Here is a 45,395-nt window from a genome sequence, read left to right as displayed (position 1 = left end):
GGCGCTGTAGCGCTTTCTCGTCGTCTTCATTCCCGTGCCAGTCCTTCAGGTCGGGAGTAGCTTAACACCCTGTCCAGAAAACCGGCACCACCTCAGACCGACGCGATGCGGATGGCTGTATGGGCGCGACGGCTTGCATTGTCGTGCACAGCTTCCAACCTTACTATGAACGCACCGGACACTGGCAGGCGCTAGCATGGTAGGTGCACGATCACCTGCCCATCAATGCCGGCCTCACCTTCTTTCCAAAGCTCGCCGCGTTCAACATCTCGTGGCATGAGAGGCCAATCCGGAGCATCTACAGCTACGTGTCCCCCAAAGGTTGGCTGACCAAGCCAGGCATGGAAAACTACGACGGGTTACATGCCGCGGAATATTGCGCATGGATCGAGGAAGCGGGAGTGGGGCAGTGAACGTAGACAAGATCATCTCGGCGCTGCCCGGAATGTCGCATCAGGAGCGTGATCGCGTCCGGGCTAATGCGGAGAAACTTCGAGATACCGGAAATGCGGACCAGAAATTGGCTGCTTCCAAGGTTGTTGACGCTCTTGGTGAACTCGAAGCGGCAGAGCATAAGGCTCTTGTAGATCGCCTAAACGGCCTGGAGATCTCGGCTCGTGTGGTTGAGGCCTTTCAGATGAACCCAATGTCTGAGACTGAAGCCAAGATCATTCAGGTCTTGCTGGATAATCCCGGTTCAACATCGACCGAACTTTCGCAGGCCCTCGGATGGGGCGCCCAGTCATGGCACATGCATTTCGGCACGATGTGCGCCAATCGTGCGATATACCTCTGGCCCGCACCAAAGTCGGAAGTGCGTCCAGCCGACTTTTACAGCGGAATTCTCGCGGATCTGTCGTCGGACAATCGATGGACCTTGAAGCCTGATGTTACGGCTGCATTGTCAGAACTTGGGCTTCGCGTGCGAAACTGAGGTTGTGTCCACAGGCGCCCGACGCAGCAATAATTGAGGCAGACGGGCAGCGGGCACCTCCGGTTCTCCACCCACTTCCCTGCCGTGATTAGAGCCAAAAGGTTCGGTTGAAGTTGATCGGAAAAACCCAGTAAATCCGTCACTTTTCCAGACCGAACCTTTTCAGCAGAGGTTCGGGTGAAAAGAGACAAAAGCCGATCAGAGACCGATTTTGGCGTGTCCGTCAGTCTCTGGGGTTCGGTCGCAATCAGCAAAACGGCGCGGAAGCTAGGGATTTTCTGACCCCGGAAGGCCCATCTCATTGATTCGCATTGAGATGTTGGCGGAGAGGGTGGAACCGAACCCGCAGAAGTCTCCCGTTTTTCAGGCCGATTGGCGTAGTGCGCCATTGGCATACCCATCTAGGGACGCATTGGCACACCTTTGCGCACCGTGACAGGAGGCTGTGACATGAACCGCTTCCGATCCCTCATCGCCAAGTGGCGATGCACTCTCGCCCATCGGCTCTGGCCCACGGTCTTCAACGACCTCAGTGAAGCTCACGAGGACCTCAAGTATGCTCGGACCCGCCAGCGGGATCTCGACGGTAAACTCAGAGAAGCCCGCAGCGCCCTCTCGGGGCACAACCCGGACGCAGCCAAGCTCGGAGGCCCTGCCCCTGCGCGCTTCCTTGGCGTCACCCGCTACCCCGGTGGGACGGTCCGTGAGGACGCCCTAACGTTCCAAGAGGTCTCCGTTGCGGGGACCGGGCTGACCGTAAGCCTCCTCCCCGGCGATGGCATCTCGATCCGCGACCGAGCCGGCAAGGCGCTCGTGGCTATGAAAGTGGCCGACGGGAAGACGACCCTCACGCTTCCCTGACAATTAAGTTCCATTCTTCGGGGAGCCCGGAGGGCGATCCTCATGTATTCACTAAGGAGACTTGTGTGTTCACTAAGATACTTTGTGACGCCCGCGTGGCCGTCTGCCTAGTCTTCCTTCTGGGAGTTCTCGCTGCCTTCTCTCCGTTCTGGGGATTGGTGACCGAGCTGAGCATCGGCCAGTGGGAAGCCTTGTTCGGAGTGTTCTCTCTGGTCTCCCTTGCGGTGGTCTTAAAGGTGTCTGGGAGCCAGTGCGGATGAGCAAGTCAGAGGCACGTCATGCAGAGATTGCCTGCATACAAAAGGAGCTCCGCAAACGGATAACCACACTCCACAATTCAGCGGCACTCCCTGGTGGAAGCGCCCGAGCTTCCATGAAGGAACGTATCCGAGCCGATGAGCTTGGCAATTTCTTGGGATGGTTGAGGGAGAGGCACCCATGGTTGAAACAAGAGATCTGATCCGACGCCAGCTGGATCTGGAAGCTGAGGCTCACTCCCTCGGCGCCACCCGCTACCGTCAGAACCGCCCGCTCCCCTGGCGAACCGGCGAGGACCTCAACGGCCCCGATGAGGAAGCCAACCTGCCTCCCGGCCAGGCCCTCCTCAAGCAGACCGTGAAGCCCACTGCCGACCTCCTGAGAGAGAAGCTCGAAGCTGCCAACTCGGGAGCCGCCGGTCGCCGGCACTCGGCAATCAAGTGGCTGGAGGTCGCCTCCCCTGAAGAGGTCGCCTATCTGGCCGGCCGCGTGGCGCTCAACGCCTCGGTCTCCCGGTCGACGTTCCAGACCACCTCCCGCCAGCTGGGCGAGGCCATCATCGACCACGTCGAGATGGTCGTGTTCTCGAAGGAGAATAAGCCCGGCTACCGTGGCCTGGTCAAGGCGCAGCAAGCCAAGGGGCGCGTGAGTGCCAAGCGTCAGCGGGCTATTCGTGAGCTCCTCGAGAAGGAGGGGGCGCGGGAGAAGATCTCCACCAAGGAGAAGATCCACCTGGGGTCCTTCGCCCTCGACTGCCTTATCGAAGCCACGGGTTTCTTTGCAGTCGACCTGACGGCCGTCAACGCCCGCGACAAGGTCTACATGATCCGGCCCACCGAGGCGGTCGAGCACTGGCTCGAACAGCAACACGCCCGCTGCGAGCTCCTCGACCCGATGCTGATGCCGATGGTCGTCCGGCCGCGCCGGTGGCGCACCCCGTTCACCGGAGGCTACCTCGGCAAGGTGACCGGCAAGCGCCTCGTAAAGGCCCCCGGCAAGGACTACCAGGACCGGTTGCGGGACACCGACCTGTCCCTGGTCTACGAGGCGGTCAACCATATCCAGGAGACCCCTTGGCAGATCAATCGGGACATCCTGCGGACCATCCGTGAGGTCTGGGATAGTGGCGGCTCCATCGCCGGCCTCCCCGCCCGAGACGACACACCCCTGCCCCCGCGCATCGAAGGCATGGAGACCGACACGGAGGCCCTGAGGACCTGGAAGCGGGAAGCCGCACAGATCCACGAGGCCAACGCAAACCTCCGTGCGCGTCGCCTGGGTCTCCAGCAGCGCCTTTGGCTGGCCGAGAGGTTCGTCGACGAGGAAGCCTTCTGGTTCCCTCACAACATGGACTTCCGGGGCCGCATCTACCCCATCCCGGCGACCGGGCTGCACCCGCAGTCCGATGACATCGGGAAGGCGCTGCTGCGCTTCGCCGAGGGCAAGCCTCTGGGCGAGAGCGGGGCCTACTGGCTGGCGGTCCATATCGCCAACCTGTTCGGGGTCGACAAGGTCTCCTTTGCGGAGCGCCACCAGTGGACCTGGGACCACGTTGCGGACATTGTTGACAGCGCGTTGTTCCCCCTCGACGGTCGCCGCTTCTGGGCCACCGCGGATAGCCCGTGGATGGCCCTTGCGGCCTGTATCGAGTTCGCAGGGTTCCTCAACGAGGGCCCCGGCTTCGTCTCGCATCTGCCGATCCCGCTGGACGGGTCCAACTCCGGCCTCCAGCACTTCAGCGCGCTCCTTCGAGATCCGGTAGGGGGCGCTGCGGTGAACCTGGTGCCGGCCGAGGTGCCTCAGGACGTCTACCGCACGGTCTCCGCAAGGGCCCAAGAGGTCGTCGATGGTGAGCCGACCATCACCATCAAGCGCCGGACGAAGGACGGCGAGGAGTATGAGGAGACCATCACGAACCCTTGGCTGGGCGGGAAGGTTACCCGCAAGATTGCCAAGCGACCGACCATGACGTTCGTCTACTCGGCGACCCGCTTCGGAATGCAGGACATGATCCTCCAGACCCTCCGGGAGATCGACGCCGAGAACGCAGCGCGGGGTGAGCCGCCTCACCTCGGAGGTGCCGACAACTACCAAGCGGCCCTCTACCTCAGCCATGTGCTATTCAGGGCGGTGTCCGAAATTGTGAGTGCTGCTTCGGACGCGATGGACTGGCTGCGGAAGGTCGCCAAGGTGGCTTCTGACGCCAACGTGGCGCTCGAGTGGACGACTCCTGACGGGCTCCTGGTTCGTCAGGCCTACCGCGTGACCTATGGTGAGCGAGTCAAGGTCCACTGGCAGGGCCGCCCGATCAAGGTGACGCTCGCTGTCGAGAGCTCTGCGCTCGATGGGCGAGGTCAGGCGAACGGCATCGCGCCGAACTACGTTCACTCGATGGACGCTGCGCATCTGCGGGCGGTCGGTCGAGGGGCGAAAGCGGCCGGCATCGGCAGCCTTGCAGTTATTCACGACAGCTTCGGGACCCACGCCGCGGACACCGACAGGTTGGTCACGATACTGAGGGAGACGTTTGTCCAGCAATATGAGAAGGACCACTTGGCGGAGCTCTATGCGGAGGTCTGCCGCCAGCTGCCGCCGGAATGGGCGGCCGAGGTTCCACTACCGCCGGAGAAGGGCACACTGGATCTGACCCAGGTCAAATCTTCGCGCTATCTCTTTGCCTGATAATCACGCTTTCCTGAGGATAGGGGAAGCGTTAATTAAGTTCCACTCTTCGGGGACAGAAGCTCCCCGGCACTGGTCAGGAGAAAGACCATCCACACTCTTCACCGATCATGGGAGGCCAAGCCGGCCTCCCTTCGCTTCGCCATAGCGGCCTCCGTGTCCGCTGCTCGTGTCCGTGAGCCAGCCCTGAGCCTCCTTGACCGGCTCCAATACATCCCCGCCGACCTCCAGATCGAGACCCTTGCGGCCGCCTTGGTGATCGTCGCCAACGCCGCCGGCTTGGACGCCCACGACCTCGTGAGCCGCGCCAAGAGGCAGCAGGGGAGCATCGAGGGGGTCGAGACGGACGTCCTAGCTCTCGCGGAATACGCGAAGGGGGAACTTCGTGACCCGCGCAATTGACCACCTTCTCGACGAGGCCGCCGATCAGCTGGCCGAAGACGGCATCGTCGACACCTTCATCGCCATGCGCCTGGCGGCCGAGGGCTACTCACTCCAGGCGCTCGACAACGATCTCGCCGACCGCCCCGCCGGTCACTGAGGAGAACACCTTGCTTCGCGACAAACGATCCGACTACCCGAAGGCCGTGACGCCCCGTGGCGTCGCCATTTTCCCGGCCCTCACCCGCCCCGATTTCAAGTTCAAGACCGAGTTCGGGGAATATCACTGCCGCCTCCGCCTGAGCCCCGACGCTCCGGGCCTTGACGACCTCATCGCGCAGGCCGAGGCGATCCTCGACGAAGCCTTCGAGGCCAAGAAGGCTGAGCTCACCCGCCAGAAGAAGGGTGCGCTGCTCAAGCAACTCTACAAGATCGACATTCTGAAGCCCGAACTCGACCGCGAGAGCGGCGAGGAAACCGGCTTCGTGGTCCTCCGTGCCTCGGCCAACGCCGGCGGCAAGAAGAAGGACGGCTCGATCTGGAAGGGCCGTATCGACCTGTTCAATCGCAAGGGCGAGCAGCTGAAGAACCCGCTGGAAATCGGCAGCGGCTCGGAGCTCAAGCTCGGCGTCCGCATCATGGACTACGAGACCGACGGCGGCAAGGGCATCGGCGTTCGCTTCGAGCTCGAAGGCGCGCAGCTGCTCAAGGTGGCCTCGGGCGGCGCCCGCACAGCGGCCGACCACGGCTTCGGTGCCGAGGAAGACGGCAATGACATCGAGGACCAGGCCGCCAGCCCTGGCTTCTCGGATGAAGGCGGCAGCGGTGACGCCGGAGACGACGGCGACTTCTAACGGTGCCGGTCAGTCACACATTCTTCCTGCCGATCAAGCCTAATGCGACGCAGCGGTCCCGTGCTACGTGCCGGGGCCGCTTCGCCCAGGTCTACACCGATCCGAAATACAAGATCTGGCGTGACGAGGCGGGCTCCCTCCTGGAGCAAATTGCCTCGTTCGAGGACTTCCGTGAGGTCCAAGACCGGCCTGTCCGGATCATCACAGACATCATCGTAGCTCGGCCCAAGACCACGAAGCTGGCGTATCCCCGAGGGGACATCGACAACTACGAGAAGGGCCTGTGGGACGCCATCACGCACACCGGCAAGTGGTGGCTCGATGACAACCAGATCATCGACAACCAGACCACGAAGCGGTGGGCCAAGGACGGTGAGCTCGAGGGCTACCAAATTACAATCGAGTTTCTATGAGAGCAACGATCCTGCCCGAGGCCGCGCGCCTCATCAAGGACAGCGAGGGCCTGCGCCTTCGCGCCTACCAAGACAGCGTAGGGGTCTGGACGATTGGCTACGGTCACACCGGGCCTGACGTCACGCCGGGCCTCGTGATCTCCAAGCAGCGCGCCGAGGAGCTCTTTGCTCTAGACGTGCAGCGCATGGCGGCCGACGTGTTTCGCCTCGTCAAGAAGGCGACCGACACACAGTTCTCCGCGCTGGTCTGCTTCGCTTTCAACGTAGGCCCAGACATCGACGAGGACACCAAGGCCGAGGGGCTCGGGGACAGCACCCTGCTGAAGCTCCACAACGCTGGCAAGTATGCCGCCGCCGCGGACGAGTTCCGCAAGTGGGTCTTCGCCGGGGGCAAGAAGCTGCCCGGCCTGGTCACCCGCCGCGAACGCGAGCGGGCCCTCTACCTCAAACCGGGAAAACCGCTGAAGTGACCCAATCCCGCATCGAGGTCGTCGCGGCGCATCTGCGCTCACGCGGCCATATCTCCGAAGGCAGTGCCATCATCGAATACGGCCGGTTCCGGCTGTCCGACGTGATCCACCGCCTCCGGCGAGAACGTCAGGATCTCCTCCCTGAAGGGACGGAGATCGTCACCATCCATAAAGAAGACACCAAGGGGGCCCCATATGGCGAATACCACCTCGTCCGCAAAGCGTCGGCACAGCCGCGGAAGAAAGTCCAGGACGCCCGTCTTCGCGAAGCCAATTCGGCGGCCTCTGCGGTATAAGACGGCCCTCGGCCTGGCCTTCGAGGCCCTTGCCGAACGCCTGGGTCTCCCGCCGGTGCCCGCACCGACAATCCTCACGGAAGCGTGGGAAGGGACGAAGGCACGTGGCTGACCCCTTGATCGAAGCAGCACAGCGCTTGTCGAGCGCGGCGGGCCACTCGGCTCGTCTCCTTTCCCAGCGCGACGTGCTCCGCAAGGGAGACATTGCGTTCCCTTCGGCCATCTTCTCGGCCCCCGGTGGGAAGCGTTACATCCTCTCCCTGACCGTTGAGGAGGTGGAGGAACTCTACGACCGGAAGATTGCCGCCGCTGCGGCCGAGCTTCTGGCCGCGCAGGAGGCGCTGCGGTCCGCACAATGAGCCACGAAACAGAGAGCGCATTGCTCTACAAGGGGCCGTGCGAACACTGTGGCTCCTCCGACGCCCGTGCAGTCTACGACGACGGGCACAGCTACTGTTACGCCTGCCCTGAAGAGACCGCGTGGCAGGCAGGGGAAGGGGGAAGGTCTGGCCCGTCTCAGGGTAGTGTTAGCCCCCTTCCCCGAGAGCTCCTCCGGGGCGACCACGCGCCCCTCGGCAAGCGCAAGCTGACCCTGAAGACCGTCCAGCAATACGACTACCGCATCGGTCAGCAGCACGGCGAGAGCGTCCAGATTGCCCCCTACCACGACGCCTCGGGCCGAGTGGTCGCCCAGAAGATCCGTCCCCGTGACAAGGACGGCATCCATTGGGTAGGCAAGAAGAAGGGCATCCTGCCCCTCTTCGGGCAGTCCAAGTTCAAGGCCGGCGGCCGCATGGTCGTCGTCACCGAGGGCGAGCTCGACGCAATGAGCCAAGCGCAGGCCATGGGGAACACCTGGCCGGTCGTATCGGTCCCTGACGGCGCCGCATCGGCCCATAAGGCAATCGCTGAGGCGGCGCACTGGCTCGAGCAGTTCGAGCGCGTGGTCTTCATGTTCGATATGGACGACCCTGGCCAGGAAGCCGCGGTCAAGTGCGCGGCCCTCATCACCCCCGGCAAGGCCTACATCGCCGACCTCCCGCTGAAGGACGCGAGCGATATGCTCCAGGCCGGGCGCGAGAGGGAGATGGTCACGGCTGCGTGGCAGGCCCGCCAGTATCGCCCCGACGGCATCCTCGAGGTGTCGTCATTGCGCGAGAAGGCGATCCGGCCGCCGGAGTATGGTCTCCCCTTCCCGTTCCCGACGTTGACCAAGGCGACCTACGGCATCCGCCGCGGGGAGCTCTATGGCTATGGTGCTGGTGTGGGCTCGGGCAAGACCACCCTGTTCAAGCAGCTGATGCTCTGCACGATGTTTCCGGACATGATCGAGCCGCACGACGGCATCCCGATCATCGCCCCGGAGCCTCGCCGTGTTGGCGCGCTGCTGCTCGAAGAGAACCCGGTCAAGACCATCCGGACCCTTGCCGGTATGCGCATCGGTGCCCGCGTCCATGTGCCCGGTGTCGACTTCGACGGCGAGCGCCTGGCCGAGGCCATCGACGAGATGGACGGCCTGTTCTTCCCCTACAATCACTTTGGGGCGAAGGACTGGTCCTCGATCAAGGAGCGCATCCGCTACATGGTCCTCGGTCTGGGGATCAAGGACATCTTCCTTGACCACCTCACCGCGCTCATCGCGCAGGAGGACGACGACCGCAAGGCGCTGGACGTCATCATGTCGGACCTCGCGAGCATGGTCGAGCAGCACCACTTCACGCTGCACTTTATCTCGCACCTGACCACCCCGACCGGCACGGCCCACGAAGAGGGCGGCCGCGTCCTCGAAAAGCATTTCACCGGCTCCCGCGCCATCGCCCGATGGTCACACAACTTGTTCGCCCTCGAGCGCAACAAGCAGGAGCCAGGCAAACCAACGACATTCCGCATCCTCAAAGAGCGCGAGACGGGGGACGCTACGGGCGTCACGTTCGGCTTGGCCTACGACCGGGAGACCGGGCGGCTCGTGGAGGCGGACCTTGAGGAGAATACCCATGGGTTCCGAGACGAAGGCGCCGGACAAGACTTCTGACGAGGGGTGGACGTATTGGGCGCCCCGCTTCCGTGGTGATGGGCCTCCTGGAGTTTCCGCTTCGACCCATGAGATTGAGTTCGATTGGCTCACTGAGCAGTGCGAGTGGGAAACCGCAGGCCCGGAGGGGGTGACCTGGCTTACGGACTTCGCCTACCGCTATCGACCCAAGGCGGTCCCCCCCGTCTCCCTCAACGAAATCCGCTCGGCCCTCGACGTCCAGATCTCCGGTGACCACTACAAGAACCGCAAGATCCAGCCCGTCGAGTTCATCCACGCCAACAATCTTCCCTTCATTGAGGGCTGCGTGGTCAAGTATGTGACCCGCTGGCGCGAGAAGGGCGGCGTTCCGGACCTCCTGAAGGCCAAGCACTACATTGAGCTCCTGATCGAGCTCGAGGGCCAGAAGGCCGCCGACGAGGTCCGATGAAGACCCTTGGCGGCATCCTCTTGGTCCTCACCTTGTTCATCACCTGGACCCTCGCCGAAACTGCGGTCGATTTCCACCGCGCGGATAACCGAATCGGCTTCCTTGCCGACCTCACCACGCTCGGAGCCGTCCTCTCGGTCGGCCTGACCGGTGCCCTCTACCTCCTCCTTTCCTGACCATAGGAGCTTCTGACATGTCCATCATCCGCGACACCGTCGCGCGCATCATCGCGACCATCAAGCTGATGGACGCCGAGTTCTTCGACCTGGGCCTCGACGCCCTGCTCTCCGAGGCCCTCAAGCTCGACGCCCAGCTGGACGGCTTTATCGAAGCGCAGCATCGCAAGCACCAGGCGGCCAACGACCACTGGCTCGAAAGCTGGGACCGCCAGCAGCGCGTCGCCGATGCCGAGATCAAGGTCCGCGAACAGGCCAATGCGATTGCCGACAAGGCGATTGACGAAATCCAGCGGGCCAAGCGGGTCCGCGACCGGATCAAGGCGCTGGTCGACTGATCCCGATACCCCGCCCGGAAGGATGAACCGGGGAGGAAAGCACCCCTCGGAAAGGGTGTGCCGGGGCTCCCCAACCCACCCCTCAAGGCTCCGGCCGGGGGATAAATTGGCCGAAAGGTTCACCGTATCGGGGACCGGTGGGGCCAACCTGTTTCCCATAGGAGCGCCGATGTTCACCAAGACCCCTATTATCCGCGGTTTCGACGTCATTCGGCCGCTCTACGACCTTCTCGGCGACCGCGGCGTCATCTGCGGCGGCTACGCCCGCTACTGCGCGTCGCCCACCGTCTCCCCGATCCCGGCCGATGACGTTGACGTCTACTGCCACACCGAGGAGGACTTTGCGTTCCTCAAGGGCAGGATCTCGGGACACCTTGGGGTGCAAGTCGAGACCAATCGGGCCATCACCTTCAAGACCTCGACGACCGGCAAGCTCGCCTTTGTTCCGAAGATCCAGCTCATCAAGCCGGTCAAGAAGTTCCGGATGGTGACTGTCGGCTCGGCGGAAGAGGTCATTGGGAACTTTGATTTCACCGTCGTCCGGGCCGCCATTGTGTCCCCGACGGAAGTCCTGGTAGACCATCGGTTTGCTGAGGATGAAGAAGCGAAGCGGCTCCGCCTCATCAACATCCACTGCCCCATTAGCTCGACGCTCCGGTCAATCAAATACGTGGAGAGGGGCTACAACCTTCTCCCGTTCGACCTTCTCGAGCTCTTCCTGGATTGGGACCGGCGCGACGAAGACTACCGCGTGGAGCTCGTCGAAGGGCTCAACGAGCTCAAGATTGCTTACGGCGGCGGGAAGCTGCTGCCCAACGACCGCTTAACGGCCCTTTACGACCTCATCAACGTCGACTGAGCCCCTCAATAGGAGCGCCGATGATCGTCTTCGACATCGAGACGAACGGCCTGCTCGACCAACTCACGGTCATCCACTGCATCAACATGATCGACCGTGAAACGGGCGAGCGCCTTCGTTTCAACAACCACCCCGACCGCGCGGGCCGCCCGCCGGACGGCACGATCCTTGACGGCCTCCGCAGGCTCTCCGAGGCTCCCGAAATCGCCGGGCACAACATCGTCAACTTCGACGTGCCGGCTCTCCAGAAGATCTACCCGACCTTCAAGCCCAAGGGCGAAATCCACGACACGCTGGTCTACTCCCGCGTCGTCTGGACGGACCTCAAGGACATCGACTTCAAGGCCATAAAGCGCCGCAAGCGCCCTGACGATTTCCTGAAGCGGAACCTCACCGGCCGCCACTCGCTCGAGGCTTGGGGATACCGTCTCGTCTCCTACAAGGGCGACTACGGCCCCAAGAAGGAAGCCGAAGGCAAGGCCCTTGGCCTCACCAGGGACGCCCTGGTCGACTACGTCTGGGGCACCTTCAACCCCGAGATGGATGACTACTGCGAGCAGGACTGCGAAGTCACCCTGAAGCTCCTCGAGAAGATCGAGGACCAAGGCTACTCCTACGAAGCCCTCAAGCTCGAGATGGACGTTGCCCAGATCATCGACCTCCAGGAGAAGCACGGCTTCATGCTGGACATCCCGGCGGCCGAGGCACTCGCCGCGGAGATGACCGCAACGCAGGCCGAGCTCGACCGTGAGCTCCGTGCAGCGTTCAAGCCGTGGTATGCCCCGGTCGTCGAGAAAGGTCGCATCGTCACCAAGACGCCGACCCGCAAGGTCTGGCTCAAGGGTGTCACGTCCTCCGGCGAGGTGGTCAAACGCTCGGTCGACGCCGGGTGGGCCCACTGCCCGGTCCAGCTAGTCGAGTTCGAGCCCTCCTCCCGCCAGAAGATAGCGAACCGGCTGACCTCGGTCTACGGGTGGGAGCCCCAGGAGTTCACCCCGAGCGGCCAGCCCAAGATCGACGAAACCACGCTCGATGCTCTCGCTTATCCGGAAGTCTCGCTTCTCAAGGATTACCTGATCGTCAGCAAGGCGCTCGGGTTCCTCGCCACCGGCGAGAAGGCGCTGCTCAAAATGGTGAAGCCCGACGGGCGCATCCACGGCCGCGTCAATTCCAACGGCGCGGTGACCGGACGGATGACCCACTCGGACCCTAACGTGGCGCAAGTCGCCAAGGTGAAGGTCGACAAGGACGGCAACATCCTCAAGGGCATTCGTGGCGGCTACGGCTACGAGCTCCGCTCGCTGTTCACCGTGCCGAAGGGTAAGAAGCTGGTTGGTGTGGACGCCGAGGGCCTCGAGCTCCGGATGCTGTCTCACTACATGGCCCGTTACGACGGCGGCAAGTATGCCGACACGGTCGTCAATGGGGACAAGAAGGACGGCACCGACGTTCACAGCGTCAACCGCGACCTCGTCGGCCTCAACACCCGCGACAACGCGAAGACCTGGAAATACGCCTACCTCTACGGTGCCGGCAATTGGAAGCTCGGCTTCACCGCCTACGAAGACATGGGCGACAACAAGCGCGCTGCGTTCAACGCCAAGTATCCCCCAGGGAAGGCGAAGGACGACGCATTGAGCCGTCTCGGGGCAACCGGCCGCCGCAAGATCGAGCAGGGCCTTCCCGCTCTGGGGGCGCTGCAAGCGGCTGTCCAAGAGAAAGCCAAGACCGGTTACCTCCGCGGCCTCGACGGGCGCAAGCTCCGTGTCCGAGGGATGCACTCCGCCCTCAACACCCTGCTACAGAGCGGTGGGGCCATCGTAATGAAGAAGGCTCTGGTCCTCGCTTACGAGGAGTTCCTCGCTCGTGGCTGGACCCACGGCAAGGAGTTCGCCTTCGTGGCCAATGTTCACGACGAGTTCCAGATCGAAGCAGAGGAGCACCTTGCAGAAGAAATTGGGTCGATTGCGGCGGCTGCGATCCGACGAGCGGGAGAGGCTTTCAACCTCCGCTGCCCGCTTGCCGGCTCGAAAGACATCGGCATCCGCTGGTCGGACACGCACTGAGCGTAAAGGGCGGGACCCCCGGCGGGTCCTGCTCGACAACGCCAGAGGCCGGGCGAAATCCCTGAGCCTCCCCTTCACCATTTCCCTCGACGACATTGTGATCCCCACGCACTGCCCCATCCTTGGCATCCCCATCTTCCAGATGACCGGGAACAAAGGCGGCGGTGCCAACAGCCCCTCGCTCGACAGGATCGAGCCGGAGCTCGGCTACGTGCCGGGGAACACCATCGTCATCTCCAATCGCGCGAACCGACTGAAGTCGGACGCCACCATCGACGAGCTCCGAGCCATCGCCAGCTTCTACGCCACGTTCCGGCGGGGAGTGCGGGTGACCGGGGCATAAGAGGACCTATGCCAAGAAACCGAAACCTCAACCCAGCACAACTCCGGGAGTGGGCGGCGCAGGCCACAGACGCCGAGCTTCGAGATTTCCTGCGGAATGGGCTGATCGACTTGATTGAAGACCTCGAGCAGGACGACTTCTTCGGCACTGAGGGCTTCAACAAGCGGTTCGCATGACCAAGCGAACCCTGGCGACCCTTATCGCCTTCCTATTGTCCCTCGCCGCCGCCTACTGGTTCTTCATCGCCCGCCCGCGCGCCGCCCTCGTGGCGGCCAATACGGCCCGCGTCGGGGCCGTCCAGGCCACAGCGGCCGCAGGGGCATCCCAGGACACCATCAAGATCGTCGTCGACCACCAAGCGGAGGTCGCGAGGATCACGCAACGAACCGTGGAGACCACTCGTGAGATCCTTACTGCACCGGGGGCGGACGCTCCTATTGACCCTGCTCTCCACGCTGCTGGTCTGCGGGCTCTCTGCCTGCACGACGGTCGCGACGACCTACTATGCGCCGAGGTGCTTCACGGAGCTCGTGACGGCGAGCGGCCTGAAGGCTGACACGGCACACGCTGCGCTGCCCGTAGAGGGCACTGCGGGCGCCTGGGTCGCCTATGGGAACCAGGAAGGCGGCAAGCTGGACATCGCCAACGGCCGCGCAAGGGCCATCAACGGCATCGGCGAGACCTGTGAGCGGTGGCAGGAAGAGGCCAAGAAGAAGGCCGAGAAGAAGCCCTGGTGGAGGAGGGTGTTCGGATGACCCCAGACCAAGTCCTCACCGCCGCCAAGAGCATCGGTCAGATCGACGAGATTGGCACCTGGGCGCCTGACGCCGAGAAACCCACCTATCTGGTCCTGACCTCGGCCGACCCGGAGGGGAACGGCATCGACAAGAACCGGATGTTCCTCCGCCTCAGCCGGACGGAGATCAACATTGTGGTCACCGCCCTGCTCTCGCACCACGAGAAGATCCTCACAGACCTCGGAGTGGCCGTTGACGACCCGCACACTGCTCGTTGACGCCGACCTCCTCGCCTACCGATCCTCCGCAGCGACCCAGCGGTCCTACGACTGGAACGGCGACGGCAACAAGTCGACCGCAGCGTCCTTTGACGACGCCAAGGCGGCCGCCGAGGCTGAGCTCGAGCGCCTCATCGACATCCTGAAGCCCGACGAGGTCACCATTTGTCTCTCGGACGACTTCCGGTCGTTCCGCAAGGACCGGATCGACCCCACCTACAAGGAGCTCAGGTCGGCTACCGAGCGCCCGGTCTACCTCTACGAGATCAAGGACTGGATGAGGTCGGAATACACGGTCGAGGAGCGGCCGTGGCTGGAAGCCGACGACGTCATGGGGATCATCGCAACGGACCCTTCGCGGACCGATGAGAGGATCATGGTCTCCGCCGACAAGGACATGATGACCATACCGGGGAAGCTGTATCGGCCCCACGTCCAGAAGGACCCCAAGCGTCCCCTGATCTTTGACATTACGCCGATCCAGGCCATCCGCTTCCACTTCTGGCAGACCATCGTCGGAGACCAGACCGACGGTTATCCTGGCGCCCCCGGCGTTGGCGCCAAGTCGATCTGGGCCGAGAGCGTGCTGGAAGCGGAAGACGAGCTCGAGGCTTGGGAGGACGTCCTGTGCGCCTTCTACTCGAAGGGGCTCGATGAACATGACGCTCTCGTGCAGGCCCGTTTGGCCCGCATTCTGCAACACCAGGATTACGACGGAGTGAGACCAATTCTCTGGCTTCCTCCGTATCTTAGCGAGGCTGAGCGGGAATAGGTCCCCATAGGTGGAGACGTCAGAAGCTCCACATAGCCTCCTATGGTGACCCTGAGGGGAAGGTGACGCCGAGCAATGCTCGCCACCTTCCCCATATTTTTCTGGAAACCGAATGAAGCCCTTTCCGCATACCGCGAAGGAGCTCTTGGAGGCGCTCGAAGAGCTCCAGCCAGAGCCGTCGCCACTCCCTAACGACACCCTGGCCTCCATCATGTTCAAAGCCGGCCGCCGGTCCATCGTGCGCGAACTGCGCCAGTGGAGCGAGCGGTCCATTTCCCCGGTCCTCCGGGAGAAGCGAGGACTAGGCCGTGTGCAGCGTCAAAACCCCTAAGGTCCAGGCGGACCCCAACGCCAACAAGCCCCTCCCCATCATCCGGAACCCCTTTCTCGATGGCTTTGACCCCGCGGGTCAGTTGCGCATCGGCAAGCAGAACCTCCGGATCGACCTGGGCAGCGGAACTCCCGCGTCTTCGGCGCCGGGCTACACCTCGCCCCCGCCCACGGCGGCCGCAGCGCCTATGCGCACCCCGTTCATCCCCGCCGGCCTCCAGGGCTTCGACGCCGTCCGCGCAGGCGCGGCGGAAATCACCCGCAGGAGGGCGATGAACACCGGTGGCTGAGACCAAAGCAACCATCACCGGGATGGCAGCGAAGCGCTATTCAGCGCTCAAGCGCGGCCGTGATAACGTCCTGTCTCAGGCCCGCGAAGCGTCCCGCCTCACGATCCCAGGACTGATCCCTGAAGAGGGCTCCTCGGACCCCCACCAGGTAACCGAACAGCCCTATACGGCCAACGGCGCCCGCCTGGTCAACAACGTCTCGGCCAAGTTGCTGCTGGCCCTCTTCCCTCCTGAGCGTCCGTTCTTCCGCCTCGAGATCAACTCGGCGGTCGCTGACGCCATGGGCGCGAAGCTCGGCGAAGCCAACGCACGTCTCGCCGAGATCTCTCTCCAGGCCCTCACGCTTGCTGAGAAGAGCATGTCGCGCACCATTTGGATGGAGGCAATCCGCCACCTGGTCGTGGCCGGAAACGCCCTCATCTACCAGCCCGACGATGGAAGTCAGATGCGCATGTGGCGCCTGGATCAGTTCGTGGTTCGGCGCGGGAAGAACGGCGCGCTGGTTGAGGCCGTCATCCAGGATGAGATCCGCCCGTCGGAGCTCTCGGATGAAGTCCGGAACACTTGCAACGTCAAGTATGACCCCAGCAAGTCGGACGAAGACAAGCCCGTCAAGCTCTACACCCACGTCTACCTCGAAGGCGACCAGATGGTCCACTACGAGGAGATCAACGGGGTCGAAGTTCCCAAGTCGCGGGGCTCGGTCGACAAGACCAAGGCCGGGTGGCAGGCCCTCAGGTGGCAGGCCGTTCCCGGCTCGGATTATGGCCGCGCCTATGTGACGGAATACGCCGGCGACTTCCTCTCCCTTGAGGACGCCAACAAGTCCATCCTGAAGTTCGCCATCGAAGCGGCCCGTATCGTCCGCCTTGTGGACCCCAACGGCGGCGTTGACGTCGAAGAGCTGGCCTCCGCGGAAAGCGGGGACTTCCTCCACGGCCTCAAGGACCGCGTCCAGACCCTTCAGCTGGACAAGAGCTCCGACTTCCAGATCGTGTGGCAGATGGCTCAGGCCATCGAGCGCCGTCTGGGCCAAGCCTTCCTTCTGACCGCGAACACCATCCGCGACGCCGAGCGCGTCACCGCGGAGGAGATCCGGGCAATCTCGCAGGAACTCGAAGACGCCCTCGGCGGGACCTATACGGTCCTCTCGGCCGAGGTCCAGCGGCCTTACGCCTCGCGTCTCCTCTACATCCTGACGAGGCAGAAGAAGGCCCCCGAGCTCCCCGACGAGGTCGATCTGGTCATCGTTACGGGCTTCAACGCCCTGGGCCAGAACCACGAGAGCGCAGCCTTGGTGGGCTGGCTCACGGATCTTCGGAATATCTTTGGGGACGGGTGGCTCCAGCAGAACATTGAGGGCCGTGAGGTCGCCAACCGCCTTGGCGTGAGCCGTGGTGTGGCCGACGTTGCGAGCCTTCTGCGCGACCCGCAAGACATCGCTGATGAACAGCAGCAGGCGGCCCTGACCCAGGGCGGCATCGCTGCGGCTCCTCAGCTTGCTAAGGGCTTCGTTGACAGCGTCAATGCACCGCCCGTGCAATAACTACGAGGACACCAATGGCAACCAAGAACAGCGAGCCGGCCCCCGAGCCGGTAGTCGAGGCGCCGGAGCCGGCCGCGGTCACGGAAATCGAGACGGTCGAAGAGGTCGAAGACTTCTCGGCCCAAGGCAACGTGGACGTCTACGCCCGCAAGCCGAAGGTCGAGAAGACGAAGGCCGACAACGGCACGGTCATCGAGAATTACCTCTGATCCCGAGCGTAGGAGGCTGCAATGTCTGAGGTAACAATCGACCCCAACAGCCCGTCGCCAACGGCGGCCTCTGCGCCGACCGCAGCGGCCCCGCAGCTGAGCGAAGAGACCCTTCGCCTAGCGACCCTGGGCCGTGGGGAAGCCCCGCCCGAGCCCCCACCCGCCACCGGCCCTGCGGTGAAGGAGCGCCCGGCCGACATCCCGGAGAAGTTCTGGGATGCCGAGAAGGGTGAGATCCGTGTTGACGCTCTGCTGAAGAGCTACACCGAACTCGAGAAGTTCAAGGGCGGAGCTCCGGAGCCGAAGGGCGACGAGCCCCCGGCAGGCGACCAGCCCGCTGATCCGTCCGTGACGGACCCTGTCGATCCCCCAGCTGGCATTGCTCCGGAGCTCTTCTCCGACGCAGCGGCCGAGTTCTCGAACACCGGTGACCTCTCCGAGGAAACCCGCGAGAAGATCATCGCTGGTGGCATCCCGCCGGAACTCCTCGATACCTACCTGGCCGGCGTCAAGGCGCTCAGCGAGCAGCTGACGGCTCGGGTCTACGAGCTATCGGGCGGCCAGGAGCGTTACGCCGCAGCGGTCGAGTGGGCCAAGACGAACTGGACCCCGGCCCAGATCGAGAAGTATAACGCTTCGCTCAACGATCCGGACCTCCGTGATATTGCCGTCAAGGGCCTCTTGGCGGCCGCCGTCCTCCCCGCAGGGGAAGGGCAGCTAACCTTCCCGGCCGGGGGCGCCGCCACCGGCGACCTCTACCACGACAAGGAAGAGTTCACCCGCGACCTCGCCGAGGCCGACGCCAAGAATGACACGCTGGCCCGCAGGGCCGCTGTGGCGAAGCTCGAGCGGTCCAAGAAGGCGGGCACCCTGAAGCACGTTACCCCCCGCAGCGGTCTTCGCCGCTTCGGTTGAAAACACGTCCGGCCCCTCTGTTAGATAATACAGGGCGGATCTCTATCGAACCCCTGATGCCTCTACCGCGACGGCGGCAAGCACACTTCAGGGTGACACAAGCTCTCCTCGGGACGCCGAGATGAGCCGTCACGGCCCGTAGTGGGGCCGGTCTTTCTCCCGCTACAACCTCCACCGGCTACGCCCGGCCAGGAGGGTGCCCGTGGAAGTCGGTGCGTTACCTTGCGGACCAAGAGACAACCTTCGCGTAGGACCGGCTGTGGCCGATAATCCTGACTGACGCTGGGCCTTGAGGAAAAGCGGGACCCAAGAAACCCCACCTCAACAAGTCTGAAAGCAAATGAGCAACAGCATTCCCTCCCGTCCGGCCCTCCGTCAGGGTGGCACGGATGCCTACGAACTCGCCCTCGACGTCCGTGGCGGCGAAGTTCTGACCGCATACAACGCTGCGGTCATCATGGCGGACAAGCACAAGACCCAGGCTCTTGCAGGCGCCAAGTCGGTCAAGTTCCCGGCGTTCTGGAATGCCTCGGCTGAATACCACATCCCCGGCCAGGAGATCACCGGCGGTGCAATCGCGTCGCAGGACATTACCATCTCGCCGGACGACAAGCTGATCTCCTCGGTGTTCGTTTCGGACGTCGACGAGGCACTGTTCGACGTGGAAGTCCGTTCGCCTTACACCGAAGCAATCGGTCGCGAACTCGCCGAGCACCATGACCGCAACGTCATGCGCACGATCCTGCGTGCTGCCCGCTCGGGCGCCCTATTCACCGGCGACACCGGCGGCACGGCCCTGACCAACGCGGCCTTCGCGAACACCGCAACGGCCCTGTTCGACGGCCTGAGCCAGGCCAAGGAGAACATGGACGCCAAGCGCGTCCCGGTCGATACCCAGGCGGTCTATGCCGTCCTGCCGACTGCTCAGTGGTATCTGCTGGCCCGCTCGGACCGCAACCTCAACCGCGACTACAACGGCGGTGTGGCTTCGATCCAGCGCCATCTGCTGACCACGGTCGACGACATCCAGATCTCGAAGTCGAACGTCGCCAACGCCGTGTTTGGTGTTAACAGCACCTCGGATACCTCGATCCCGTCCTACTACCGTCTGGATGCGACGAATGCCCGCGGCATCGTATTCACCGAATACGCTGCGGCCTCGGTCATCGTCCAGGACGTCGGTTTCCAGCTGGTTGACCAGCCCGAGAAGCAGGGTGTCCTGATGATTGGCCGCCGCATGGTCGGCACCCGCGTTCTGCGCAGCAAGTGCGCGGTCGAGCTCAAGATCGCCTAAGGGGCTCTGAGCAGTGGCTACCATCACTTCGCTCGCTGACGACCGTCTGCCGTCGGTGAACACCGACGTTTCGAGCATCGTCAAGACGCTGGCCTTCACCAACGGTGTGGCCGCCAGCGGTGACCAGGTGAACGTCCTCACCTTCCCGCCCAACTTCCGTGAACGCCTTGTCGACGCCATTGTGCGCACCTCGGCGACCCTCGGCGCGGGCTGCACCCTCCAGCTTCGCCTGAACCGCGGCGGCTCCTTCACGGTCCTCACCGCGGCCACCACGGCCGGTGCGGCTTCCAAGGTGGACGCCTCGGCCCAGGCCGGTGTGCCGATCACCCTCCAGGGTGGCGACATCATCGAGCTTCTCGTTGGCGGTGCCAACGTGGCGGCGGCTGCTACGGTGACCGTCGATCTCCTGCTTGCCGGCGCTACCGGCTAAAACCCGCATGGGGTGTCTCTTTCGAGGGGCACCCCATTTTTTCATTTTCTGGAGACCCCGCCCTTGTCGACCCTTATCGCCCCCTCGACGGAGCTCGAGGCGGTCAATCGAATGCTGGCGTCCATCGGCCAGTCTCCCGTCAACACCCTGACGGTGTCCGGCGTCCCCGACGTGGTCGACGCCCTCCAGGTCCTCCGGGATACGCTACGGGACGTTGAGGCCCAGGGCTGGTCGTGGAACACCGACCGCAACTACAGCCTCTCCCCGCAGATCGACGGGACCATCAAGATCCCCTCCGGCGCCATGGAGGTCGACGCATCCACCGTGTCGTCCAACATCGTAGTCCGCCGGAACCCCAACACCAACGAACTCTCGCTCTACGATCTGGATAACCAGACCTACACCTTCACCGCGGCCGTCGAGGTCGAGATCATCTGGGCCTACCCCTTCGAGGACATCCCCCAGACGGCCCGCACCTATGTCTCCATCGCCGCTGCCCGGAAGTTCCAGGCCCAGCGCGTGTCCTCCCCTCTCCTCGACGGATACAACGACCGCGACGAGCAGCGCGCGTGGGACCGCCTGTGGCGCAGCGAGCGGCGCACCCGAGACACCAACAGCTTCCGAGCGAACCCATCGGCCCGGCGGTCCCTGAGGCGCCGCTTCGGCTAACCTGAGGAGGAACTATGTCCCTTGTGACCCGGACGATCCCGTCCCTCAACAACGGCATTTCGCTTCAGCCCCCGATCCTCCGCTCAGCGGACCAGACCGAGGACGAGCTCAATACCTGGGTCGACATCGCCCGCGGCGTCTCTCGTCGTCCCCCGACGCAGCACGTAGCGGACCTTAACGTGACCAATATCGAGGACGCTTTCGTCCACCATATCAACCGCGACAAGAATGAGCGCTACATCGTCGTCATCGCCGACGGCGCTCTCCGCGTGTTCGATGGAGCCACCGGCGAAGAGAAGACGGTGACCGCCCCGTTCGGTTGGGGCTACCTTGCCGGTGCCCCCGCGGGGGCCTTCAAGGCCGTTACGGTCGCCGACTACACCTTCATCGTCAACTCCTCGGTGACGGTCGAACTTGACGACCTTGGCGCCGACACAGCGACCCCGCCCGCAGACCTCCCGAGCCCTGGCGGCACCCTCTCGTGGGGTAGGTTGGTCTCGCTGTGAGGGAGGGCACCTGGTATCTCGACGAGACCCTGTCCGATACGGTAGGTGGCGGCACCGGTGCCAGTGGTGCCCCGCCCGTCGGCAACACCAACCCAACGCTGGCGGCCCCTTACGTCCCCCCGGCGTCTGCTCCGGGCTCCGAGTGCTTCAAGAACGACACCATCCCTGACACCCTCTCCGGGACGGTCCAGCTGGAGAAGGATCTCCCGGCCACCCCGGCCGATGGCCTTCTCTACAAGGTGATGGGCAGCGCGGACAGCAACTTCCAGTCCTACTACGTCATCTCCAAGGGTGGCGTGTGGAACGAGACCCGCGCACCGGGCCTGAAGAACGCCATCAAGTCCACCACCATGCCTCACGCCCTGATCCGCAAGTCGGACGGGACGTTCGAGTTCAAGCCCTTCTGCTGGAAGCCCCGCTCTGTCGGGGACAAGACGAGCAACCCCGCGCCGGCCTTCGTCGGCAAGGTCATCCGCGACGTCTTCTTCTACCAGAACCGCCTGGGCTTTGCGGTGGACGAAGCGGTCGTCATGTCCGTTGTGGGCGACTACGGGAACTTCTGGCGCCGCACGGTCCTCGACGCTCTCGATGCGGACGCCCTCTCGGTCTCCGCAACGACCACTGACGTCGCCCTGTTGGATTACGCAACGGCCTTCAACGACGGCATCATGCTCTTCTCGGCCAAACGGCAGCTCTCGCTGTCGAACGGCCAGAGCGGCACCTCGATCAACTCCATCGAGATCCGGCCGGTCACGGACTACAGCCTCGCTCCCGGAGTGCGGCCTGCGCCTTACGGCGACACGGTCTACTTCGCGGCCGCGGCGGGTGGCTATACATCCATCCTGGAATACACCCGCCTCGACGGACGGGACGCCAAGGACGCCGCCGACATCACCGCGCACGTTCCGGGCCTGATCCCTGAAGGTGTGTCCAAGCTGGTCCCGCTCCACGGGGTCCGTGGCCTGGTCGCCCTTGCCTCGAACTCGACGACCCCTGGCCAAGTCTACACCTACCAGTTCTATTGGGATGCGGACCAGAAGGTCCTGTCCTCGTGGAAGCGGTGGTCCTTTTCCGGCGGTCATGTGATCTCTGGGGACTTTGCGGACGGCCAGCTGACCCTCGTAGTCCGCCGGTCTAACAAGGCCTACCTCGAGAAGATTGATCTCCGCCAGGACGCCGTAGCGCCCCAGCAGGACCACCAGATCTACCTGGACCGGCTCGTCACGCTCACCGGCACCTACAACGCCGGGACCGGCCTGACGACCTTCACGTTCCCTTACGAACCCGATCCGGTTCGTTTGCGGCTCGTGCGGACCAAGGGCCATCCCTACCCGGAGAGCCTGATCGACGGGACGAAGGTTACGGTCTCGGGCACCACGGTCACTGTCGAAGGTAACGAAAGTGCCCACCCGGTCACCGCCGGTGAGGTCTACAAGACGGCCCTCGTCCTGAGCCGCCAGTTCCCGCGCGACTACCAAGGGCGCCCTCTCGAAAGCGGAAGGCTCCAGCTGCGGTCCATGTCGATCACTACGTCGGAGACCCCGTTCTTCACCGTGGAGATCTACCCCTACGGCCGCGATGCGAACCTCGACGACGCCTCGAAGCGTCGCGTCTACAACGTCTCGTCCCAGCGTATCGGCTACAGCGGGTTCCTCCTGGGGGCCCAGGCCTACGCCTCGGACGCCATCCCCTTCAGCGTATCGGCCGAGGCTTCCCGCCTCTCCATCACTCTCGCCAACGACACCCCGTTCGCGAGCAGCTGGGTCAGCGCGGAGTGGGAGGGCCTCTACTTCAACAGGGCATCATAATGGCAAAAGTCGTCTCCCTTGAGCACCTCCCGGACGACACCGTCCGGGGCCTCGTCGAGCATATCGCCACCAACCTCCGCCAAGCGGACATCGACGAGATCCAGGCCTCTGTGGGGGGCGAACCCGCCGAAGCGGTCCGGCAGTCGGTGGCTTGCTCCACCCGCTGCTGGGTCGGCCTTGACCGGACAGGCCTTCCTGTCGTGCTGTTTGGCGTGGCGCCAAGCGTCATCGCCGGCGTGGGCCAGCCCTGGCTTGTGGCCACTGACGCTTCCGGGCGGGAGCGCGTGGCCTTCGCCCGGCTCTCTCGGCCGTATGCCGAGGAGATGCTCGAGGTCTATCCGGTCCTCACCAATTTCGTGGATGTCCGCAACGAGGCCGCCTTGGATTGGCTGGTCTGGGCAGGCTTCCGCTTCATCGACGCCGATCCCCGGCATGGGCCCGAGAAGCGGCCCTTCATCCAGTTTTCAAGGAGCCGATGACGTGTGTGTCCCCGCCGCCATCGGGGCGGCTATCATCGCGGGGGCTACCTCCGCCGTTCAAATCATTTCGCAGAACAAGGCCGCCACGGCTACCAACAAGGCCCTCCAGGCCGCCAACGTCGAGCGAAAGAAGCAGATCGACCAGGCCACTACGGCCGAGATCAACAACCGCCTCCGAGAGATGCGCCGAGAGCAATCCCGCATCCAGGTGGCCGCCGGGGAGGCCGGCCTGAGCCTGTCCTCCGGGTCTATCGAAACGCTCCTGATGGATAGCGCAATGCAGGCCGAGCTCTCCAACAAGACCTCGCTGGCCAACCGAGAGAGCCGCCGCGCTGCCTCGGATGCTGAGACCGCTTCCAAGTTCATCTCCACGCCGAGCACTCTGACGGCCGGGCTGATGATCGGCCTGTCGGCGGCGTCGGCCAAAATGAACGCAAGCAGGAAATCGGGAAGCTAAATGGCTGATCTAGCGAAGACCCAGAGCCCCATCACGGCCCGTCGACGGACCACTGACAACTCCGACTTCACCCTGCCGGCCCGCCGTAGCGTCGATCCCGGCAACGTCGAGGTCAACGCCCCGATTGCCGGGCCGAACCAGAGCAAGGCGCAGGCTCTTGCGCAGCTGCTCGGTGTGGCTTCCGACTTTGGGGACGCCGTCTCGGGCCAGCTGGTCGCAGGCGAGCAGCGCCGAAACCAGCAGGACGCCGCAGCCGGTGCCCTCGCCGGTCAGGCAGGGCAGGCCGATCCCAAGAAGCTCAAGAGCCGGTCCTACGCTGACGCCTACTACACCGCTGGAGCCCAGCGCTCGGCCATTGAAGTCGGCGAGCGGCTCCGGACGAAGATCAATGAGCGCCTGGCTGACGACGAAGACCCGGCAACGCCGGAAGACATCAACGCCCTAATCAATGCCGAGTTCGCCTCGGTGGCGTTGGATGAGAAAGGCCAGCCTCGGGATCTGGGCTCCCCACGCGCCGGCGCCGCGTTGGCCCAGGCTCTCGCCGAGCTCCGCGCGGATCTGGTGCCCAGGGCCCTCGAGGTCATCACCAAGAAGCAGAACGCCAAGCATATCGACAACGTTGCGTTCGTCGCGGCCACCAAGGGTCTCCCCTTGCTCGGTGGTGCGGCGGAAGCCCCGATCCAGGAGATCCAGGTCCCGGCCTCCACGGCCGCGGAAGCGGAGAACCCCGGTCTGGTCGCTCCCCGCCCCATCTCCACAACGGGCCGTATGCCCGTCCGCGGCACCGCCACGTCCGGCTTCACGGCTCACAGGGCCCGCGGTTCGGTCGGTCTGGATCTCGCCGCCCCGCGAGGAACCCAAGTGGAAGCCCCGGCGGAGGGCGTGGTCATCGCAACGGGCCGTGACGCCCGCAGCGGCAACTTCGTGCAAGTCCGTCACCCGGACGGCACGGTAACCAGCTACGCCCACCTGGACAGCATCGCGGTCACCAAGGGTCAGGACCTCTCCGCAGGGGCCCCCATCGGCGCCGTGGGTGAGACCGGCAACGCTTCCGGCCCGCACCTCCACTACCGCGTGAAGGTGCCCAAGGATGGCAAGCTCGTGGACGTCGATCCGGCGACGTTCAAGTTCACCGGGACGACGCAAGGCCAGCCCGCCGAGAACCCGAACCTGAAGCCGGTCGGCGATGCTGCCCCCCCAAGCTACACCCCGAAGTATGACTTCGAGGCGCTGATGTCTCAGATCCCTGACACGGTCCCCCGCGGTGAAGCCAAGGCGGGCCTCATCGACGGCCTGAAGGTCTACGCCAAGCAGTTCGGGAAGCCTGAGATCCTCAGGGGTATCATGTTCTCGACCCGCAAGGATGGCTCCCCCTCTTTCACTCCGTCCGAGATCCGGGACCTCCAGGACGCGGCCGACGTCATCGAGACGAACCGCCGCAACGAAGCCCGCAGGGTCCGCAACGAGAGGTGGGAAGCGAACGCGGACAAGATCCTGACCGAGATCATCAATGACCGCCCGGTAAGCAAGTCGACGCTTCAGCAGTGGGTCGCCAATGGGGACCTCGACCCGAGCTTCGCCAACTCCGTGATCGAAAGTCAGGAGGCCGAGGCCCGTCAAGCAGCCGCCGAGGTCCGCGCCGAGGAACGCCAGGCCCGCTACGAAGCTGATGTCGAATACGACAGGGAGCTCTCCGGTCTCATCGCCCAGCGTCAAGCTGGGGACCTCACCGGCGCCTCCGTCGAGGAGGACCAGCGGCGCCTCCAGCGCGGGGACTTCGGTCCTCCAGGCAAGAGCTCTCTGGCCCGCTTCCGGCAGGCCCGCGCGGCCGCTGCGGCCGGCGCCAAGTTCGCCCTTGAGAGCCCTGAGGCTGCTCAGTGGGGGGCGCGGCTCGGTGAGAAGTTCAAGGTCACGGAGCGAGGCAATGGCTCCCTCCTCGCCCGAGGAACCGGAGCAACCGCAGAGCAGCGTGACGTCGCTCTGTCGGTGTTCCGCCGGGCAATCCAGAACGGCAAGAGCGCCGCAGAGGCCTACACCGAAGCCGTAGCGGCCGGTGACCGCCTCGCAGCGAAGCCTGGGCAGGACCGTGAGGCCGCCCTCAGAGCCCGCGAAGCGGAGCTACAGAAGAACCGATAAGGAGACATGAATGGCCCTGACGCCTCAGGAGCAGGCCGAGCTCGACGCAATCAACGCCGAGCTCGCCGATATTGAGCGTGAGAAGCGCGGCAAGAAGGCGGTCGACACCTTCCAGGTTTCGGCTCAGCGCCCGGCCCCGTCCGGGAAACCCCGCCCTTTCTCGATCTACCGCGCAGGCGTTGGGGCCCTTCGTGATGCCGGCCAAGGCGTCCTGGACACCATCGACGACCTCGGCGACTGGCTAGGTGAGAAAACGAACATCGGCGTTGTGGCGTTCGGGTCGCGGGCAGACAACGGCGTGATTGGCTATCTCCCCTTTGATGAAGCCAAACGGCGGAACATGGACCAGTTGGCGAGCGGCACCGCTCTAGGCACCGGCCGCCTCACCCTCCCGACCCTCGAGGGTGAGGAGAATGCCGGCACCACTGAAAGGGTGGTCCGGGGCATCGGCTCCTTCCTGGTCCCCTTCACGGGCTACCTGAAGGCCACAACGGCCCTCCGCGCTTACGGTGCGCTGGGCCGGGTGGGCCAAGGGCTCGCCGCCGGTGCGCTGGCGGACTTCACACAATACGACCCCCGTGGCGGAAACATTGCGACCGTCCTGAAGGACACCTTCGGGCTCGATAACGCAGCCCTGGACGCTCTTGCCTCTGCCGAAGACGACACCGAGCTCGAGGCCCGCTTCAAGGCCGCAGCCGCTGGCGCCCCTGTGGGTCTCCTCGGTGATGCTGTCTTCGCCACCGGCGGCCGCATTGCGAAGCTCTATCGCGAATGGCGAGGGACCGCTGAGGAAGCCAAGGCGGTCGTTGACAACTTCAAGAAGGGTGCCGTCAAGCTCGACGAAACCCTGCCCCCGAACCAGAACCCCCTGACCGCCCCTGCCGCCGAGGCGGGCCAGCAGGGCGGAGCACGTTCGGAGTTCGATCCGCAGCCCACACGCCCACCGACGGGCGGACCAGGCCCGGCTGAGCCGCGCACCATGGATGAGGTCCTCGACTTCCTCCGGGAGAAGGCCGGCAAGATCGACGTCAATGGCGACACCTTTGTCCGGATGGCTGAAGCCTTGGTCAAGGGCGACCCTGAGAATGCCCTGATGCGCCTGGGGATCGACCCGGCGAAGCTCGACTTCTCGGTCTTCGAGGACCCCGAGCAACTCGCACGTCTCCAGAACGGCCTCCTCGACATCTACGAGCAGATCGGCCGCGGCCTCGGTCGAAGCACTGAGAGGGTCGCCAATGCGGAGCTCATCCGCGGCGCTGAAGCGCTGGCCTCTGATCCTGAGGTCTTCGTGAAGCTCTACGGAGCCACTGAGGGCCTTGGCGAAAAGCTGATGGCCGCTCGGCTGTTCACCGGCGCCCATGCCCACCACATGCTCGCCTTGGCGAAAGAAGCCATGGACGAGATTGGGACCAACGGTGCGGGCATCAAATGGTTCGAGTTCCTCAAGGCCTTCCACCGCCACGCTTACTTCCTGGGCACCCTCCGCGGTGCCGGGTCGGAAGTCGGGCGGGCCCTTCAGTCCCTTCAGGCTCTCGCCAAGGTCAGCCCGTCGAAAGCCGGGAAGGTCATCGACGAAGCCCTCAACGCAGAAGGCAAGGCTCAGGCCGCTGGCTTCTCGAAGATGAGCATTCCGGAGGGGGCCTCCTCCTATGCGGACCTCCTCGGCACCGATGCGGAGAAGCTCCTGGCCCTCAAGCGCCTTGTCGACCTCCGTGGTGACGTTGCGGAACTCACGCGCTCCGTGCGTGAAGGTAACGGCTCCATCTGGCGGCGCGTCAGCGATGCAACGAAGGAGACCATGGGCTCGCTCTTCGGCGTCTCGACGGCCCTCTACAACCTCACCGCGGGTGTGACCTTCCTGGGCCTCAACGGCCTCGGGCGGCTCCTCGCAGTCGGCGCCCGCGGCACCGGTCGGTTGGTCGGCGTGGGCAGCGAAGCCGAGTTCCGGCGCGCTGCGGCGGAAGTCTGGGCTTACGGCGAAGGCGTCCTCGGTGGCTTCCGTGAGGCCTACCGCAACACCCTCGCAGTCCTTGAGCACGAGGCCTACTCTGAGCTCTCACTCAATGCCGACGCCATGGGTCTGACCAAGCTGGCCCGCGGCTTCGCCCGCAAGAGCATCGCGGCGACTGGCGACAAGTCGGTGAGCTTCGAGCGAGCAGACGTGGTCAACAACAAGGCCTTCGCACTGACGGCCTCCGAGACCCGACGCCTCCGCGAGATGGTTGGGCAGATGGAAGGTAGCAACTTCTTCCAGGCAGGCCTCCGTGGTCTCGTCAACGTGCTCGGCTCGTCCATCAACGCCGCCGGCACTCTCTACCGAGCGGGGACCACGCTGTTCATCAATGCCCCTGACGAGTTCGTAGGGACCCTTGCGGCCCGTGCCGGCGCCTACTCGGCCTCGGTGCGTCTCGCCGCGAAGGAAGCCGCAGAGCTTGGCCTCGAAGGCGCTGATCTCGGTCAGTTCATCAAGGCCCGCACGATCCAGCTGTTCGGCGACGGCCCGCGCGGCGCGGTCGCTGGTGGCGCAGACCAGGCGGCTCAACACGCCATCATGCGCGCCGGGGAGGTCGAAGCCCGCGGCGTTCTGTTCCAGGACGATCTCGAGCTCGGCATCAACCGGGTGGTCGCCCAGCTGCAAGCCCGCGGCGGCGGCCTCGCCAGTATCTTCGTGCCGTTCATCAAGACCCCGCTGAGGATCATCGAACGCACCGCTATCGACTTCACCCCGCTCGGGCTGTTCAAGGACCGCATCCGGTCGGCTCTCCTGGAAGGGGGAGCTGCGCGAGATGAGGCTCTGGCCCGGATGTCCCTTGGCATCACCGCGGTCGTGACGGCCTACAACCTGGCCGAGGATCGCCAGATCGTCGGCTATGATGGTGGCTTCCTGTCCACGGCGCGCGACGCCGGGCGACCTAGCTACTCCTTCAAGATTGGCGACGACACCTACGAGTTCTCGAGGGTCGACCCCATCGGGACCTTGCTGGGCATCGGGGCTGACCTGAGGGCCGTAGCGGACGCTAACGAAGACGATCCGGCTGCTTCGGGGACCCTCTCCGAGATGGCTGAGGCAATGATCTGGGCGACGGCAGCGAACGTGCTGTCGAAGTCCTGGCTTCAGTCGATCCGGCAGCTGACTGACCTGGCCGGCGCAACGTCCCCTGAGGACGCCTCGAGCCGCTGGGACAACTTCTTCCGTGGTCTGGCGACCCGTGCAATCCCCGCCTCCGGCATCCAGCGTCAGCTGGTGGCATGGGGCGACGGGCAGCTGAGGGAAGCCGCAAACTTCTCCGATGGTCTCGCCAAGGCGTCTATCGGCGCCGACAGCCTGCCCCTGAAGAGGGACCTGGTCGGACGGCCTATCCCGCAGTCCGGTCTCCAGCGCCTCGCCGGGATCAAGGGGGATGTCCTCCCGAACCCCGAAGAGGACCCACTGGCGGCCGAGATGGAGAGCCTGTCGATGCGCAAGCCCACAGCTGGCAGGACCCAGAAGGGCGTCAAGCTCACCGCTCAGCAGTTCTCGAGATTCCTTGAGATCCGAGGGCGGGAAGTTCGCGACCCGTCTACAGGCAAAACCATGGAGGAGGCGCTCAATGAGCTCGTCCGTCTGCCTGAATACCAAGCACTGCCCAAGGCCGCCCGCATCCGGGAGATCCAGAACGTCGTCGACGGCTACACGGGTCTCGCGGTGGAGGCCTTCACCGATGAGGATAAATCCTTCGCTCTGGCTCGCCTGAGAGTGGAGGTCTTCGACGTGGGTGAGCTTCAAGGCTGGGACCGAGGGACGAAAGAAGCAACCCTACGCGCTGAGGCACAACGCCTCGGCATCCCTGTTCAATAACCGGAGGGGCTAAGGCCCTTTCAACTGAGAAACCATAATGGACAAGAGCACCATTGCGGACGCCTTGGCGCGCTCCGCCGAGTTCCTTTCCGGCATCGCACCGGGCGCGCTGGGGGCCGCAGTGGCATCCCTCTACAAGAAGGGGGCCACTTGGGGCGAGCGCTTCGTGCAGCTGGCCGTCGGTATCGTCGTTTCCTACTTCGCCAAGCAGATCTTGGGCGAGGTCTTCCCGACCGCAGGAGACTTCACGCGCCAAGGGGTCTCCTTCGTGGCCGGTCTGGTCGCCTATGAGGCCATCCCTGGGTTCATCCACAGCTTCGCCACGACCGCCAAGAAGGTCCCCGGCGACGTCTGGGAGAACCTCAAGTTATGGTTCCGGAGGCCGGAGTGAGCCGGGCAAAAGAGAGCGCGCTCGACGCGCTCCACGCCAAGGTGGCCGATGTTCTCACAACGGCCCTTAGCGGCTCCGGAGAAACCGCACCGTCTCCCCAGATGATCTCTCAGGCCATCAAGTTCCTGAAGGACAATGGGGTCGACGCGCCGGCGAAGAGCCGGCGGGTCTCCAACCTGGCCGCCGCTCTGGAAGAGCTAGACCTCGATGAGGTCGCCAACGAGCGCAGGGCTCACTGAGGCCCGCTGAGGCCCCTAACGGCCTCCAGGCTACCCCAATACCTCCCAAGCCCCTCTTCGCTCTGTGGACCCTGTTCCACGGCGTTTCACGGGCTATCCTGATTGTCAGGGAAGACGTATGACCCCAGAAGAGAGGCTGAAGGCCTCCTTCCTCGTGTTTCTAGCTTACGTTTGGGTAAGGGTGCTCCGGCTCCCGAAGCCCACGCGCATCCAGAAGGACATCGCAGAGTTCCTCGCCAACGGCCACCGGCGTCGGTTCATTGCAGCGTTCCGCGGTGTCGGCAAGACCTTCCTCACGGCGGCCTACATCGTCTGGCGGCTGTGGCGGGACCCAGACCTCAAGATCATGGTGGTCAGTGCTAATGAGCGCTTCAGCCACAAGATCGCCGCGTTCATCCATACCCTGATTGGGTCTGAGGATGTGATCTCCATGGAGCCGGTCCCCTGGGCTGAGCTCCAAGCCCGGCCCGGCCAGCGCAATTCAACGTTGGAGTTCGAGGTCGGCCCCGCCGGTCCCTCAAAGGACCCCTCGGTCGCCGCGTTCGGCATCACCGGGCAGATCACCGGCGGCCGCGCCGACGTTCTCCTCTTCGACGACGTCGAGGTCCCCAAGAACTCCGAGACTGAAGCGCTGCGTGAGAAGCTGCGGGACCGCATGGGCGAAGCTGAGGCTATCCTGAAGCCGGGCGGCGAGATCATCGTCCTCGGCACCTTTCAGTCGATGGCCTCGATCTACCGTGGCCTGGGTGAAAAGGGCTTCGAGATGCGGGTGTGGCCAGCGCGCTACCCCACCAAGGAGAAGCTACCCCTCTACGCCAACCTGGCGCCGCTGCTGCGCGCGGACCTCGAGGCCAATCCGGATCTCGGGCGGCCCGTAGCGTCCACGCTAGGTGGCGCCCCGACGGACCCTGACCGCTTCCATGACGCCGACTTGGTGGAACGTGAAGCAGGCTGGGGACGCGCTGGCTTCCAGCTGCAATTCATGCTCGACACCTCTCTGGTCGATGCGGACAAGTTCCCGCTCAAGACCAGCGACCTGATCGTCATGGACGTCCCCGAGGACCTCGCTCCGGCCCGTGTGGTCTGGGGCAGCGGCCCTGAGTTGGTCATCAAGGAGCTCGACAACGTCGGCTTCGATGGCGACCGGATGCACCGGCCGATGTTCCGCAGCCCGGACTTCGAGAAGTTCACAGGCTCGCTCCTGAGCATCGACCCGTCCGGCCGTGGCGCCGACGAGACCGCCTATGTGGTCACCAAGTTCCTCAACGGCTCGGTCTTCGTCCGCCGCTGGGGTGGCTACCGTGACGGCCACAGCGAGGCGACCCTGTCGATGCTGGCCCGCCATGCCTTCGAGGAGAAGGTGGCGGCCATCCAGATCGAAGCCAACTTCGGCGACGGGATGTTCTCCCGCCTGCTCGAGCCCCACCTCCGCCGGATCTACCAGGAGAACGGGAAGGCCCCTCCGCCCATCATCGACCACAAGGTCTCCGGGCAGAAGGAGCTCCGGATCATGGCAGTCGTCCGGCCGGCGCTCCAGCAGCATCGACTGGTCTTTGACACCGCAATGGTCCGCAAGGATCTCCTCGAGGCCCGCAGCGGTGCCGCAGAGGGCGCTCCGTCCACCATGGAGACCTCTGGGCTCTACCAGCTGACGCACCTCACCGAGGCGCGCGGTGCGCTCCGCAAGGACGACCGCATCGACGTCCTCGCCCACGCCCTGACCTATTGGGCGGAATACATGAACGCTGACGCCCTCGAGGCCGAGAAGCGCCGGGAGGCTGAGGCCGCCAAGCGGTTCGAGCAGGAGCTCTTCGGGTCAGCGATCCTCAAGACCGGCCGTAGCGCCCCGCGACGGGCAGCGGGTCGGCGCCGTTAACTGCCTGAAGGAAAGCATAAAAACATGGCAACCATTTCCTCCTACACCGGGAACGGGTCCACCACGCAGTTCGACATCACGTTCACCTACGAGACCGCCGACACGGTCAAGGTGAGGGTCAACAAGGCGGACGTAGCGTTTACCTGGGTCAACCCCTCCAGGGTCCAGGTCTCGCCGGCCCCCGCTGCTGGGTCCCTCGTCGAGATCTATCGAAAGACCGACGTGTCAGCCGCTGCGGTGGACTTTGTGGACGGTGCGGTCCTTCAGGCCGGCGATTTGGACAACGCCTTCCGCCAGGTCCTCCGGCGCTCGGAAGAGCTCGGCTTCGAGTTCGACGCAACGAACGATTGGGTCCAGGACCGGACCGAAGAGATCCTCGCCTCGGCGAGCCAGGTGAGCGCCGACAAGGCGACCGTTGCGGCCGATAAGGCAACCGTTGCGGCTGATAAGGCAGTCGTGGCGGCCGACCGTGTCCAGGTCTCGAATGACAAGGCGACCGTTGCGGCCGACAAGGCGACCGTGGCGGCAGACAAGGCAACCGTCGCGACCGACAAGGCCGCCGTTGCGTCCGATAAGGCCGCCGTCGCTGCTGACCGCGCCCTGGCCGACGCAGCTGCCGCTAATGCTGCGACCCAGCGCGCTGCCGCTGAGGCAGCTGCCGTGGCCTACCAGAGCCAGCAATGGTCCCTGCCGGCCTTCTCGGCACAGTTCCCGAACTTCAACCGGCACTACGCCGGCCTTGCTGGCCATATCGGCTACCCGAACACGAACCTAGTCTCCACGCCGCTTCTCAAGTGGGACCAGGCCGGCGCGTTCTTCATCATGTTGCAGATCCCTCACGAGCGGACCAAGGACAACCGCCGCTACCGGGTGATGGGGACGTCGACGATCATCGCCAGCGCATTCAACCTCTACCATTACGGCGACGACTACTTCACTACGACGCTCCATGACCGCATCCAGTGGAACTCAAAGGGGACCGTTGGGGACACGCTGACGTTGAACGTCGACGTGCAGACCCGTGCGGGCCGTGCTCAGCTGATCGTCGTAACCTGTGATGGCGCTGGTAACTTTGCGATCAACAGCTATGCCCAGGGTGAGGCCAAGATTGCCGGATCAACGCAGACAAGTGCTAACCACCAAATCAATGCCCTGGGAGGGACGCATGTCCTGGTCGGGGACGTTGCCAACAGCGTTGGGACGCTTACCGCACTTGCGGCACCGGATGCTGCCTTCAACGGCGCCATCGCTTTCCACGGCTTTGTCCTCGGCACGGCCGGCGACGATACCAAGTGGCAGGCCATCGCCGAAGGTGCCGACATCGCATCGACACTGACTGGCGCTACCGGCTACAAGCTGTTTCGTGACTACCGGGGCGGCGGCAATCTGTCGACCAAGCTGACCGCAACGGCCCTTAACGACAACACCAGCGCCGGCACAATCTACGGCACGGTGAACCCCGGCGGCACCATTGTCCGCCACAGCGCATCCTCCTGGCTCCACTTCACGCGCCTGCCGGATGGATACGTCCTGTCTCCGGCGGACGACGCGCGGACCGGGTTCGTCGCACTGTCGGGGACCAGTGCGGGCCTTAGCGGGGACGTTATGGTTCGCGTTGTGTCACCTCAGGGTGACGTTCTGGTTCCTCCTTTCCGGCTCTGCCCGGTGGGATCGACCATGGCTCCACTGCTGGAGCTCCCGACCTATCCGGGCTGGGGGTTCCTCGAGTTCTGGGCGACCAGCGATCCGGCCAAGATCTTCCGAATGAACAGCCGCATCGGCTGTGGGGACAAGGCTGCGGTGGTGGGCCAGAGCCAGGCCTACATCGCGCTCAACGCGGCGAACTGCCCTGTGACCCCTTCGGGCCGTGTGTCGTTCTGCTCGTGGATGGGTTCCCGCTCCGATCCAGGCGATACGACCTCCAGCCCGGTTGCCCGCTTCAGCACCTCGGCGCGGCCGCAGCTGTTCGTGATCGAACCCGCGATGACCAACGTCTTCAACGGCGTAACGGCCATGGCGGACCGCATTGAAGAGGTGAATGGCAACCGAGCCATCTGCATCGTCGACCGTGCCATTCCCGGCACGAGTGCGAGGGCGTGGATCAACGACAGCGACCTGACCAGGCTGTGGGCCCGAGACGTCGAAATGGCAGGGGTCTGTGGCAAGGATCTCACCCCGGTCTGGGTGTGGTATACCAGCGACAGCGCCTTCTATCCCGACACGCTCAACGCAGTTGTTCGAGGCACGGGGCCATACAAGTCGGACCACTACTACGGTGACGGGACCTTGCAGAACTCAGGCTATCGCCTGGGGATCTGTCTGCCCACCCGAGCAACGGTGACTAGCGCAGGCCCGACCGACTTCGACAACTTCGGAACCGGACGGACCGGGGCGCAGGCTGGTCAAATCAGCTTCGCTAACAGCTGGCCCACCTTGGCCGCCATTGGTCCCGCAACGACCGACCTGGCAATCGACAACGTGGCCGGCGGGACGACCGCAGGCCCGAGCACGAACCTTGGTGGCCCGCACCAGAGCCAGATCCTCCGGGAAGGCTCCTACCGCCTCGGCTACCGCATGGGTGAAGCCTACCTGCGAGCTCGTGGCCTCTCACCGGTGCCGAACAACTCGTTCCTCGATGCAACCCAGGTGACCATCAACGGTGGCCGAACGGTCATCACGGTCAAGGCCAAGCTGCTCAACTCGAACGGCCGTCTTCAGACCGACAACAACATGGTCCGCATCGACACCCTTGCGGTTGCCGGGGATACCGTGACGATTGACGGCAACGTCATCACCTACGTCGCTTCGGGAGCCTCGGGCCTCCAGGTGAACGTGGCGACCAGCATCGCTGCCCAAGCGACCGCCTTGGCGGCTTGCATCAATGCGAACCTCTCGACGACCCATCGGGCCTACGCATGGAACGCTATGGTCACCATTGACCGGATCGAGAGAGGGCGCCGCCCCGTCCTGTCCCTCACGGGAACGGGCTCAGTTCTCCCCGGTGCCAGCATCGAAGGGTTCGAGCTCAGCAGCGACGGAGGAACCACCTGGAGTCGCACCGGCTTCACGGCGGCCATCACCGACAACGAGACGGTCACCCTGACCAAGACCTCCGGGGCTTGGCCGGCCAACGTCCGCCTCCGGGTCTACTCTGGCGGCCCCTTCAGCTACGGCACGGCTGACGAGCTCAACGCTCGCTACAAGGGCCACCTCTACGATGGGTGCGATGCAGAGAACGGGCTGGGCTTCCCCCTGCTCGGGTTCGAGAGCATCACCATCGCCTAACCCTCATGCTTCCCTGATGGTTCCTTGACGGAGCCGTCAGGGGACATAGGGGTTACCTTAAGGTAGAAGACATAGAGAGAATACCATAGAGGGTAGCCTTAACGGTTCCCTTAAGGCCTCCCTTATGTATCCTTAAGGTTTATATAGGACGATTTCTGAGATTTCAAGACCCCCTGGAGAGGAAAATCTCTCTGGGGTGGTCTTCCCCTTCCCCGCCAAGGGAGGGACATTCGGTCGACCTGAGGGACCATATGTGGTCCTGGAGGGTCGTGCGGCTTCCGTGAAGATCTGGATAGCCCGTGAAACGCCGTGGAACGCCCCTTGGAGGCCGTTGAGGGGCCTCTTGGCTACACGAGTGGCTCTGAACACCTCCCTACGCTCCTGAGGCTTCTGAGGGCATTCTAGGAGGGGGATCGATTTTGGCGCAAAATCCTGTTCGGCCATACAGCGCTGAGCCACTTCGGCATTTCCCCCATAGGGGTAGGCCCCCCCGATCCAGCCCGGCCGATCCAGCAACGTCACACAAGGGGCGGCACGGTGGCTAGGAAAGGCGCGGATAGGGGCGGATTGAATGGCACACTAGGAGCCATTGCGGCACGGTGGGGCCGATAGGGGCCGATATGGGGCAATGGGCTTCGCCTGCCTGGTATGGGCTTGCTTGCTCTTTGGCCTGCCTTTTTTGTCCCTGCCCATATAGGCCTCAGCGCCCTTTACCGGCCCCTCAAGATTTTTTTTCAGGTTTATTGTTTTTCGATATTGACATTTGGTCATGCTTCCATGATAGTCAGGCCATCGAGAGTGACCGGAAACGGAAACGGGAACCCTCGGCGCCTTCCTAAGGCAATCCCATAGCGGCCCCATATCGCCGCCCTAACATCCCCTTGGGAACCCTCGCGGTTCCCGCCCGGTCCGCCCATTGGTGGACGGTGGCGACAAGGTGACAGTCCTACGGTCCGAGTGTGCGCCGCGTAGGGTCCTGCTGCCAGCGTCCCGCCAAACGGTCACACAAAGGGGATTGACAGGGAAGCGTGAGGTTCGCTAAGGGTAAGGCATCAAGTTTGACAGGCGGGGAGAGACCCGCGGTGGCCGCCTACTGCCATCTGTCCAAAGTAGGCCTTGCGGCCCTTCCGAGGTGTTCATCTGCCGGGGTGACCGGTGTGAGTAGATACGAAGTGGAAGGTTCAAGGGGCCAGCGTCCTAATGGGCGTGAAGGGCCGCAAGTGACTAGCCACCGGGACGCCAAATGCGGCCCGGCAATGCGGTCAGGTCAGGGTCTCGCCCTGGCTATGTGCAAGGGAAATCCGCCCGATACGCCGATAGCAAGGCTATAGGTTGGGCGGGGTTTCCATGTGGTCCGGGCGGTTCCCCCTCCCTCCCTCCCGTTCCTCCCGTCCGGGTCACTTGGAAACCTAACGCTTCCCTGAAAGGAACGGTTATGCAAAACTTTCGTGCCGGTGACGGCGTCACCTTCACTCGCTACGGCCAGACCATCCGCGCCACCGTGGTTCAAGAGCCACGCGGTAGCACCTTGATCGTCCGGGAGCATGAGACCGGTCGCCGGTCGTGGTGCCACAAGAACAGCGCCACTCGCGTTCAATAGTCACGCTTTCCAGAAGGAACGGGAAACCATGGCACTCACTCACCTCACCCGCATCGCCTTTGGCATGGCCCGCCCGGACGGCGGGTCTGTCACCCCGGCTGACTGGTCCGCCTTCGAGGCAGACACGGTCGCCGCAACGTTCCCTGACGGCTTCACTGTCCTGCCCTGCTCCGGTGGCTGGCGGGACGCTGCGACTGGCATGACCATCCGTGAGCCGTCAATGGTCGTCGAAGTGGCCCATGACGCATCGCCGGAGACCCTATCGGCAATCCGCACGGTCGCTGGCGTCTACAAGGCGCTTTTCCAGCAAGACGCCGTCATGGTGACCACCGTAGCCGCGCAGGTGGAGTTTTTGTGATGCACCACCTCATCACCAAGGACACCTGCCTCCTGACCCTGGCCGAGCCTTACGACTACCTCTCGGCCGGGGAGGAATACCTTGCGACCCCTCGCGGTTCCTACGTCCGGGTTGACCGGGTCGACGAAAGCTCCGGGACATTCCTGCGGCTCTGGCAATGGGACCGCCTCCTCGACGGGGCCGCTGGCGCGTCCATCACCCCTCATCCGGAAAGGCCCTGACATGACCATCAAACCCGCACCACCTATCCCGGAACACCACCGGCAATGGTTCAAGACGCTGATCGACGCCGCCAAGTCTGACGACCTGGCCCTCATGTCCTGCCTTGACGCCGAGACCGGCGAACCCCGCTCGGTCATCTGCGCGGTCGGGCGCCGCGACGGGGAGTTTGTCTTCACCCCGTTCGGTAACCTCGCGACGGCCGACAATCCGTATGACGCATACATTCCACCGGAGATTTGACATGGCCCACCCCGTTTGCTCCTCTTGCGGGAGCCCTGACGTCGCCGCTGACGCCTACGCAGAGTGGGACCGCTCGAAAGAGAGCTGGGTCCTCCAGAACGTTTTTGACAAGGGCGCTTTCTGCAACGACTGCGGCGGCGAAACCTCCCTCGAATGGGAGGACGACTGACATGCGCCGCGGCTACTATCGGGACCCTCGCATCGGCGGCGGCTCCTATCGCGCCCACCTCGTCCTCGCAGCGGCCACTGCACGGGCCGGAAAGGCGGTCGAGACCCTCGTCGCCGAGACCGGCCACGACCCTTCGAGGACCTTCATCCACAACCTCGGCCACGCGGTCTCCTACGGCCTCGTGGACGACCTCGACAACCGGATCGAGGCTGGCCGTATCGTCTACGGCTAGGGGATGCTCACGCTTTCCTGAAAGGAACGGATATGACCCGCAAGGACTACGAACTCATCGCGGCGGCGGTCTCAGAGGCCCGCGCCGATATGGCCGACCATCCGGGCCGCTTGGCGGGCGCTGCGCAGACCGCACGACGCCTCGCCTCGGCCCTCCGGACCACCAATCCCCGCTTCGACCGCGACCGGTTCCTCGCCGCCTGCGGTGTGGACAGTTGACAGGAGACGACCATGGCCCTGACGCCACCCCTCACTTGGCAGACCGTCGAGACCGCAATGTGCCTCTGGGAAGCCTACTTGACCGCTGACGTCCATCTGGTTGGGGAGCCAAAGGCCCGCCTTGACGTCCTCCGGGAGAAGGAGGGGACCGCCGCGCTCCGCTCGACCATCGCCGATCTGGCTCCGGCCTGTGACGCCGCATGGGACGCCGCAGAGAAGGCCGGGACACAGCACGAACCCTTCGATTGGGAACACTGCCCGCGATGGCTGGCACAGTGGGCCCTCGACAACCTCGAACCGACTGAGGAGGACTGACCATGCCCCGCATCGACCCGACGCCTCACGTCGATTGCCGCTACGGCGCCCCTATGGGTCGCAGGTCGACCAGGACCGGCGACGTCCTGCCCTCTGACCCGCCTCTCTATCTCCGTCGCGTCTACCTTGACAACGGCGGATACGATCCGGGCGGGGCCTATTGGGGTCTCGGCCAGCCCCTCTACTGGTGTGGCAATGCCGATGGCACCGTCGACTTTTTTCTGCGGGCCGGGTCGCGGGCAGAGGCGAAGATCTTGGTCCGAGAGGACTACCCGAACGCCCGCTTTTTCTACTGACAGGAGGCACCCATGACCCTCGCACCTCTTTCCGGAACTATCTGGACCGCCTACGCCACCGATGGCGAGAGCACGATCTGGAGCGAGACCTTCCGCGCGCTGAACCAAGATGAGGCTGACCAATACGCGGTCGCCCTCTTGGCAGAGGCATGGGGCCTCGTTCCTCCCAGCAATCCGGCCGCGTTCAAGCGGCGCTATCTTCTCAGCGTCGATCCTAACGCCAAGCTGGATGCAATTGACGAGTTCCTTGACGACCTCGCCCTCTACCCAGCGCTGTCCGAGCAGGTCGCCAAGCTGAAATCGCGCCTGACTACCGCCTAACCCTCACGCATCCCTGAACAGGAGGTTACCATGATCGAACATTCCGCTGTCCCTGTGTCCCGTGTGAAGCCTATCGAGATGAGGCTCTGGGCTAAGGCGATCTCGCTGAGCCGCACTACGACCGGAAGCTACACCGAGGGCAAGTTCTACGAGGTCTTCCCTGAGGACCACGATGGCCGTGCCGGTGTCCTCTATGGCGACGACCGCTTTGACATCCTCAACGACGATGGCGACCCTATCTGGTGCTCTTGGGCCGACGACCCCGATGTCACCTGGGAACGCCACGAGTTCCCGGTCGGCGTCAACCCCAACTGCATCGGCGAGGGCACCTGACGTGCCTCGCCCCTACCCTCCGGCCCACCTAGCGCCTGACTGCACGGCCTGCGGTGGGGCCGGGAGGCGGCTACCGGTTACGAGGTCCTCGACGGCCTCGACTACCCCCACCGAGGAGGACTGCCTGACCTGTAACGGCCTTGGCGTCGTCCTCTCAGCAATGAGGAAACCATGCCCATCACGCTACTCGCAACCCGCATCCTGAGCGCCGCCCAAGCGGTCCTCGGCCCCCTTCCACGCCACGAGCGCGCCGCCCTCCTGGCAGAGCACGACGAGTTCAAGCGCCTGTCAATCAGCGAGGTCCTCGGACTCGCCCGCTTCCGACCATAGGAGATCTGACCATGCTGACCCCTCCCACCGCAACCCCTGACGACTTCCGCGACCCTATCAAGCGCATCCAGCTTGCCCAGCGCGGCGTCTTCTCCATCGACCAGCCCCGCGAACGCCAGAAAAGGGCCAACCAGCGGGCCCTCGACCTCTACATCGAGGGCGCCTACGTGTTCCTTGGCCACGACCGCAGGGCTGACCACGAGGCTATCGCCGAGGCCCTTGAGGCCGGCAAGGTCGACGGTATCTGGGCCAAGTCGACCGGCGAATACTCGAAGCGCAAGCGTAGCCTCGACCGGGAAATCATCCAGATTGCCCGCAAGTATGGCTACGGCCTCGCTCCGGCGTTCACGGACGCAATCATCACGCTTACCTGACCCTCAGGCAGTCCCGATGAGGACCGTCGGACCACCATCCGGCGGTCTCACCGGCACTGTGCCGGACCATAGGAGAACCACCAATGACCGCAACCGCTACCGCCCCGGCACCCGACGCCGGGACCACCGTCATCGAACCTGTCGGCCACACCAAGGACCCGCTGAGCCTCCCGGTCGGCGCCAAGACGCAATTCCTCAGCTTCACCGATCTCGACGAGCATCCTGACCTTGATACCGGACCTGAAAGCAGCCCGCTGATCGGGGGCCTCTCGGTGAACCGCTATCGAGACTGCCCCATCGAGCGCGCAATCTTCAATCGCGGTGCCTTTACCCCACCCGTTGTCGGGGCTCTGGCCGCTGCCGGTGTGGGAATTGACGACGTCTGTCAGCTGCTTGTGGACACGCCCTGGGCGCGGGCGCGCGACGAGACGGCGTCGCCGTCGGTCCTCTGGCCGCCCTGGCTCAGGACCAAGACGAGGCCGACAATCGTGGCACGTCGGTCATCCTCACCCGCATCATCTGACCACCTATCGGGAGGGCCCCGGCTCTCCCGATCCGCCCGGAGAACCGCAATGACCCTCGAACTCCTCGCAGCGCGGTCCGCAGCTGCCCGTCGGCGCCGTGCCGGGCCCTTGACGATCATCCACGTCTCCGTCGCCAACCTCATAGCCAATCGAGATGGCGCGGACCTCCCGACGTGGATCATCCGGGAACCTGACGGCACCCTCGTCTCCCATGCCCGCGGCATCGAGATCCACGGGCCCTCCATCAACGTTTACGACCCCGGCCGGTTCGAGGGAGGCCCCAGCGCCTTCATCGAGACCTACGCCGAGGTGACGTGGTGCTGACATGCCGGTCCCCGTATGTGACACCAAGGTCCTCGTGACCGCCGTCGTGTCCGCCGTTCTGCTCCTCAACGGGTGCAGTGAGGCGGACCTCGATTGTGTCGAGGTCGACTGCTCCGGCGGTAACTCGACCATCCCCAGCCTTGCTTCGATCCGCCTGCGGGATGACCCCTCGGTCGAGCTCCGCAGGATCGACTGCCTGGGGACCTTCGCCGGTTTGTCCGGTGCGAACATGCCGGACCGGCGCTGGCTCGTTCCATTCTGGAACAGAACAGACGGAGAACAAATGCTTGACGGGGAGGATATTTCCTGTAGGATTTATCCTTCGCGCTTCCCCTAAGGTTAGTCAATCGTTGACAATTTACCGTTAGGGGCCTATGTAAGCCCGGCACGTCCGGGCGCCTGCTTGGACGGAGGGCATCAATGAAACAGGAGAACCACCGTGACCACTGCCACTCAATTGAAGCAGGGGGAACCGGGGGACGGGAAAACAACAATGTCGCAGACGAAACCGATAAAGCTCTCCAGATACGTGAAGCCATTGAGCGCCTTATCGGCGAGCCTCCTCTACCTAGCGGAAGAGGGGAACGACAGACTTACCATTAATCAGGCGGCTTTCTTCCTGATTGCCGCCGCGGCTGACGCCCGTGGCCGCCCGCTTACCCCGTCGGAGATCGTCGAGGGTGCGGGAGGCGTTCTCAACGCCAGCCTCGCGAACACCTACAAAGTCCTCCTGCCGCCGAGCCACAAGGAATACCGAGGCATCGCCCTGGGCTGGCTTCAGCAGGAGGTCGACGAGGATGACCAGCGGCGAAAGCTGCTCCGGCTCACTCCGAAGGGGGTCGCCGTGATGCGCGCCGCCCTGGTCGCCCTCGGCCAGAAACCGAAGGACGAACCCGATGGCGAGACTTCCTGAGCTCAAGCGCAAGGCTTCGGGCATCTACTACCTCGATCTCCGCGCGGACGGCGGCGGGCGCGTGTCTCTCAACACGAGGGACCGCGCCAAGGCGCTTGAGCTCCGGAGAGAGTTCTTGGCAAAGGGGGTCGCCCCTTCTGCGACCGAAAGCTCACGCAATCGGGAACCTCAGGTAACCATGCGTTCCCTTTTCGAGCGCGCGGAGAACACCGTCTGGCACCACTCCCAGGCCAAGAGCCAGGCGACCATCCGGTCCAACATCAAGATCCTCAACAGCCTCATCGGCGACGAGCCGGCGACCGCGATGACCTTCACCCGCCTCGAACAGCTGGTCGACGAGCTCAAGGCTCTCGGCTACGCCCCGGCCACGGTGAAGCGCAAGATGGACGCGGTCTCGAAAGTGCTCCGCATGGCGACCAAGTGGACGGACCCTGACGGGAAGCCGCTGCTGGCCGCCAAGCCGCCCATGCCTACGATCCGCGTGGCCAACACCAAGGATCGAGTTCTCACCCGTGCAGAAGAGGACCAGGTCTTCGCCTGCATCGAGAAACGCCGCCTGGCCGAACCCGGCCGGAACTGGCGACGCTTCGCCGCCCTGATCCGCTTCCTCCTGGACACCGGTGCCCGCCTCGGCGAAGCCCTGGCGACCGGGCCTGAGGATCTGTCGGTGGTCTCCGGGGAGGACGGAGAGGGTGTCTTGCTCGTAACCTTCGCCCGCTACAGGACGAAGAACGACAAGCCCCGCTCCGTCCCTCTCACCGGCGCCGCAAGGGCTGCGCTGGAAGGACTGAAGGATGACCTCGGGATGGTCCGGCTCAAGGACGACCGAGGCAACATCCGGGAGAAGCCGGTCTACTTCCCGATCTCGAACGGGACCGCGTGGTATATGTGGGAGAACATCCGGGAGGACATGAAGCCCCTCGGGTTCAACGTGGACGACGTCACGCTCCACACCATGCGCCATACGTGCCTCACGCGCCTCGCCCAGGGCGGAATGCAGCTGCTCCAGCTGATGCTTTGGGCGGGCCACCAGGACCCGAAGGTGACCACGTCGCGGTATCTGCACTTCCGGCCGTCGGATCTTCTTGGCGGAATTGAGATCCTTCAGGGGTCGAATGGCACCACTAAGGAAAGTCCGATCTTCAGGGAAGGCACTGCTAATCGAGCCGCCTTTGGCACGGTCAGCTTGCAATAATCCTTAGTTTTCCGTGGGATGGCTGGCGGAGAGGGTGGGATTCGAACCCACGGTACGGTTGCCCGTACACCGCATTTCGAGTGCGGCGCATTCGACCACTCTGCCACCTCTCCGTGGTGCCATTCACGCAGCCGCTGGGGCTGCCGGTCGGGGAAGCGCGCCGTTAGCCCAAGATTTATGGCTTGCCAAGTGAAAACCTGCCTTTCGGCTGCGTTCGAACTTCTCAGCTTTTTCTGCCGCTCGGCACACCCGCACGGCGCATGCCCGGCGCAATGCCTGCCTTTGTGGGCGTGGTGCTTGTTTGCGGTGCAGCAGGACACTATATCGGCAACATGCACCGTGCGAGTTTCTTTTCGCCACAAGCCGGACGCGAGATTTCGGCTCCACCCGTTTCATCGGCGCGCTTTGCCATCGGAGACGTGGTGCGCCACCGCATGTTCGGCTTTCGCGGCGTCGTTTTCGACATCGATCCGGTCTTTGCAAACAGCGAAGAATGGTATGAATCGATCCCCGCCGACTTGCGCCCGGTGCGTGACCAGCCCTTCTATCATCTCCTCGCCGAGAATGACGAAAGCAGCTACGTCGCCTACGTCAGCCAGCAGAACCTGCTGGCCGATGCCGATGCCGGCCCGGTCGATCATCCTTCGATCGACGAGATGTTCGAAGGCTTTGCCAATGGTCGCTACCGGCTGAGGCGCAGTCTTTCGCACTGATTGCCACTGACCGCTGCATCAGGGACATGGCCGTCGCTTAACCGGTGCAGGATCAGCTTTTCAGCTTCCAGCCAGAGCGCAGCACCGCGTAAAGCACCACTGCGAATGCAAAATTGAGCACTCCGAGGCCGATGGCGCCGTGAAGGACCGCTTCGTTGGTGCTGCCAATGTCGCTGCGGCCAAGGAAGCCGAAGCGGAAGCCTGAGATCACATAGAAGATGGGGTTGGCCCGGCTGACTGCCTGAAAGGCCGGAGCGAGATTGTCGATCACATAGAACGTACCCGACAACATCGACAGCGGCGTGATGACGAAGTTGGTCACGGCAGCGTTATGGTCGAACTTTTCCGCCCAGATCGATGTCATCACCCCGACAAGCGCCAGAAGGATGGAGCCCATCAGGCCGAACCAGACGACAGCCCATGGATGGGCGATTCGCAGCGATACCCCCGGCCAGAGCAGCATTGCCGCCGCCACTGCCAGCCCCACCAGCACCGCGCGCGTCACGGCCGCGCCGACAAGCGCCGCCATGAGTTCGCCGGTAGAGATCGGGGGCATGAGGTAATCCACGATGGTGCCCTGAATCTTGCCTCCAAGCATCGAGAAGCTGGAGTTGGCGAAGGAATTGTTGATCATGCCCATGGCGATCAGGCCGGGCGCCACGAAGCTGGCGAAGTTCACCCCCAACACCTGTCGGCCGCCGGTTCCCAGCGCCAGCGTGAAGATCATGAGATAGAGGAGTGTCGTGACGGCAGGGGCCCAGATGGTTTGTGTCTGGACCTTGAAGAAGCGTCTGACCTCCTTCATATAGAGGGTCCAGAGCCCCAGCCTGTTGAAACTGC

53 protein-coding genes and 1 tRNA gene are annotated in these 45,395 nt (G+C 64.0%); 52 read left to right on the top strand and 2 right to left on the bottom strand.

The genetic code is table 11. The features are described from left to right. The first annotated feature begins 203 nt into the window (after nt 1–203). From DKM43_RS11735 to DKM43_RS11475, 51 genes are all read left to right on the top strand, one after another. A complete protein-coding gene (locus tag DKM43_RS11735) occupies nt 204–413 on the top strand; it encodes a hypothetical protein (RefSeq protein WP_109798710.1) in 210 nt (69 codons plus the stop codon). After that, nucleotides 410–934 carry a hypothetical protein gene (locus tag DKM43_RS11730; protein ID WP_109798709.1) on the top strand — a complete coding sequence of 175 codons (525 nt, stop codon included), beginning with the start codon at nt 410–412 and terminating at the stop codon, nt 932–934. The genes DKM43_RS11735 and DKM43_RS11730 overlap by 4 nt, the downstream gene beginning before the upstream one ends. Before the next feature lie 450 nt (nt 935–1,384). Continuing rightward, nucleotides 1,385–1,795: a hypothetical protein gene (locus DKM43_RS11725; RefSeq protein ID WP_109798708.1), complete on the top strand. Its 411-nt coding sequence runs from the start codon at nt 1,385–1,387 to the stop codon at nt 1,793–1,795. Between the two features lie 438 nt (nt 1,796–2,233). Continuing rightward, a complete protein-coding gene (locus DKM43_RS11715) occupies nt 2,234–4,735 on the top strand; it encodes a DNA-directed RNA polymerase (protein ID WP_161554080.1) in 2,502 nt (833 codons plus the stop codon). A gap of 156 nt (nt 4,736–4,891) precedes the next feature. Next, nucleotides 4,892–5,137, top strand: coding sequence for a hypothetical protein (locus DKM43_RS11710; RefSeq protein WP_109798705.1), 246 nt, complete (start codon nt 4,892–4,894; stop codon nt 5,135–5,137). Beyond that, nucleotides 5,121–5,276, top strand: a complete 156-nt coding sequence (locus DKM43_RS16505; protein WP_161554079.1) for a hypothetical protein — start codon at nt 5,121–5,123, stop codon at nt 5,274–5,276. The genes DKM43_RS11710 and DKM43_RS16505 overlap by 17 nt, the downstream gene beginning before the upstream one ends. Nucleotides 5,277–5,286: 10 nt before the next feature. Continuing rightward, on the top strand, nt 5,287–5,970 hold the full coding sequence (locus DKM43_RS11705; protein WP_145960518.1) for a hypothetical protein: 684 nt from the start codon (nt 5,287–5,289) through the stop codon (nt 5,968–5,970). 2 nt (nt 5,971–5,972) lie between these two features. Further along, entirely contained in the window at nt 5,973–6,383 is a 411-nt protein-coding gene (locus DKM43_RS11700; RefSeq protein ID WP_109798703.1) for a RusA family crossover junction endodeoxyribonuclease, read from the top strand. Further along, nucleotides 6,380–6,853, top strand: coding sequence for a lysozyme (locus DKM43_RS11695; protein WP_109798702.1), 474 nt, complete (start codon nt 6,380–6,382; stop codon nt 6,851–6,853). Before DKM43_RS11700 ends, DKM43_RS11695 begins: the two co-directional genes overlap by 4 nt. After that, nucleotides 6,850–7,149 carry a hypothetical protein gene (locus tag DKM43_RS16380; protein ID WP_145960517.1) on the top strand — a complete coding sequence of 100 codons (300 nt, stop codon included), beginning with the start codon at nt 6,850–6,852 and terminating at the stop codon, nt 7,147–7,149. Before DKM43_RS11695 ends, DKM43_RS16380 begins: the two co-directional genes overlap by 4 nt. A 104-nt stretch (nt 7,150–7,253) precedes the next feature. After that, complete coding sequence (locus DKM43_RS11685) at nt 7,254–7,508, top strand: hypothetical protein (RefSeq protein ID WP_109798700.1); 255 nt, start codon at nt 7,254–7,256, stop codon at nt 7,506–7,508. Further along, nucleotides 7,505–9,181, top strand: coding sequence for a toprim domain-containing protein (locus DKM43_RS11680; RefSeq protein WP_109798699.1), 1,677 nt, complete (start codon nt 7,505–7,507; stop codon nt 9,179–9,181). The genes DKM43_RS11685 and DKM43_RS11680 overlap by 4 nt, the downstream gene beginning before the upstream one ends. Continuing rightward, nucleotides 9,144–9,611, top strand: a complete 468-nt coding sequence (locus DKM43_RS11675; protein WP_109798698.1) for a DUF3310 domain-containing protein — start codon at nt 9,144–9,146, stop codon at nt 9,609–9,611. Before DKM43_RS11680 ends, DKM43_RS11675 begins: the two co-directional genes overlap by 38 nt. After that, nucleotides 9,608–9,787 carry a hypothetical protein gene (locus tag DKM43_RS11670; protein ID WP_109798697.1) on the top strand — a complete coding sequence of 60 codons (180 nt, stop codon included), beginning with the start codon at nt 9,608–9,610 and terminating at the stop codon, nt 9,785–9,787. Before DKM43_RS11675 ends, DKM43_RS11670 begins: the two co-directional genes overlap by 4 nt. Before the next feature lie 17 nt (nt 9,788–9,804). Next, nucleotides 9,805–10,125: a hypothetical protein gene (locus DKM43_RS11665; RefSeq protein ID WP_109798696.1), complete on the top strand. Its 321-nt coding sequence runs from the start codon at nt 9,805–9,807 to the stop codon at nt 10,123–10,125. Nucleotides 10,126–10,294: 169 nt separating this feature from the next. Then, on the top strand, nt 10,295–10,984 hold the full coding sequence (locus DKM43_RS11660) for a hypothetical protein (RefSeq protein WP_109798695.1): 690 nt from the start codon (nt 10,295–10,297) through the stop codon (nt 10,982–10,984). 20 nt (nt 10,985–11,004) lie between these two features. After that, complete coding sequence (locus DKM43_RS11655; protein ID WP_109798694.1) at nt 11,005–13,050, top strand: DNA polymerase; 2,046 nt, start codon at nt 11,005–11,007, stop codon at nt 13,048–13,050. Nucleotides 13,051–13,192: 142 nt separating this feature from the next. Continuing rightward, complete coding sequence (locus tag DKM43_RS11650) at nt 13,193–13,393, top strand: hypothetical protein (RefSeq protein WP_145960516.1); 201 nt, start codon at nt 13,193–13,195, stop codon at nt 13,391–13,393. 437 nt (nt 13,394–13,830) lie between these two features. After that, a complete protein-coding gene (locus tag DKM43_RS11640; protein ID WP_145960515.1) occupies nt 13,831–14,148 on the top strand; it encodes a hypothetical protein in 318 nt (105 codons plus the stop codon). After that, on the top strand, nt 14,145–14,408 hold the full coding sequence (locus DKM43_RS16375) for a hypothetical protein (protein WP_145960514.1): 264 nt from the start codon (nt 14,145–14,147) through the stop codon (nt 14,406–14,408). Before DKM43_RS11640 ends, DKM43_RS16375 begins: the two co-directional genes overlap by 4 nt. Next, the gene (locus DKM43_RS11635) at nt 14,383–15,180 is read left to right on the top strand and encodes a hypothetical protein (RefSeq protein ID WP_161554078.1); all 798 of its coding nucleotides are present in this window, start codon (nt 14,383–14,385) and stop codon (nt 15,178–15,180) included. The genes DKM43_RS16375 and DKM43_RS11635 overlap by 26 nt, the downstream gene beginning before the upstream one ends. Before the next feature lie 308 nt (nt 15,181–15,488). Further along, nucleotides 15,489–15,800: a hypothetical protein gene (locus DKM43_RS11625; protein ID WP_109798688.1), complete on the top strand. Its 312-nt coding sequence runs from the start codon at nt 15,489–15,491 to the stop codon at nt 15,798–15,800. After that, the gene (locus tag DKM43_RS11620; protein ID WP_109798687.1) at nt 15,793–17,346 is read left to right on the top strand and encodes a portal protein; all 1,554 of its coding nucleotides are present in this window, start codon (nt 15,793–15,795) and stop codon (nt 17,344–17,346) included. Before DKM43_RS11625 ends, DKM43_RS11620 begins: the two co-directional genes overlap by 8 nt. Before the next feature lie 14 nt (nt 17,347–17,360). Beyond that, the gene (locus DKM43_RS11615) at nt 17,361–17,555 is read left to right on the top strand and encodes a hypothetical protein (RefSeq protein WP_109798686.1); all 195 of its coding nucleotides are present in this window, start codon (nt 17,361–17,363) and stop codon (nt 17,553–17,555) included. A 21-nt stretch (nt 17,556–17,576) separates the two neighbouring features. Then, nucleotides 17,577–18,470 carry a hypothetical protein gene (locus tag DKM43_RS11610; RefSeq protein ID WP_109798685.1) on the top strand — a complete coding sequence of 298 codons (894 nt, stop codon included), beginning with the start codon at nt 17,577–17,579 and terminating at the stop codon, nt 18,468–18,470. A 340-nt stretch (nt 18,471–18,810) separates the two neighbouring features. Continuing rightward, nucleotides 18,811–19,764 (top strand): major capsid protein, encoded by a 954-nt coding sequence (locus DKM43_RS11605; protein WP_109798684.1) that lies wholly within the window; start codon nt 18,811–18,813, stop codon nt 19,762–19,764. A 13-nt stretch (nt 19,765–19,777) separates the two neighbouring features. Then, nucleotides 19,778–20,194 (top strand): hypothetical protein, encoded by a 417-nt coding sequence (locus DKM43_RS11600; RefSeq protein ID WP_145960513.1) that lies wholly within the window; start codon nt 19,778–19,780, stop codon nt 20,192–20,194. Between the two features lie 63 nt (nt 20,195–20,257). Continuing rightward, nucleotides 20,258–20,863 (top strand): phage tail protein, encoded by a 606-nt coding sequence (locus DKM43_RS11595; protein ID WP_145960512.1) that lies wholly within the window; start codon nt 20,258–20,260, stop codon nt 20,861–20,863. Between the two features lie 14 nt (nt 20,864–20,877). Then, nucleotides 20,878–21,369: a phage nozzle protein gene (locus DKM43_RS11590; protein ID WP_109798681.1), complete on the top strand. Its 492-nt coding sequence runs from the start codon at nt 20,878–20,880 to the stop codon at nt 21,367–21,369. Beyond that, nucleotides 21,366–23,177, top strand: coding sequence for a phage nozzle protein (locus tag DKM43_RS11585; RefSeq protein WP_109798680.1), 1,812 nt, complete (start codon nt 21,366–21,368; stop codon nt 23,175–23,177). The genes DKM43_RS11590 and DKM43_RS11585 overlap by 4 nt, the downstream gene beginning before the upstream one ends. Further along, the gene (locus DKM43_RS11580) at nt 23,177–23,656 is read left to right on the top strand and encodes a hypothetical protein (protein ID WP_109798679.1); all 480 of its coding nucleotides are present in this window, start codon (nt 23,177–23,179) and stop codon (nt 23,654–23,656) included. The genes DKM43_RS11585 and DKM43_RS11580 overlap by 1 nt, the downstream gene beginning before the upstream one ends. A gap of 1 nt (nt 23,657) precedes the next feature. Then, nucleotides 23,658–24,113, top strand: coding sequence for a virion core protein, T7 gp14 family (locus tag DKM43_RS11575; protein ID WP_109798678.1), 456 nt, complete (start codon nt 23,658–23,660; stop codon nt 24,111–24,113). Continuing rightward, a complete protein-coding gene (locus tag DKM43_RS11570) occupies nt 24,114–26,249 on the top strand; it encodes a M23 family metallopeptidase (RefSeq protein ID WP_109798677.1) in 2,136 nt (711 codons plus the stop codon). Nucleotides 26,250–26,259: 10 nt separating this feature from the next. Next, nucleotides 26,260–30,087, top strand: a complete 3,828-nt coding sequence (locus DKM43_RS11565; protein ID WP_109798676.1) for a hypothetical protein — start codon at nt 26,260–26,262, stop codon at nt 30,085–30,087. 37 nt (nt 30,088–30,124) lie between these two features. Further along, on the top strand, nt 30,125–30,478 hold the full coding sequence (locus DKM43_RS11560) for a hypothetical protein (RefSeq protein WP_109798675.1): 354 nt from the start codon (nt 30,125–30,127) through the stop codon (nt 30,476–30,478). Continuing rightward, nucleotides 30,475–30,717 carry a hypothetical protein gene (locus tag DKM43_RS11555; protein WP_145960511.1) on the top strand — a complete coding sequence of 81 codons (243 nt, stop codon included), beginning with the start codon at nt 30,475–30,477 and terminating at the stop codon, nt 30,715–30,717. Before DKM43_RS11560 ends, DKM43_RS11555 begins: the two co-directional genes overlap by 4 nt. A gap of 118 nt (nt 30,718–30,835) precedes the next feature. Beyond that, nucleotides 30,836–32,593 carry a phage terminase large subunit gene (terL, locus tag DKM43_RS11550; protein ID WP_109798673.1) on the top strand — a complete coding sequence of 586 codons (1,758 nt, stop codon included), beginning with the start codon at nt 30,836–30,838 and terminating at the stop codon, nt 32,591–32,593. 24 nt (nt 32,594–32,617) lie between these two features. Beyond that, nucleotides 32,618–35,878, top strand: coding sequence for a phage tail fiber domain-containing protein (locus DKM43_RS11545; protein ID WP_109798672.1), 3,261 nt, complete (start codon nt 32,618–32,620; stop codon nt 35,876–35,878). 1,628 nt (nt 35,879–37,506) lie between these two features. After that, nucleotides 37,507–37,836 carry a DUF3574 domain-containing protein gene (locus tag DKM43_RS11540; RefSeq protein WP_161554077.1) on the top strand — a complete coding sequence of 110 codons (330 nt, stop codon included), beginning with the start codon at nt 37,507–37,509 and terminating at the stop codon, nt 37,834–37,836. Beyond that, the gene (locus tag DKM43_RS11535) at nt 37,836–38,057 is read left to right on the top strand and encodes a hypothetical protein (RefSeq protein WP_109798670.1); all 222 of its coding nucleotides are present in this window, start codon (nt 37,836–37,838) and stop codon (nt 38,055–38,057) included. The genes DKM43_RS11540 and DKM43_RS11535 overlap by 1 nt, the downstream gene beginning before the upstream one ends. A 1-nt stretch (nt 38,058) precedes the next feature. Then, nucleotides 38,059–38,298, top strand: coding sequence for a DUF6117 family protein (locus tag DKM43_RS11530; RefSeq protein ID WP_109798669.1), 240 nt, complete (start codon nt 38,059–38,061; stop codon nt 38,296–38,298). A gap of 170 nt (nt 38,299–38,468) precedes the next feature. Further along, nucleotides 38,469–38,699, top strand: a complete 231-nt coding sequence (locus DKM43_RS11525; RefSeq protein WP_109798668.1) for a hypothetical protein — start codon at nt 38,469–38,471, stop codon at nt 38,697–38,699. Between the two features lie 32 nt (nt 38,700–38,731). Beyond that, nucleotides 38,732–38,917, top strand: a complete 186-nt coding sequence (locus tag DKM43_RS11520) for a hypothetical protein (RefSeq protein ID WP_109798667.1) — start codon at nt 38,732–38,734, stop codon at nt 38,915–38,917. 12 nt (nt 38,918–38,929) lie between these two features. After that, nucleotides 38,930–39,232 carry a hypothetical protein gene (locus tag DKM43_RS11515; RefSeq protein WP_109798666.1) on the top strand — a complete coding sequence of 101 codons (303 nt, stop codon included), beginning with the start codon at nt 38,930–38,932 and terminating at the stop codon, nt 39,230–39,232. Nucleotides 39,233–39,234: 2 nt separating this feature from the next. Next, on the top strand, nt 39,235–39,528 hold the full coding sequence (locus DKM43_RS11510) for a hypothetical protein (RefSeq protein ID WP_145960510.1): 294 nt from the start codon (nt 39,235–39,237) through the stop codon (nt 39,526–39,528). A 12-nt stretch (nt 39,529–39,540) separates the two neighbouring features. Then, nucleotides 39,541–39,849 carry a hypothetical protein gene (locus DKM43_RS11505; RefSeq protein ID WP_109798664.1) on the top strand — a complete coding sequence of 103 codons (309 nt, stop codon included), beginning with the start codon at nt 39,541–39,543 and terminating at the stop codon, nt 39,847–39,849. A 78-nt stretch (nt 39,850–39,927) separates the two neighbouring features. Beyond that, nucleotides 39,928–40,182, top strand: a complete 255-nt coding sequence (locus DKM43_RS11500) for a hypothetical protein (protein ID WP_109798663.1) — start codon at nt 39,928–39,930, stop codon at nt 40,180–40,182. A 341-nt stretch (nt 40,183–40,523) separates the two neighbouring features. Beyond that, a complete protein-coding gene (locus DKM43_RS11495) occupies nt 40,524–40,886 on the top strand; it encodes a hypothetical protein (protein WP_109798662.1) in 363 nt (120 codons plus the stop codon). Nucleotides 40,887–40,969: 83 nt separating this feature from the next. Then, nucleotides 40,970–41,734 carry a hypothetical protein gene (locus DKM43_RS11490; protein WP_109798661.1) on the top strand — a complete coding sequence of 255 codons (765 nt, stop codon included), beginning with the start codon at nt 40,970–40,972 and terminating at the stop codon, nt 41,732–41,734. A 439-nt stretch (nt 41,735–42,173) separates the two neighbouring features. Beyond that, complete coding sequence (locus DKM43_RS11480; protein ID WP_145960509.1) at nt 42,174–42,647, top strand: helix-turn-helix domain-containing protein; 474 nt, start codon at nt 42,174–42,176, stop codon at nt 42,645–42,647. Beyond that, on the top strand, nt 42,631–43,842 hold the full coding sequence (locus DKM43_RS11475) for a tyrosine-type recombinase/integrase (RefSeq protein WP_109798658.1): 1,212 nt from the start codon (nt 42,631–42,633) through the stop codon (nt 43,840–43,842). The genes DKM43_RS11480 and DKM43_RS11475 overlap by 17 nt, the downstream gene beginning before the upstream one ends. A gap of 23 nt (nt 43,843–43,865) precedes the next feature. Here DKM43_RS11475 and DKM43_RS11470 read toward each other — a convergent pair. Then, nucleotides 43,866–43,955: transfer RNA gene (locus DKM43_RS11470), tRNA-Ser, on the bottom strand. A 219-nt stretch (nt 43,956–44,174) separates the two neighbouring features. On the opposite strand from DKM43_RS11470, the gene hspQ reads away from it, so the two are divergent. Next, nucleotides 44,175–44,555 carry a heat shock protein HspQ gene (gene hspQ / locus DKM43_RS11465; protein ID WP_109798711.1) on the top strand — a complete coding sequence of 127 codons (381 nt, stop codon included), beginning with the start codon at nt 44,175–44,177 and terminating at the stop codon, nt 44,553–44,555. A 52-nt stretch (nt 44,556–44,607) separates the two neighbouring features. Here the strand turns inward: hspQ and DKM43_RS11460 are convergent, their stop codons facing one another. Continuing rightward, complete coding sequence (locus tag DKM43_RS11460; protein WP_236632539.1) at nt 44,608–45,381, bottom strand: ABC transporter permease; 774 nt, start codon at nt 45,379–45,381, stop codon at nt 44,608–44,610. Nucleotides 45,382–45,395: the final 14 nt, after the last annotated feature.

The sequence above is a fragment of the Novosphingobium meiothermophilum genome (assembly GCF_003171715.1).
Lineage (GTDB): Bacteria > Pseudomonadota > Alphaproteobacteria > Sphingomonadales > Sphingomonadaceae > Novosphingobium > Novosphingobium meiothermophilum.
This window is presented reverse-complemented; position numbering and strand designations above follow the sequence as displayed.

Bases quoted from the DNA above. Each gene is read 5' to 3' on its own strand.
- DKM43_RS11505 (WP_109798664.1), top strand. From the start codon at position 39,541: ATGACCCTCGCACCTCTTTCCGGAACTATCTGGACCGCCTACGCCACC.
- DKM43_RS11565 (WP_109798676.1), top strand. From the start codon at position 26,260: ATGGCCCTGACGCCTCAGGAGCAGGCCGAGCTCGACGCAATCAACGCC.
- DKM43_RS11660 (WP_109798695.1), top strand. From the start codon at position 10,295: ATGTTCACCAAGACCCCTATTATCCGCGGTTTCGACGTCATTCGGCCG.
- DKM43_RS11655 (WP_109798694.1), top strand. From the start codon at position 11,005: ATGATCGTCTTCGACATCGAGACGAACGGCCTGCTCGACCAACTCACG.
- DKM43_RS11590 (WP_109798681.1), top strand. From the start codon at position 20,878: ATGTCCCTTGTGACCCGGACGATCCCGTCCCTCAACAACGGCATTTCG.
- DKM43_RS11535 (WP_109798670.1), top strand. From the start codon at position 37,836: ATGCACCACCTCATCACCAAGGACACCTGCCTCCTGACCCTGGCCGAG.
- DKM43_RS11670 (WP_109798697.1), top strand. From the start codon at position 9,608: ATGAAGACCCTTGGCGGCATCCTCTTGGTCCTCACCTTGTTCATCACC.
- DKM43_RS11665 (WP_109798696.1), top strand. From the start codon at position 9,805: ATGTCCATCATCCGCGACACCGTCGCGCGCATCATCGCGACCATCAAG.
- DKM43_RS11525 (WP_109798668.1), top strand. From the start codon at position 38,469: ATGCGCCGCGGCTACTATCGGGACCCTCGCATCGGCGGCGGCTCCTAT.
- DKM43_RS11500 (WP_109798663.1), top strand. From the start codon at position 39,928: ATGAGGCTCTGGGCTAAGGCGATCTCGCTGAGCCGCACTACGACCGGA.
- DKM43_RS11675 (WP_109798698.1), top strand. From the start codon at position 9,144: ATGGGTTCCGAGACGAAGGCGCCGGACAAGACTTCTGACGAGGGGTGG.
- DKM43_RS11715 (WP_161554080.1), top strand. From the start codon at position 2,234: ATGGTTGAAACAAGAGATCTGATCCGACGCCAGCTGGATCTGGAAGCT.
- DKM43_RS11695 (WP_109798702.1), top strand. From the start codon at position 6,380: ATGAGAGCAACGATCCTGCCCGAGGCCGCGCGCCTCATCAAGGACAGC.
- DKM43_RS11650 (WP_145960516.1), top strand. From the start codon at position 13,193: ATGACCGGGAACAAAGGCGGCGGTGCCAACAGCCCCTCGCTCGACAGG.
- DKM43_RS11495 (WP_109798662.1), top strand. From the start codon at position 40,524: ATGCTGACCCCTCCCACCGCAACCCCTGACGACTTCCGCGACCCTATC.
- terL (WP_109798673.1), top strand. From the start codon at position 30,836: ATGACCCCAGAAGAGAGGCTGAAGGCCTCCTTCCTCGTGTTTCTAGCT.
- DKM43_RS11605 (WP_109798684.1), top strand. From the start codon at position 18,811: ATGAGCAACAGCATTCCCTCCCGTCCGGCCCTCCGTCAGGGTGGCACG.
- DKM43_RS11545 (WP_109798672.1), top strand. From the start codon at position 32,618: ATGGCAACCATTTCCTCCTACACCGGGAACGGGTCCACCACGCAGTTC.
- DKM43_RS11610 (WP_109798685.1), top strand. From the start codon at position 17,577: ATGTCTGAGGTAACAATCGACCCCAACAGCCCGTCGCCAACGGCGGCC.
- DKM43_RS16375 (WP_145960514.1), top strand. From the start codon at position 14,145: ATGACCCCAGACCAAGTCCTCACCGCCGCCAAGAGCATCGGTCAGATC.
- DKM43_RS11515 (WP_109798666.1), top strand. From the start codon at position 38,930: ATGGCCCTGACGCCACCCCTCACTTGGCAGACCGTCGAGACCGCAATG.
- hspQ (WP_109798711.1), top strand. From the start codon at position 44,175: ATGCACCGTGCGAGTTTCTTTTCGCCACAAGCCGGACGCGAGATTTCG.
- DKM43_RS11570 (WP_109798677.1), top strand. From the start codon at position 24,114: ATGGCTGATCTAGCGAAGACCCAGAGCCCCATCACGGCCCGTCGACGG.
- DKM43_RS11560 (WP_109798675.1), top strand. From the start codon at position 30,125: ATGGACAAGAGCACCATTGCGGACGCCTTGGCGCGCTCCGCCGAGTTC.
- DKM43_RS11490 (WP_109798661.1), top strand. From the start codon at position 40,970: ATGACCGCAACCGCTACCGCCCCGGCACCCGACGCCGGGACCACCGTC.
- DKM43_RS11510 (WP_145960510.1), top strand. From the start codon at position 39,235: ATGCCCCGCATCGACCCGACGCCTCACGTCGATTGCCGCTACGGCGCC.
- DKM43_RS11680 (WP_109798699.1), top strand. From the start codon at position 7,505: ATGAGCCACGAAACAGAGAGCGCATTGCTCTACAAGGGGCCGTGCGAA.
- DKM43_RS11615 (WP_109798686.1), top strand. From the start codon at position 17,361: ATGGCAACCAAGAACAGCGAGCCGGCCCCCGAGCCGGTAGTCGAGGCG.
- DKM43_RS11540 (WP_161554077.1), top strand. From the start codon at position 37,507: ATGGCACTCACTCACCTCACCCGCATCGCCTTTGGCATGGCCCGCCCG.
- DKM43_RS11580 (WP_109798679.1), top strand. From the start codon at position 23,177: ATGGCAAAAGTCGTCTCCCTTGAGCACCTCCCGGACGACACCGTCCGG.
- DKM43_RS11725 (WP_109798708.1), top strand. From the start codon at position 1,385: ATGAACCGCTTCCGATCCCTCATCGCCAAGTGGCGATGCACTCTCGCC.
- DKM43_RS11520 (WP_109798667.1), top strand. From the start codon at position 38,732: ATGACCCGCAAGGACTACGAACTCATCGCGGCGGCGGTCTCAGAGGCC.
- DKM43_RS11475 (WP_109798658.1), top strand. From the start codon at position 42,631: ATGGCGAGACTTCCTGAGCTCAAGCGCAAGGCTTCGGGCATCTACTAC.
- DKM43_RS11530 (WP_109798669.1), top strand. From the start codon at position 38,059: ATGACCATCAAACCCGCACCACCTATCCCGGAACACCACCGGCAATGG.